52 protein-coding genes and 1 pseudogene (1 of these 53 only partly in view) are annotated in these 57,671 nt (G+C 40.5%); 27 read left to right on the top strand and 26 right to left on the bottom strand.

Going from position 1 to position 57,671, the window contains the following annotated elements; translation table 11 throughout:
* Positions 1-302 carry the 5' end (the start) of a molecular chaperone DnaK gene (gene dnaK, locus PSH54_RS02860; protein ID WP_024031902.1) on the bottom strand. It extends 1,618 nt beyond the left edge of the window, so only the first 302 of its 1,920 coding nucleotides appear in the window; the start codon lies at positions 300-302; its stop codon lies off the left edge, out of view.
* Positions 303-543: 241 nt separating this feature from the next.
* Here dnaK and PSH54_RS02855 point away from each other — a divergent pair, with 241 nt between their 5' ends.
* Positions 544-1,365 (top strand): thioesterase family protein, encoded by an 822-nt coding sequence (locus PSH54_RS02855; protein WP_273605443.1) that lies wholly within the window; start codon positions 544-546, stop codon positions 1,363-1,365.
* A gap of 24 nt (positions 1,366-1,389) precedes the next feature.
* Here PSH54_RS02855 and PSH54_RS02850 read toward each other — a convergent pair whose 3' ends face one another.
* Positions 1,390-2,115: a substrate-binding periplasmic protein gene (locus tag PSH54_RS02850; protein ID WP_096042910.1), complete on the bottom strand. Its 726-nt coding sequence runs from the start codon at positions 2,113-2,115 to the stop codon at positions 1,390-1,392.
* Between the two features lie 167 nt (positions 2,116-2,282).
* Here PSH54_RS02850 and PSH54_RS02845 point away from each other — a divergent pair, with 167 nt between their 5' ends.
* From PSH54_RS02845 to PSH54_RS02835, 3 genes are read left to right on the top strand one after another with little or no spacing between them, the layout of a single operon-like run.
* Complete coding sequence (locus PSH54_RS02845) at positions 2,283-3,449, top strand: paraquat-inducible protein A (protein ID WP_248443958.1); 1,167 nt, start codon at positions 2,283-2,285, stop codon at positions 3,447-3,449.
* Positions 3,446-5,101, top strand: a complete 1,656-nt coding sequence (pqiB, locus tag PSH54_RS02840; RefSeq protein ID WP_029771939.1) for an intermembrane transport protein PqiB — start codon at positions 3,446-3,448, stop codon at positions 5,099-5,101. The genes PSH54_RS02845 and pqiB overlap by 4 nt, the downstream gene beginning before the upstream one ends.
* Complete coding sequence (locus PSH54_RS02835) at positions 5,101-5,709, top strand: PqiC family protein (RefSeq protein ID WP_024031907.1); 609 nt, start codon at positions 5,101-5,103, stop codon at positions 5,707-5,709. The genes pqiB and PSH54_RS02835 overlap by 1 nt, the downstream gene beginning before the upstream one ends.
* On the opposite strand, the gene PSH54_RS02830 is transcribed toward PSH54_RS02835, so the two are convergent.
* Complete coding sequence (locus PSH54_RS02830) at positions 5,706-6,206, bottom strand: GNAT family N-acetyltransferase (protein WP_054981849.1); 501 nt, start codon at positions 6,204-6,206, stop codon at positions 5,706-5,708. The two genes, PSH54_RS02835 and PSH54_RS02830, sit on opposite strands and share 4 nt — an antisense overlap.
* Positions 6,207-6,492: 286 nt before the next feature.
* Here PSH54_RS02830 and PSH54_RS02825 point away from each other — a divergent pair, with 286 nt between their 5' ends.
* The gene (locus tag PSH54_RS02825; protein WP_273605442.1) at positions 6,493-7,875 is read left to right on the top strand and encodes a Na+/H+ antiporter NhaC family protein; all 1,383 of its coding nucleotides are present in this window, start codon (positions 6,493-6,495) and stop codon (positions 7,873-7,875) included.
* 115 nt (positions 7,876-7,990) lie between these two features.
* Here PSH54_RS02825 and PSH54_RS02820 read toward each other — a convergent pair whose 3' ends face one another.
* Entirely contained in the window at positions 7,991-10,882 is a 2,892-nt protein-coding gene (locus PSH54_RS02820) for an insulinase family protein (protein WP_273605441.1), read from the bottom strand.
* Positions 10,883-11,050: 168 nt separating this feature from the next.
* Here PSH54_RS02820 and PSH54_RS02815 point away from each other — a divergent pair, with 168 nt between their 5' ends.
* Positions 11,051-11,470, top strand: a complete 420-nt coding sequence (locus PSH54_RS02815; protein ID WP_264389826.1) for an MAPEG family protein — start codon at positions 11,051-11,053, stop codon at positions 11,468-11,470.
* Between the two features lie 48 nt (positions 11,471-11,518).
* Here the strand turns inward: PSH54_RS02815 and PSH54_RS02810 are convergent, their stop codons facing one another.
* On the bottom strand, positions 11,519-12,277 hold the full coding sequence (locus PSH54_RS02810) for a peptidylprolyl isomerase (protein ID WP_273605440.1): 759 nt from the start codon (positions 12,275-12,277) through the stop codon (positions 11,519-11,521).
* Between the two features lie 296 nt (positions 12,278-12,573).
* On the opposite strand from PSH54_RS02810, the gene ushA reads away from it, so the two are divergent.
* Positions 12,574-14,196, top strand: a complete 1,623-nt coding sequence (gene ushA, locus PSH54_RS02805; protein WP_273605439.1) for a bifunctional UDP-sugar hydrolase/5'-nucleotidase UshA — start codon at positions 12,574-12,576, stop codon at positions 14,194-14,196.
* A 41-nt stretch (positions 14,197-14,237) separates the two neighbouring features.
* Here the strand turns inward: ushA and PSH54_RS02800 are convergent, their stop codons facing one another.
* Positions 14,238-15,182 carry a hypothetical protein gene (locus PSH54_RS02800; protein WP_273605438.1) on the bottom strand — a complete coding sequence of 315 codons (945 nt, stop codon included), beginning with the start codon at positions 15,180-15,182 and terminating at the stop codon, positions 14,238-14,240.
* Positions 15,175-16,056: a hypothetical protein gene (locus PSH54_RS02795; protein WP_004588735.1), complete on the bottom strand. Its 882-nt coding sequence runs from the start codon at positions 16,054-16,056 to the stop codon at positions 15,175-15,177. Before PSH54_RS02795 ends, PSH54_RS02800 begins: the two co-directional genes overlap by 8 nt.
* 233 nt (positions 16,057-16,289) lie before the next feature.
* Here PSH54_RS02795 and PSH54_RS02790 point away from each other — a divergent pair, with 233 nt between their 5' ends.
* Entirely contained in the window at positions 16,290-17,135 is an 846-nt protein-coding gene (locus PSH54_RS02790; RefSeq protein WP_273588425.1) for a S1/P1 nuclease, read from the top strand.
* Positions 17,136-17,465: 330 nt separating this feature from the next.
* Positions 17,466-20,582 (top strand): TonB-dependent receptor, encoded by a 3,117-nt coding sequence (locus tag PSH54_RS02785; protein WP_273605437.1) that lies wholly within the window; start codon positions 17,466-17,468, stop codon positions 20,580-20,582.
* Between the two features lie 124 nt (positions 20,583-20,706).
* On the opposite strand, the gene PSH54_RS02780 is transcribed toward PSH54_RS02785, so the two are convergent.
* A complete protein-coding gene (locus PSH54_RS02780) occupies positions 20,707-21,132 on the bottom strand; it encodes a MarR family winged helix-turn-helix transcriptional regulator (protein WP_273605436.1) in 426 nt (141 codons plus the stop codon).
* A gap of 415 nt (positions 21,133-21,547) precedes the next feature.
* Here PSH54_RS02780 and hmgA point away from each other — a divergent pair, with 415 nt between their 5' ends.
* Positions 21,548-22,846, top strand: coding sequence for a homogentisate 1,2-dioxygenase (hmgA, locus tag PSH54_RS02775; RefSeq protein ID WP_138684666.1), 1,299 nt, complete (start codon positions 21,548-21,550; stop codon positions 22,844-22,846).
* A gap of 5 nt (positions 22,847-22,851) precedes the next feature.
* Positions 22,852-23,481, top strand: a complete 630-nt coding sequence (gene maiA / locus PSH54_RS02770; protein WP_064386614.1) for a maleylacetoacetate isomerase — start codon at positions 22,852-22,854, stop codon at positions 23,479-23,481.
* On the opposite strand, the gene PSH54_RS02765 is transcribed toward maiA, so the two are convergent.
* Positions 23,478-23,711 carry a TIGR02647 family protein gene (locus PSH54_RS02765; protein ID WP_004588741.1) on the bottom strand — a complete coding sequence of 78 codons (234 nt, stop codon included), beginning with the start codon at positions 23,709-23,711 and terminating at the stop codon, positions 23,478-23,480. The two genes, maiA and PSH54_RS02765, sit on opposite strands and share 4 nt — an antisense overlap.
* A gap of 117 nt (positions 23,712-23,828) precedes the next feature.
* Between PSH54_RS02765 and PSH54_RS02760 the strand changes: the two genes are divergently transcribed.
* On the top strand, positions 23,829-24,131 hold the full coding sequence (locus tag PSH54_RS02760) for a DUF1496 domain-containing protein (RefSeq protein ID WP_126009043.1): 303 nt from the start codon (positions 23,829-23,831) through the stop codon (positions 24,129-24,131).
* A gap of 54 nt (positions 24,132-24,185) precedes the next feature.
* Complete coding sequence (locus PSH54_RS02755) at positions 24,186-24,494, top strand: VF530 family protein (RefSeq protein ID WP_273605435.1); 309 nt, start codon at positions 24,186-24,188, stop codon at positions 24,492-24,494.
* Positions 24,495-24,532: 38 nt separating this feature from the next.
* On the opposite strand, the gene PSH54_RS02750 is transcribed toward PSH54_RS02755, so the two are convergent.
* Entirely contained in the window at positions 24,533-26,152 is a 1,620-nt protein-coding gene (locus tag PSH54_RS02750) for a diacylglycerol kinase family protein (protein WP_004588744.1), read from the bottom strand.
* A gap of 457 nt (positions 26,153-26,609) precedes the next feature.
* On the opposite strand from PSH54_RS02750, the gene PSH54_RS02745 reads away from it, so the two are divergent.
* From PSH54_RS02745 to PSH54_RS02720, 6 genes are all read left to right on the top strand, one after another.
* Entirely contained in the window at positions 26,610-27,134 is a 525-nt protein-coding gene (locus PSH54_RS02745) for a sigma-70 family RNA polymerase sigma factor (protein ID WP_024031922.1), read from the top strand.
* Positions 27,131-27,814, top strand: a complete 684-nt coding sequence (locus PSH54_RS02740; protein ID WP_024031923.1) for an anti-sigma factor — start codon at positions 27,131-27,133, stop codon at positions 27,812-27,814. The genes PSH54_RS02745 and PSH54_RS02740 overlap by 4 nt, the downstream gene beginning before the upstream one ends.
* Positions 27,815-28,191: 377 nt before the next feature.
* Positions 28,192-29,784: a DUF4331 domain-containing protein gene (locus PSH54_RS02735; RefSeq protein WP_248533179.1), complete on the top strand. Its 1,593-nt coding sequence runs from the start codon at positions 28,192-28,194 to the stop codon at positions 29,782-29,784.
* Between the two features lie 10 nt (positions 29,785-29,794).
* Positions 29,795-30,307 carry an Ig-like domain-containing protein gene (locus PSH54_RS02730; RefSeq protein WP_126009051.1) on the top strand — a complete coding sequence of 171 codons (513 nt, stop codon included), beginning with the start codon at positions 29,795-29,797 and terminating at the stop codon, positions 30,305-30,307.
* A 56-nt stretch (positions 30,308-30,363) separates the two neighbouring features.
* Positions 30,364-31,392: a tetratricopeptide repeat protein gene (locus PSH54_RS02725; protein WP_273605434.1), complete on the top strand. Its 1,029-nt coding sequence runs from the start codon at positions 30,364-30,366 to the stop codon at positions 31,390-31,392.
* The gene (locus tag PSH54_RS02720) at positions 31,389-32,492 is read left to right on the top strand and encodes a HupE/UreJ family protein (protein WP_273605433.1); all 1,104 of its coding nucleotides are present in this window, start codon (positions 31,389-31,391) and stop codon (positions 32,490-32,492) included. The genes PSH54_RS02725 and PSH54_RS02720 overlap by 4 nt, the downstream gene beginning before the upstream one ends.
* 42 nt (positions 32,493-32,534) lie before the next feature.
* Here the strand turns inward: PSH54_RS02720 and PSH54_RS02715 are convergent, their stop codons facing one another.
* From PSH54_RS02715 to PSH54_RS02685, 7 genes are all read right to left on the bottom strand, one after another.
* Positions 32,535-33,161: a TetR/AcrR family transcriptional regulator gene (locus tag PSH54_RS02715; protein WP_273605432.1), complete on the bottom strand. Its 627-nt coding sequence runs from the start codon at positions 33,159-33,161 to the stop codon at positions 32,535-32,537.
* A gap of 78 nt (positions 33,162-33,239) precedes the next feature.
* Positions 33,240-34,655 carry an efflux transporter outer membrane subunit gene (locus PSH54_RS02710; RefSeq protein WP_121638433.1) on the bottom strand — a complete coding sequence of 472 codons (1,416 nt, stop codon included), beginning with the start codon at positions 34,653-34,655 and terminating at the stop codon, positions 33,240-33,242.
* A complete protein-coding gene (locus tag PSH54_RS02705) occupies positions 34,652-37,786 on the bottom strand; it encodes an efflux RND transporter permease subunit (RefSeq protein ID WP_273605431.1) in 3,135 nt (1,044 codons plus the stop codon). Before PSH54_RS02705 ends, PSH54_RS02710 begins: the two co-directional genes overlap by 4 nt.
* A gap of 12 nt (positions 37,787-37,798) precedes the next feature.
* Positions 37,799-38,968 carry an efflux RND transporter periplasmic adaptor subunit gene (locus PSH54_RS02700; protein ID WP_064386607.1) on the bottom strand — a complete coding sequence of 390 codons (1,170 nt, stop codon included), beginning with the start codon at positions 38,966-38,968 and terminating at the stop codon, positions 37,799-37,801.
* A gap of 258 nt (positions 38,969-39,226) precedes the next feature.
* Positions 39,227-40,507: a hemolysin family protein gene (locus PSH54_RS02695; RefSeq protein ID WP_273605430.1), complete on the bottom strand. Its 1,281-nt coding sequence runs from the start codon at positions 40,505-40,507 to the stop codon at positions 39,227-39,229.
* Between the two features lie 115 nt (positions 40,508-40,622).
* The gene (locus tag PSH54_RS02690) at positions 40,623-41,333 is read right to left on the bottom strand and encodes a substrate-binding periplasmic protein (protein ID WP_273605429.1); all 711 of its coding nucleotides are present in this window, start codon (positions 41,331-41,333) and stop codon (positions 40,623-40,625) included.
* 119 nt (positions 41,334-41,452) lie between these two features.
* Positions 41,453-42,562: an arginase family protein gene (locus PSH54_RS02685; protein WP_273605428.1), complete on the bottom strand. Its 1,110-nt coding sequence runs from the start codon at positions 42,560-42,562 to the stop codon at positions 41,453-41,455.
* Positions 42,563-42,997: 435 nt separating this feature from the next.
* Between PSH54_RS02685 and udp the strand changes: the two genes are divergently transcribed.
* Complete coding sequence (gene udp / locus PSH54_RS02680) at positions 42,998-43,753, top strand: uridine phosphorylase (protein WP_273605427.1); 756 nt, start codon at positions 42,998-43,000, stop codon at positions 43,751-43,753.
* A gap of 81 nt (positions 43,754-43,834) precedes the next feature.
* On the opposite strand, the gene cdd is transcribed toward udp, so the two are convergent.
* Both cdd and ppc read right to left on the bottom strand, forming a co-directional pair.
* Positions 43,835-44,761, bottom strand: coding sequence for a cytidine deaminase (cdd, locus tag PSH54_RS02675; RefSeq protein WP_273605426.1), 927 nt, complete (start codon positions 44,759-44,761; stop codon positions 43,835-43,837).
* A 107-nt stretch (positions 44,762-44,868) separates the two neighbouring features.
* A complete protein-coding gene (gene ppc, locus PSH54_RS02670) occupies positions 44,869-47,514 on the bottom strand; it encodes a phosphoenolpyruvate carboxylase (RefSeq protein ID WP_004588760.1) in 2,646 nt (881 codons plus the stop codon).
* Between the two features lie 120 nt (positions 47,515-47,634).
* Between ppc and PSH54_RS02665 the strand changes: the two genes are divergently transcribed.
* The 7 genes from PSH54_RS02665 (at position 47,635) to PSH54_RS02635 (ending at position 52,953) form a co-directional block, all read left to right on the top strand.
* A complete protein-coding gene (locus PSH54_RS02665; RefSeq protein ID WP_273605425.1) occupies positions 47,635-48,033 on the top strand; it encodes a thiol-disulfide oxidoreductase DCC family protein in 399 nt (132 codons plus the stop codon).
* Entirely contained in the window at positions 48,030-48,752 is a 723-nt protein-coding gene (locus PSH54_RS02660; protein WP_273605424.1) for an SDR family NAD(P)-dependent oxidoreductase, read from the top strand. The genes PSH54_RS02665 and PSH54_RS02660 overlap by 4 nt, the downstream gene beginning before the upstream one ends.
* A gap of 9 nt (positions 48,753-48,761) precedes the next feature.
* A complete protein-coding gene (locus tag PSH54_RS02655; RefSeq protein WP_273605423.1) occupies positions 48,762-49,373 on the top strand; it encodes a flavin reductase family protein in 612 nt (203 codons plus the stop codon).
* A 73-nt stretch (positions 49,374-49,446) separates the two neighbouring features.
* Positions 49,447-50,667, top strand: a complete 1,221-nt coding sequence (locus PSH54_RS02650) for a M24 family metallopeptidase (RefSeq protein ID WP_273605422.1) — start codon at positions 49,447-49,449, stop codon at positions 50,665-50,667.
* A 109-nt stretch (positions 50,668-50,776) separates the two neighbouring features.
* On the top strand, positions 50,777-51,436 hold the full coding sequence (locus PSH54_RS02645) for a DsbA family oxidoreductase (protein WP_273605421.1): 660 nt from the start codon (positions 50,777-50,779) through the stop codon (positions 51,434-51,436).
* Between the two features lie 334 nt (positions 51,437-51,770).
* Entirely contained in the window at positions 51,771-52,502 is a 732-nt protein-coding gene (locus tag PSH54_RS02640; protein ID WP_273605420.1) for a MauE/DoxX family redox-associated membrane protein, read from the top strand.
* A gap of 106 nt (positions 52,503-52,608) precedes the next feature.
* Positions 52,609-52,953 (top strand): energy transducer TonB, encoded by a 345-nt coding sequence (locus PSH54_RS02635; RefSeq protein ID WP_273605419.1) that lies wholly within the window; start codon positions 52,609-52,611, stop codon positions 52,951-52,953.
* Positions 52,954-53,020: 67 nt separating this feature from the next.
* Here the strand turns inward: PSH54_RS02635 and PSH54_RS02630 are convergent, their stop codons facing one another.
* From PSH54_RS02630 to PSH54_RS02595, 7 genes and pseudogenes are all read right to left on the bottom strand, one after another.
* Entirely contained in the window at positions 53,021-53,299 is a 279-nt protein-coding gene (locus PSH54_RS02630; protein WP_004588770.1) for a peptidylprolyl isomerase, read from the bottom strand.
* A 108-nt stretch (positions 53,300-53,407) separates the two neighbouring features.
* A complete protein-coding gene (locus PSH54_RS02625; RefSeq protein WP_273605418.1) occupies positions 53,408-53,830 on the bottom strand; it encodes a hypothetical protein in 423 nt (140 codons plus the stop codon).
* Between the two features lie 338 nt (positions 53,831-54,168).
* A complete protein-coding gene (locus PSH54_RS02620; RefSeq protein WP_273605417.1) occupies positions 54,169-54,306 on the bottom strand; it encodes a hypothetical protein in 138 nt (45 codons plus the stop codon).
* Positions 54,307-54,506: 200 nt separating this feature from the next.
* Positions 54,507-54,821: pseudogene (locus PSH54_RS02615) on the bottom strand (thiol-disulfide oxidoreductase DCC family protein); the annotation flags it as partial.
* Between the two features lie 393 nt (positions 54,822-55,214).
* Complete coding sequence (locus PSH54_RS02605) at positions 55,215-55,742, bottom strand: response regulator transcription factor (RefSeq protein WP_029771697.1); 528 nt, start codon at positions 55,740-55,742, stop codon at positions 55,215-55,217.
* A complete protein-coding gene (locus tag PSH54_RS02600; RefSeq protein WP_273605458.1) occupies positions 55,739-56,980 on the bottom strand; it encodes an ATP-binding protein in 1,242 nt (413 codons plus the stop codon). The genes PSH54_RS02605 and PSH54_RS02600 overlap by 4 nt, the downstream gene beginning before the upstream one ends.
* Before the next feature lie 44 nt (positions 56,981-57,024).
* Positions 57,025-57,429: a nuclear transport factor 2 family protein gene (locus PSH54_RS02595; RefSeq protein WP_004588774.1), complete on the bottom strand. Its 405-nt coding sequence runs from the start codon at positions 57,427-57,429 to the stop codon at positions 57,025-57,027.
* Between the last annotated feature and the right edge of the window lie 242 nt (positions 57,430-57,671).

Here is a 57,671-nt window from a genome sequence, read left to right as displayed (position 1 = left end):
GCATCGCCGTTATCAGCTTTGATGATTTTGAACGGCATAATACCGATATCGCGTTGTACTTCTTCGTCTTCAAAACGACGACCAATTAAACGCTTAATTGCAAATAACGTGTTAGTTGGGTTAGTAACCGCTTGACGCTTAGCAGGTTGACCTACTAGAGTCTCACCGTCTTGCGTGTAAGCAATAATAGACGGGGTTGTGCGATCGCCTTCCGCATTTTCAATAACACGTGCTTTATCACCATCAAGTACTGCAACACAAGAGTTTGTAGTACCTAAATCGATTCCAATAATTTTACCCATGAATCTTCTCCAACTTCAAATTCGTTAATACGTTCGATGACTAGTAAATAGGGATGCCACAAAGTTAATTCAACTGTAAAAATGAAAAAAAATTCATTTTTTGTAATTTATTTAACAAAAAACCTTAATAAAAGTAGGGTTTGATGTTTTTTACGCCAAATACACCTATTCAACACAACTAGTCTGACCAGTTGTTATGTGCTATATATGTCTGATAATGATAATTTCAAGGATATTAACGATGCATTTTGATGACTTATTAAAACAAGCCTCTGCTATTTCAAGCTCTTCTTCGGCTTCGCTTGCCAATAACAACAATACAATGGAGTTTCCTGCTAATTGGTGCCAAGGTAGAACCGCTTTTGGTGGCCTTTCTGCTGCACTACTTTATCAAGCAATCAGAAAACACATTGACCCAAGTAGACGATTACTGTCTTTGAGCACTAATTTTGTTGGGCCGTTGCTTGCCGACACGCCTTTTTCATTGTCAGTTGAAATTTTACGCCAAGGTAAAAGCAGTACTCAGGTATTAGCTAAAGTGATTCAGAGTGAACAAGTGTGCGTTATTGTCCAAGCGTGTTTTGCTATTGATAGGCAATCGGGTGTTAATGTACCGGTTAGTAAAGAAATGGGATTAAAGCCTGTGGATGCACGTCATACATTGCCGTTTATTGAAGGGCAAATGCCTGAGTTTTTTCAGCATGTTGATTTATGTCCGCAACAAGGCGCTATGCCTTTTAGCGCTGCAGAGACCTCGCATTTAGGCGGCTGGATGCGCTTTAAACATACCCCAGAGGCAATTACCGAAGCACATATAATAGCCCTTACCGATGCATGGCCTCCTACATTATTACAAATGTTTAAACAGCCGGCTCCAGCAAGTAGCATGTCGTGGTATTTAGAATTCGTGCAAGAGCCAACGCTTACACCCGGTGAATGGTTAGGCTTTGAAGCAATTACACATCATGCTAAAGGGGGTTATGGCTTAGAAGATGGCTGTATTTGGTCGCAATCGGGGGAGCTAATTGCTTTGACACGTCAAACCGTTGCTTTGTTTGATTAAGTACCGCTTAGCTTACTAATGAGCTTAGTGGTAACCACTCATTATTTGTTGATATTTTCCCTTTGCTTTTATAGTTAGCAGGCCTTTATCAAATGTTTTTTGCAGCACTGCGTTGTTAAAATAAGCAGGGCGTGGGGCTTTTGGAAAAATTGGGTGAATATTAACGGGTAATGAGTGCGTATAGTCATTGTTATAGTAATGAAATATGCGCTCATCGAGGATAATTACATCCACCCAGTCTTTCATTAGCCTATCGACTTGCGCACGCTGATTGACTACTTCTTCATAACTTGCAAACTGAGCAACCCCTTTTGCAAATGGGGGCGGTAAATAAGCTGTCGCATGTTGAAATCCTAATACACTTTTATTGTTTAGCTCTTTTATAGTCTCAATAGTAAAGTTGCGCTTTTTAAGTGATACCGCCACATTTTTATAACTCAATACTGGCTGACTAGGGTAAATACCTGCGCCGCGCTTTCCTGCGTAATTAAGCAGTATATCCACATTACCGCTATGCAGTTGCTGCTCAGCGCGCTTGTTAGACATGTAAATAACCACAATATTATCTAAGCCTTGCTCAATAAGTGCCGCTTTAATTATATTAAGTTGTATACCCGTATCTGTTTTTTCTATTACATAGGGAGGAATAGTCGCACTGGCAGCAATCACAATTGGCTGTTTTTGCCAAGCGGCAGACACTGGCGGGCTTATAAAAAAACAGCTAATAAAGCACAGTAATAACAGCCTCACATCTATCCTTAACATATTGTTATTGCGCTTAATGATGAATCGCGTTGTATTAATAACTTAAATATAGCAAAATTGCGTAAACATTCTTCTTTGATGGTTATAACTTGCAAACAATTTGCCCGTGCTGCGACCTAATAATTGATATACCCGCAATAGCCGATAAGCAAATGGCAGTGTGCCCGCATTGTCACCATAAGTTGTGCGAAGGCGATGTAAACAACGACAGTAAAGTGGTTGCGCTAAGTATTGGCTCATTACTAATGCTATTAAGCAGCATGTTTTACCCGTTTATTTCTTTTAGTAGCAGCGGCATAACGCAAACCATCACCCTGCCCGATGCTGCCCGAATTTTATTTAATTACGACAGTGAGTTACTTGGCTTATTTATTGATTTAAGCATTATTGCGCTGCCAATGAGCTTACTTATCATCCTTATTCCTATGCATCTTGGGCTTTTGCAATCCTTGCCTGAGGCCATCGCTAGGCGATTGCTCAAGTTTACCTTGGCCCTTGAGCCGTGGATCATGTCTGAAATATTTTTAATTGGCGTGTTAGTAAGCATGGTTAAAATTATGTCGCTTGCCGACATTAGTTTTGGCACCAGCTTTTGGGCATATATTGGCTTTGTTATTATGTATATTGCGGCGCTTGCCCATTTAAATAAGCCGCGCTTATGGGCACATATTAAACCAGCAACAACACTTGAAGACGCAGCACATGCCAAGCGCGCTATTGATCAAAACATTAAAGCTTGCCACGTATGCCATCAACTGTGTAAAAGTAGTGTTTGCCCGCGTTGTCACACTCAAACCCATGTAAGAAACCCCAACAGTGTTCAAAAAGCAACGGCTTGGTTAGTGACCTCTGTGCTGTGTTACATACCTGCAAATCTATTACCAATAATGCACACCACCAGCCTGGGTGATGTGTCACCGTCAACCTTAATTGGCGGCGTACTAACACTTTGGAAAAGTGGTTCCTACCCCATTGCTGCCATTATATTTTTGGCCAGCGTAGTGGTGCCACTGGCCAAAGCCTTTGTGCTTAGCTTTTTATGCATTATGGTGGCAAAACCTGCTAACAAGCACACAAAAGGCTATACTAAAATTTATCAACTTACTGAATTTATTGGCAAATGGTCAATGATCGATGTATTTGTTGTTGCTATACTCGTTGCCTTAGTGCAACTAGGCAACTTAATGTCAATTACCCCAGGGCTAGGCATTGTATTTTTTACTGTTATGGTAATATGCCAAATGATGGCTGCACATGCGTTTGATCCGCGCTTGTTGTGGGATACACCAAAAAACAAACATTCAGAGAATAAAGCATGACCGAAACGGCTAATGTAACAACAAAACCAAAAATTTCTGCTATTTGGATTATTCCACTGATAGCCTTATTAGTTGGTATATGGATGTTGTATCAATACCAAGCAAATGTAGGCCCTACTATTTATATAAAAATGCCCCACGCAGAGGGCATTATTGCAGGTAAAACAGAAATAAAAGTGCGCAGTGTTAAAATTGGTCAAATTGATGCTATACGCCTTTCTGACTCTCAAGATAGCGTTATTGCCCGCGCACAAATAGACAAAAACTATAATGAGCTCCTCACCGACGATGCCAAAATTTGGGTTGTTAAACCCCGTATAGACGAAACGGGCATTAGTGGTATGAGTACGCTTTTGTCGGGTGTTTATTTAGAGTTTTCACCGGGGGAGAGTAAAAAACTAAAAGAGCGTTTTGTATTACAAGATGAGCCAGCCCTTATTGGTAAAGATGTAAAAGGTGGGCGTTTTCAGTTACTCAGCTACAACGCTGAAGTACTGGAGGTAAGCACTGGGATATTTTTTAAAAACTATAAAATAGGCCAAATAGAAACCGCTACTTTTGACTGGAAAAACCAAGCAATGAAGTACGGTATTTTTATTAACGAACCGTATCAAAACCTCATAACATTAAACTCTATATTTTGGGTTAATGCCGGCATTGAAATAGATTTGTCGGCCGATGGTATTAATATAAGTACCGGCTCATTAAGTAAACTCCTCAAAGGCGGTATTTCGGTTGGCTTACCAGAGCAACAAGCCCCAGGCGACTTAGCCCAAGACGGCCACAATTTTTCGCTAAGCCAAAGCTACAAAGAAGCACTAGAAGAGCGTTTTTACGACTTTGATTACTACATTATTGATTTTGAACAATCTATACGTGGCCTAAGACCCGGCGCGCCTGTGGAATATCGCGGCACCCGAATTGGTACCGTGGTAGAAGCCCCCGCTAACGTTATTGTTAATGGTAAACCTGCTCATTTTAAAAACCATAATACGGCGGTGCCGGTACTGATTAAAATTGAGTATGGCCGTTTATATCACGATAGCGCAGCGGCCAAAGAGTTTTGGCAAAGCAGCCTAACCGGCTGGATAAAAAATGGTATGCGTGCTTCTTTAAAACCCGGCAACCTTTTAACTGGCGCAGTGTATGTAGATTTTGATATATACCCCGACGCACCAAAAGCGCATTTAGCAAAGCTTGCCCAGTATGATGTATTTCCGAGTATATCTAGCGGCATTACGGTGCTTGCCGATCAGGTCTCGGATGTGCTTAACAAGGTAAACGATTTAAAAATTGAAGACAGCCTAGCGCAAATGCAGGCTACATTTAGCGACTACCAAGCGCTTGCTAACGAAATGCGTGCGTTATTAAGCCAAAAAGATACCCAAAACTTACCCGGCGACTTTAACCGTAACTTTGATAAAATGACCAAAAGTATGGAGCAGTTTGAAGTGACCATGCGTCAATTTGATAAAACCATGGCAAGTTATCAGGCCGGCTCTGAGTTTCATCATCAATTACAGCAAACCTTGCTTGAATTTAAACGCTTAAGTGAAGAAATTCAGCCGCTTACACGGGGTTTAAACGAACAACCTAATATGTTTATTTTTGACAAAGCACTCCCTGCTGATCCACAACCAAGGAAGCAATAATGAAACACTTATTTTTAGCCATAACCGTGTTAATTACCCTTGCAGGGTGCAGTGCGTCAATTCAAACCGCAACGCAGTATTATCAGTTTGAACAACCCATTGCTTCATCATCACGCCATGTAAAAGAAACTGATGCCCAATTAAGAGTGCAAACCGTGGCCCTTAGAGGCGCTTTAAATAATTTGGGCATAGCAATGAAAATTGATAGCAACCAAATTCATGCGGCAAATTACAACCTATGGGGTGAATCGCCCGATGTGATGCTCACCGCTACAGCGCAACAAACCCTTTTTAATGCAATGCCTAATTGGATGGTTATTAAGGGCTTACCGGTAATTACCGAGCTTGATCAGCAAACGTTTTACGAGCTTGAATATGAAGTGCACCACTTTAATGGTGATATGCAAGGCAACGCTGATATTTCTGGCCTGTGGCGCTTATATTACACCCACCCAGAAACCGGCCGCCGCCTAATTAGTGTGCATAATTTTTCGCATGTAGTTCCAATAGAAGATGACGGTTACGATGGCTTAGTGGCTACTCTTGAGCAAACTTGGCAAAACATAAACCTAAGCGTAGCAAAAGCCATAGAGCAAGCGCGACTTTAGTAACCATATATAATTACGGCGGTTTTATCATTATTAATAACCGCCTTGCCTACCCTATTAAAACCTAACTTTAATAATACACACTGAGATGCGGTGTTATTGGCTGCGCAGATAGCACTGACCTGCTTTATCCCAAGTGTGTGCCTATTTTGTAATAGCGCTTTGGCCGCTTCAAAGATATAACCGTTTTTCTCATAACGGGTTAACAAGGCAAAACCTAAATCTGGCAGTTGCAGTACGTCGCGTTTATAAAAACCCACAACTCCTACTACTTCACCATTGTGTAAAGTAATAATATAAGGGCCAAACCCTTGGTGTTTATGGGCTGCCCTAAACGATTGCTCAATGTAGCGCTTGGCATCGCTGTGCGTATAAATGGCTTTATCGCCAATATATTTTATAAAATTTGGCTGATTCACCAAAGTAAGTAACATGGCTGCATCGTGCTCATTTGCATAGCGCAATAATAAACGTTGGGTTTTAAATACGGCCTCCACATTATCTCCTATAAAAAGTTATTTTGTACGTAAATTTTTATTGACTGAAATACAAAACCGGATTATTTTTGCGCCGATGTTTTTACAGGCACAACAATAGCGGCATGCTTCTCTTGCACCGTCTGGCGCCAAAGCCAACGCGTTTCCCTTTCGCTATTAATTTAACATAACAGCAAAGCACCCTACGCGGCAAAAGCAGTGACTTGGCACGTAATAACTATTACCTGCTTTGTTTTTGTTAAGCAATTTATTATTTAAATATGCTTTTAATTTTGTGAATCTTTAAATGCTTGAACCTTCTGCATTAAGTTTACTGCCACCAGCGGTGGTTGTGGTATTGGCTGTTGTTTTACGCCGCCCTATTTTATCTTTACTTATTGGCGCTTTAGTTGGCTTAGTAATAGCCGACCCAGCTCAGGTGCATGCTAACTTTGCCAGCACATCACTTAAAGTAATGACCGACGAAACCATAGGTTGGTTAATACTCGTGTGCGGAGGCTTTGGCGCTTTAATCGCTTTATTAGTGCGCACTGGCGGTGCGTCGGCGTTTGGCAAATTAGCGCTAAAATACACTAAAGGTAAACGCTCTTCTTTATTTATGACCTTTTGTTTAGGTGTGGTTATTTTTATTGATGACTATTTAAATGCGCTTACCGTTGGTGAAACGATGAAACGCATTACCGATAAATTTAAAGTTAGCCGAGAAATGCTTGCCTACGTTGTAGATTCAACAGCGGCACCTATTTGCGTACTTGTCCCTTTATCGACTTGGGCTGTATTTTTTGGCGGCTTGTTAGTCGATAACGGCATTGCCGAGGAAGGCAAAGGCATTGCGGTTTATATTCAAGCCATTCCTTATATGTTTTACGCCTGGTTTGCAGTATTGGTGGTTTTGTTAGTGGTACTGGGTGTAATACCTGCTATTGGGCCTATGAAAAAAGCCGAAAGGTTAGCGCACGTTGAGCAAGCCACTGTAGACCCTGCGCAATTTAGTGATATTCAAACAGCCGACGAATACGCTGTAAAAGCAGTAGAAGAAAGCTTTGAAGATGCAGACCCTAAAGGAAAATTACACAACTTTTTACTGCCTATAATTTTACTAGTAGCCTTTACAGTTTACTTTGAAATAGATGTATATAAAGGCTTATTGGCAACTATGGCGGTAACGCTTCCTTTTTATGCACTACAAAAATTAATGAGCTTTAGCGAAATGATAGAGCGCATGCTTGATGGCTTTAAAAGCATGATACCGGCTATTGGCACTGTAATAGCCGCATTTATATTTAAAGATGTGTGCGACTTAATTGGCTTAGCGCAGTTTGTGATCGGTAGTTTGAGCCCGTACATGACTGCCCAATACTTACCGGCGGTGGTATTTATTGCTATGGCGGTGTTAGCGTTTGCTACAGGCTCTAGTTGGGGTATTTTTGCTGTGTCGATCCCAATAGTTATGCCACTGGCAACTGCCGTTGATGCAAATATTCCACTGGTTATTGGCGCGTTGTTATCGGCCTCATCATTTGGAAGCCAAGCCTGTTTTTACTCAGACTCTACCGTACTTGCAGCACAAGGCTCTGGCTGTAATTTAATGAGCCATGCAGTAACGCAACTGCCTTATACATTAGTTGCCGCGGCACTTGCCGTTGTCGGCTTTATTGTTATGGCATAAATTGAGTTAATATAAATAAAAACCCCAATGTAGTACTACATTGGGGTGTTTTACCAATCCACAATAATACTTAATTAAGCGGATTGGTATTCTTTTAGCTGTATAAATATATAGCTTATTTTTGTAATTTAATACCATTGTAATAGGTTTCAAGCGATTGAATTTTGGTTTGATTTGGTAAATCAGCAAAGTCGCTTTCTACAAACTTAGTACCACGTAACTGCACATTTAAACGTGCGGCTTGTGGGTTTAACATAGTTTGTTTGTAGTACTGCTTAATATCCTCAAGCGTTACTTTTTCAACTTCATCAATTAGCTTTTGCTTAGAGTCAAAGTTAAAGTTTTCACGATACCAATCGGTAATAAGTGGCCCCATTTCATCGCTTAGGTTTTTAGGCTGCTCTTTTAGTGATACAAGCGTGGCATTTTTAAGTTGAGCAAAAGTATCTAAGCTCATATTATCAAGCTCTACCGCGTACTCTTTTTTGAATTGATCAAAACGTGCCTGTATTTCTTTTGGTCCTTTAACAGGTGTTTGAATAAACAAGCCAATTGCCGAGTAATCCTCTATTGGGCGAGCCAGCGCGCCTACGGCGTATGCAAGTTGCTCTTCGGTACGCATTTTATCAAATGCAATGGTTCTAAAGTGGCTTTGTAACACCGCAGCTTGCGCTTTTTGTTTATACCCTGGCACTGGGTGAACGGTCATATCAACTACTGCCACATCGGCCACATCAATATCTTTTTGCAATACTCGCGTTTCGCCTGGCTGTGGTAACCATGCTTTACTACGCGCAAACTCACTCGATGTATGATTGCTTGGTAAAGTGGCACTTAACTCAGTGGCTATCGATTCTATATCTTGTTGGTTGTAATTACCGTAGCTAAATACACGTAAATCGTTGGTGGCAAATGTGGCTGTTTTTAGCTTGTTTAAATCGGCAACGCTTAACGATTCTGCCGCTTTTATCAGTGCCTCTGTATCAAAGCTGCCTGTGCGGATAAGTTTTGAGTAGGCGCCAAATGCTTGTGCATACGGAAATTGCTTTTGCTGATTTAACAAGCCACGTTTGTAGCGATCAATTGCTTGGGTAAATGCTTGTGCCGTTACGTCGGCTTTTAACCCGCTTAGCGCTTGTTTTAAAAGTACATCTTGCTTATCGGTAAAGCCACTCATTGATAAAACTAAACCATTACTTGGCGCAAGGTTTACACTCATGCCGGCAATGGCGGCTTCGGTGCTTAGTTGGCTTTGTTGAATGTTATATAAGTCGGCCCATACTGAGTAAAGTACTTCAGCATTAATATCATTTAAGCCTGGTTGGGTATTAATATATACCTCAACCAACCCCTTTGGCTGGGCAGCAAATTTTTGGCTTGCTTGGCGCCATACTTTTACGCCGTTTTTATCGTAAGCCAGTTCAGGGTGTTTTTGCTCTTTAAACTCAGCTGTTTTAATAGCAAAGCTTTCAGGTAGTAAGTTATTTACACTTGGTAAAGCAAGCTTAAACTCGCTTGATGTTTTCCAACTGGCAATTTCGGCATCGCTAATATCTTCTATGCGGTATTTACCATCATAAAAATGCAGTTGCGAGTCGGTTTCTTCTTGTTGCGAAATATACCAAACGCGCAGCGTATCGGCATTTAATTGTTTAAGTACCTCGTTTATCGCCTCTGCGTCAAATTTGGCATAATAGTAAGGCGCATCAATGGCATGATTTAATGGGTAATCTTGCATGCTACCAGTTAGCGAGCTGACATAGCTAAACTCATCGCCTTTTTCTAAAAACTTAAATTGATTGCTAAGTGATGTACGAATTTCATTAAAGTACTTAGCATCTACACCTTCTTTTTTAATCAGTTCAATGTATTGCATAATAGTTGCGACAATTGTTTCGCGGTTTTTCATGCCTTCATCGGTTAATTCAAGCGAAATATTAAGCGCGCCGTAATTGCCGTACTGACTAGGAGAAGGAGACGCTGTTAATTGCGATACCCAGCCTTTGTCGCGTAGTAATTGTGCCGGGCTACCTGGCATCTCATTACTTAATAAATAACTGACATAACGGTTAGGTTTAACCGCAAAGTCGCTGCTGTTGTTATTAATAGTAAACTCAAGTTGCAGCTGTTTTACGTCTTCATTAGGTGAGTAATATACTTTTTTGCCACCGGCTTTATCAAAATCAAGCTCTGCAGTAACGGTTGGCTTTTCAATGTGTTTATTTTCGATATCGGCAAAATAAGTTTTTGCTTTTTGCTCCATTTGCTCAATTGGCAAATTTGAAATAAGCGCCACTTTCATGATGTTAGATGAATAGTATTTATTGTAAAAGTCGACCGTTTCTTTGTGTAATTGACTGCCTTCTTTGTCTCCTAGCGTTTCTAGGTTACCAATTAAAAAGCGATTTGCCGGGTGATCACCCATCATTTTGCGGGCAAGTTTAAACTGGCCAAAAAAGTCCATTTCGCGGCGCATTGACCACTCGGCATTTACAGCGTTTTTTTCTTTATCTGCATATTCAGGGTACAGCTTAGGGGCTTTAAAAAAATCAGCAAAACGGTCTAGCGCTTCATCAAAGGCATCGTTATTAATTTTAAACATGTAGTTGGTAATATCGAGCCACGTATACGCATTATTTACCCCGCCATTTTTGGTCATAAAGTCAGAGTAGCCTTTTGTATCGGGGTAGCGCTCTGTGCCTAAAAAAAGCATATGCTCTAAGTAATGTGCCATACCTTGTTGCATCATAGGGTCGTGTAGTAAGCCTACGCCTACACTTAGCGATGCTGCTGATTTTTCAGCGCTTGGATCAGAGACTAAAATGACTTCTATTTCGTTTTCGAGGGTAAGGGTTTTATATTCACGCGTATCATTTGGGCTTACAACTAATGTGTCTGAGAGTAAGGAGCTTTGCGAAGAACTAGCAACCGATGAGGTAGATGATGTATTTGTACAGCCACTTAAAACTGCTAAAGCGATGACGCTAAAACCAAGAATTTTTTTCATTATTTTTTTCCATTAAAATTGCGCTTAGGATGCGCTCAAAACAACGTAATAGAGCTAAATTAACACTAACAATTAAGGGTTTACCACAAAATAATACTAATTTATGTAACACATTGTGAAAAACACCTGCATACTTAAAGTCAGTAAAATAATAACGAAGGAAATAGGATGGAAAAAATAATAATACTTGCCATGTTTGCACAAGTAACGTTATCGCTCGTTGTAATGTTAATTATGGGCAAGCGACGCTTTGCTGCTGCAAAAAACAAACAATTACAGTTGAGCGATTTTAAAACCATGCGCCTTGATAACGCAGGCGATACCGTACGCGTAGCAGATAGAAACTTTACCAATCAGTTTGAAATACCAGTGCTTTTTTATATCGGTTGTATTGTTGCATTGCAACTTAACAGCGCTAGCTACTTAATTACTGCGCTTGCGTGCTTATTTGTTATTTCGCGTATTGTGCATACGGTTGTTCATATTGGCAGTAATAATGTAAGACTGCGCTTTAATGTTTTTTTACTAGGCTGCGCCAGTGTGTTTGCTTTATGGCTCGCGATTGTTTGGCGTATTTTAGCATTTTAGTAAAAGCGGCTTAATTAGCCGCTTTTTTATTGACTGTTTAACACTTAATTAGTATTTAGCGCGTTTTAAGCGTTTACCCACACCAAGCAGTGCAATTAAGCAAAAACCAACACCCATACTCCCACCCGAACTGCTTGATGAGCCAGCCTCTGCTGATGAATCGTCTTGGCTTATTAATGTATTGGCTGTTGGGTTTAAGTTGGCAGATGAAAGCGGGTCGTCATCTAATACCACCACACTATTAATAGTTACAAAGTTAGTGCTGCTAAGAGCGACATCGCTACTTGAGCATTGTTCACTGGTTATATCAACCAATGGGATATCGCCGCAGTGTACCAATCCAGCAATATTATCGAGCGTAGCTTGGCTTTGCGCTGTAATTTGTCCAAATACTGTAAAACCGCCATTTTGGGTATCAAGCGCTTCGCTATTATCAACCATATTAAAAAACCACTGGCTCGTTGCGCTGTTTTCATCGTTGGCTAATTTAGCCATCGCGATTGTGCCCTTCACATTAGATAAAACAGGCTCATTAACAACAGCAGGCTTGGTGGCTATTGGCACTAATTCGTCGGTAAATGTAAAGCCACCACCTTGTATTACAAAGTCGCTGACTGAGCGGTGTATTACGGTTTGGTTATATGCGTCATCTTCAATATAACTTAAAAAGTTAGCAACCGTATTGGGGGCTTGTTGATCAAACAAGTTAAGCTCTATCACCCCGTGCGAAGTTTGCATTTCAACAATAGTGGCTTGGCTAGTAAAGCACGAAAACGCAAGTAGTGAGCCAATCAGGCACTTTTTCATTATGAGTCCTTTTTGTTATTGTTATTTAAATTAAGTGTTAATACTAATCCACACTATACGCCTAGGAAAAGCATTTAGAAGGCACAACTACAATTAACACCCTTTTAGTTACACTTCATTACATATTCTTTTAAATAACACTCGCTGTATTCGCTTTGTGTAAAAGCATTTAATAATTTAATATTACTTTTAAAACTCGAATATAAAAAAGTATAAAATAAGTACGTTATTTATCGCTAAATTAGTTTAAACTAACCGCCTAATAAATTAAGCACACCATAATAAATGGGTATTTCATGCGTATAATTATTTTATTTTCAGTTATTTTATCTGTTATAGGTTGTACAAACTCACCTTTAAACACCTCCACTGCCCCACAGTATATTACTGTATTACATACTAACGATAATCACGGGCGCTTTTGGCATAACGAAAAAGGTGAATATGGTATGGCAGCGCGTAAAACGTTAATTGACGCTTTACGTAACAAAGCTCAACAGCAAGGCCATGCAGTATTACTGCTTTCTGGCGGTGATATTAACACCGGTATACCTGAGTCAGACTTACAACACGCAGAGCCTGATTTTAAGGGAATGTCGTTACTCGGTTACGATGCTATGGCCATTGGTAACCATGAATTTGATAATCCACTGAGCGTTTTAACTAAGCAGCAACAATGGGCTACCTTTCCCTTACTGTCTGCAAATATTTTTGACAAAGCAACTGGGGAAAGCGCATTTCAAGGCTATAAAATTTTTGAAAAGGAGGGCTTAAAAATTGCGGTTATAGGACTTACCACTACAGACACCGCTAAAATAGCTAACCCACAATATATTGGCCATTTAGAATTTAAAGACCCCGTTGATGTGACAGCAGCTCTCGCTAAAAAAATTAATGAGCAATACAACCCCGATATCACTATTGCACTTACTCACATGGGCCATTATGTAGATGCAAACTTTGGGATTAATGCCCCGGGCGATGTCACACTTGCCCGCTCTTTACCCGCTAATACCTTAGATATGATTATTGGTGGTCACTCGCAAGAGCCGGTTTGTATGGCAGCTAAAAATAAAAATGATGATAACTTTAAACCCGGTCTTGCGTGTAAGCCCGATCAGCAAAACGGCACGTGGATTATGCAAGCACATGAGTGGGGCAAGTATGTGGGTAAGGCAGAGTTTAAGCTAGAGAACGAAAAGCTCACCTTACTCGATTATAAATTGATGCCAGTTAATTTATATGTTGATGAAATTCAAGCCGATGGGTCTAGTAAACAAGTATTAGCCAACGAATACATTAAACCCGATCCGACCCTAGAAGCTTTTTTAGCAAGTTACCAAGCAAAAGGCGCAAAACAAATTGCAGGTAAAATTGGCAGTGTTGATGCGCGTTTAGAGGGCGATAGAAACAAGGTACGTTACCAACAAACTAATTTAGCGCGTGTGATTATACAGGCACAAATGAATGTGGTTGGCGCCGACTTTGGCCTTATTAGTGGTGGCGGAATAAGAAGCTCTATTGAAGCTGGCGATATTAGCTATAAAGATATTTTAAAAGTACACCCGTTTAAAAATCGCATTACTTACATGGACTGGCAAGGGCGTGATTTATGGAACTACTTAGAAACAGTGACCAGCTTCCCTGTTGATGCAGGTGCCTATTTGCAATATCACAAATTAGCGTTTACCCGTAAAAATGGCAAATTAGTCAGTGTACTCATTGATGGTAAGCCACTTGATGAAAATAAAACTTACCGTATGAGTTTAAATAGCTATAACGCATCAGGTGGTGATGGTTACCCTGCTATTAATAAACTCAAAGGGTTTGTTAGCACAGATGAAACCGATGCCCAGGCACTTAAAACCTTTGTATCGCAAAATAGTCCTCTTAAAGCTGCGCAGTTTGCACCTAAATAACAAAACGTTATTAAAAGATAATGTTTAAGGAAAGTAGCTGACTACTTTCCTTTTATTTCTATGTTTCCCTTTGCAATATTTATTAAACCGTAACTGTGTAAACGTGAGCGAGAGCCCTCGCCATATGCTTTAGGCGGATAATAAATGTCTTTCATATCAGGGTGTTCGTTTAAGACTTCGTCTAGGGCTGCACGAATTTCACTGAGTGTTTTTTCTAAGCTGCTATTAAAATTTGGCCGCTTGCGTATAGTATGCCCAAGCTCAATCAACCTATAAAAGTACTTATTAGCAAGCTCTATAAGCTCATCTGGCACGTATTTATTTTGATTTAGCACAACATCTTTATTATCACGACAAAACTCTATTAATGCTAAATAAAAGCATAACGGTTTGTTAGCTAAACACACTGTAGCGTCAGGCATATAACTATTACTGAGTGTTTTAGTGTTTAAATCAATGATCAATGCCAGCTCTTTTGGTTTCCCTAAGTCAGTATCAGCGTTTAATGATGGGCCTTTAGCATCTACAGGCATACCTATAATAGACTTCAGCCATTTGCTAAATAAAATACTCAAAACCAAAAATAACAAGCAAATCAAAAACCTGTTTTCTGACCAAAACTGTGCGTTTTTCTCAAACACTAAAGAGACATGGGTAGTGCTCGACTTGAGTGTTCTTACAAACTGGTTTGGCTTTAAAGTTAAAGGTTTAGCAGATTTTGGCACAATTTTAACTAAGCGAAGGTTATTGTCTAAATAGCCGTTGAGCTTTAATAAGTAGTCTTGCACTGCATGTTGGTTACCCGAGTGCTTTAAAAGCTCATTAGAGAGCGCAATTAACGGTAAATCCAGTGCAACTTGTTTTTCGGTTTCAATAACCTGGCGTTTAATAGCGTCACTCTGCTCATTAATTACAGACACATAAAACACTAAACAGTTAATAATAAAAACAGCGCAGCCAAAAAAAACATATTTATACTTATCCATTTTTAACGCTCTCATCTTTAGCTGTTACCTGCTCTGAACTGCAATCCCAGTACGATTGCGCCTCTTTGTAATAACTCAGTGTCTGCTCCTTTGACATATCAAGAATATGACGCTGTACAGCACATAAAAGGTCTGTATTGTTTTGCTGCATTTTTAGATACCAGCGCGAACCTGAAATTTTATTACTTAAAGGGGTTATATAATTTTTTGAAAAACGAGCAGCATCACTTTCTTTCCAAAAAGACGCAATAATATCGACCTGCCCATTAGCTAATAAGTCACGAAGCTCGCTGTGCGAACTGGCGTAAGTAATATCTAAATTGGCTAAGTTGATATTTAAATCTTTAAACATTTTCTTTGGAAGTATATGGCCAGAGCGGCTTGTAGGGTAATCTAATAAGCCTATACGCTTATCTAAAAAGTATTGTTTTGTTAAGCGTGGTTTTTCTTTTGAGGAGATAAAAAATGCGGTGTAATCAGAAAAGCCCACCACAGATTGATAGTTATAAGTTAGCTCTGCATTAAAGGCGTCCATTATATTATTTTTTGCAAGTACGAGGTCTGCAATCCCTTTGCCGACAAAATCGAAGCTTTCCGTTGTACTGTCACCCCAGTAACCTTTAACTGAACCGTATTGTTTCGTTACCACGGTATCAAGGCATAGAGACTCTGTAAGCTTCTCTGCCACGCTTTGCGATGGCGTAAATACAATAAGCTGATTTTTGTTTTCACTGGCTGTTGTATAACATTGTGTTGACGTTTTTATTAGTTCTGGGAAATTTATTTCATCACTTTTAACGCTCACCTTTCCAACAGACCATGCAGCAACCATAACCAGAAACAAAAGTGTAACAAACGACAGTTTATGTAACATGACCTTTCCAAACCCCATCAATAAGATGTACCTAACAACACTAAGGCTTTATTTGAACAATATTATTTACTTATTACAACAGGTAATTTTACCCATCAAATGTAAGCTATTGATTTAATGCGATTATGAATAAGAAATAATGAATACTCTTGACTCCTTTCTATATTTAGCAAAAACAATCACAATGTTTACACCAGCTAATAGGTGAATAAAAATAAATGCAGGAAACATTGATGCGCATTAAAATTGCTACTCTCGTAGCAACAACGTTAATAATTGGTGCTGTTTTTACAACTTCTAAAGCGTATGCGTGGGGTCAAAATGGTCATCGAATTGTTGGGCATATTGCTGAGCAACATTTGAGTGATGAAACAGTGCATAACCTGTTGCCACTATTAGAAGGACAATCCCTAGCTCAAATTTCTACTTGGGCAGATGAAATGCGATCTAGTCCTGAACTATTTTGGCGTAAAAAATCTTCACGCTGGCACTACATAAACCTTCCTAAAAATAAAACACTTTCTCTAAATCACGCACATACACACAGCAAAGACGATGTAACAAATATTCTAGAAGGTATTTACTTCTCTATTAATACACTTCAGTCATCTACCTCTTCCCTTAATGAAAAACAGTTTGCTTTAAAGTTTTTAGTTCACTTGGTTGGCGACAGCCATCAACCATTTCATGCTGGGCGAAGTGAAGATAGAGGCGGCAATTTAATTAAAGTTGATTTTTTTGACAACGAAACCAATTTGCATAGCCTTTGGGACACTGGATTAATAGAAAATGAAAACTTAGCTTACACTGAATACGCTAAGTTTATAGATACCGACGATGCAGCATTAATTAAAACATACTTAAACAGCAGCCCTACTACTTGGCTGATGGAATCTCACAAACTGGCCGAAGATATTTATACCTCAACCAGTGATGAAGTGAGCTATAGTTATGTTTTCAAATACAATCCGCTTGTTAAGCAGCGTTTGCAAAAAGCAGGCGTTAGGCTTGCGGGTGTATTGAACTATTTATTTGATTCGTCAGATGACAATAAAAAATTAAAAATAACGACAAAATAACAATCAACCTATAAATAAAAAACCTACACACGGGAATTAATTTATGTTTATACACGGTCTGGAGTATAGCTAAAATAATACAGCTAAAAATGTATTAATTACAAAATGTAAATAATTAATTGTAAAAGGAATTATAAAGTTTGCATTTCATAATACTGTCACATAACGGCGGTAACATAACAATAAGTAATTAATCCAAATTTAGTTAAGTATACAAGTATAAATTGTGCAAATTAATTTTGCATATTACAAGAGTATAAATTCAACAACACTGCTGACTTTATACTACTTAAAATAACAATTTAATTATAACTTTCACGGGAAATGAAAATGAAGACTAAACTTCAAAAAACAGCACTCTCACTTGCTATCGCTGCGTGTGTAAGTGTAAGTGGCGCTGCATTCGCCAACGAAACAACCTCTGCGATTAAGGGTCAAATTACCGGTCCAAACGGTAACCCAGCTCCAGGTACCAAAATAACAATTTTACACGTACCGTCTGGCTCAGTTAAAACAACAGAAGCAAACGATGCAGGTTACTTTACTGCTAAAGGCCTTCGTGTTGGTGGTCCTTACAAGGTAATCGTTGATTCTGATGTTTATGCTGATCAAGAATTTAATAACATTATCCTAAACATTGGTAACGATTACCCAGTAAATGCTGCACTTGAGCCACAATCAAGCATGGAGCAAATTGTAGTAACAGGTGCACCTATCAGCTCTATGTCTGGTGGTACTGGCCCAGCGTCTACATTTACTTTAACTGATCTTGAAAACACGCCTGCTATTAACCGTGATTTAAAAGATATCATTCGTATTGACCCGCGTATCACAATTGATGATAGCCGCGGTTCAATCAACTGTGGTGGTGGTAACCCTCGTTACAACAGCTTAACGCTAGATGGCGTTCGTATGAACGATAACTTTGGTTTAAGCTCTAACGGTTACCCTACTATTCGTGCCCCTTTCTCGTTTGATTCAATTGAGCAAGTTTCAGCTGAGCTAGCACCATTTGACGTACAGTACGGTGGTTTTACCTCATGTAACATTAATGCGGTAACAAAATCTGGTGGTAATGAAGTTCACGGTGGCATCTTCTACGATTTCACAAGTGATTCATTCAAAGGCGACGAAATTGAAGGCGAAGACGTTGATAACGGTAACTACACCGAAAAACGTTACGGCTTTAACGTTGGCTTACCGTTAATCGAAGATAAACTATTTTTATTCACTTCATATGAAAAACTTGAAGGTGTTCAACAGTTTAACTACGACGGTTTAAGCAGCGGCAGTGTAACTGCAGATGATATTGCTCGTATTACAAGTGTAGCTCAATCTGTATATGGTTATGACGTAGGCGGTATGCCTTCAAGTATGCCGGTTGAAGATGAAAAAATCTTAGTTAAATTAGATTGGAACATCAACGAAGATCACCGTGCAAACTTAATCTATAACTACAACGATGGTAATACGGTTTCACAGTCTGATACTGGTTCTAGCCGTGTTTCATTATCTAACCACTTTTACGACCAAAGTGCAGAATTCACATCAATTATTGGTTCTGTTTACTCAGATTGGTCAGATGACTTTTCAACTGAAGTTCGTATTGGTAAATCAGAACTAGATGCAACTGTACAGTCACTTGATGCTGCTAGCAGCTTTGGCGAAATGCAAATTCGTACAGAAGATGGTGGTACGGTTTACATTGGTCCAGATGACTCTCGTCAATCAAATGATTTAGATTACGATACCACTACATTTAAAGTAGCGGGTACTTACTACCTTGACCAACACACAATTACTGCTGGTTATGAGTTTGAAGAGTTAGATGTATTTAACTTATTCGTACAGCATACTGAAGGTGAATATCGTTTTGATTCAATCGATGATTTTGAAGACGGCTTAGCTAATCGTATTTACTACAACAATGCTGCAGCAACTAACGATCCAAACGATGCAGCTGCAAGCTTTTCATACGCTCAGCATACGTTTTATGTACAAGATGAATACGCATTTACAGACTTAGATGCAAACATCACGTTTGGTTTACGTTACGATAAATACACAAGTGATGACGTACCTAACTTCAACCAAAACTTTACTGACCGCTACGGCTTTAGTAACCAAAGCACGTTCGATGGTATTGATTTACTTCAACCACGTGTTGGCTTCCAGTGGTATGCAACAGACGAATTAGAAGTACGCGCCGGTGTTGGCTTATTCTCTGGTGGTAACCCAAATGTGTGGTTATCTAACTCTTACTCTAACGATGGTATTACAAACATCGGTACATTCCGCAGCCCAGTTGATTTATTCAATACGCCAAACGTAAATGGCGGCGCGCCTGGTTTTGAAGTACCACAAGATATGTTTGATGAAGTTGCTAACACTGTTATCGGCTCGGGTGATTCAGCAACAAACGCTGTTGACCCAGATTTTGAAATTCCTTCAGAGTGGAAATACTCAATTGGTGCAACATACACAACTGAAAACGAGTATGTAATTTCACTTGATTACTTATACTCTAAGAAGAAAGATGCTGCCTTAATGCGTGACATCGCACTTCAGGATTCGGGCGAAACTACATTTGATGGTCGCCCTCTTTACGAGTCTATTGAAGGCCGCTCTGGTGAGTACCTTCTTACAAATGTAAGTGGCGATAGCGGTGATTCATCGGTTATTTCATTAGCAGTAAGCAAAATGTTTGATAATGGCGTAAGCGTTAATTTTGGTTACGCGTACACAGATTCAGACGATGTTAACCCAATGACAAGCTCTGTTGCTGGCTCAAACTACGGTAATATTGCGCTAACGGATCCGGGTAACCCTGGTGTTGCATCATCTGATTACGAAATTCCACATCGTTTTACTATGACGCTTGGCTACTCTCATGAATTTGTAGATGGTTTTGCTACTCGCTTTAACCTATACGGTGAAGCATACAAAGGCTTACCATACAGCTACACGTTTGATGGTAGCGATCGTAACTTCGGGGATAGCAACTGGAACGGTAGTCGTCAGTTACTTTACGTACCACTTGAAAACGATCCTAACGTTGTTTACGACATGAGCGCTGATGAAATTAACGCGTTTAACGACTTTATCGCGTCTAACGGTTTAGAGCGTGGTGAAATCACTGGCCGTAATGCTGAAAACTCAGATTGGTTTGTTAAATTTAACTTTAAAGTTACTCAAGAATTACCAGGCTTTATGGATGGCCATAAAGGTGAAGCGTTCTTCGTAATTGATAACTTAACTAACCTATTAAACGATGATTGGGGCGTACTTAAAAAAGGTCCTTTCGTTGGCGCTAGCATGATTTCTACAACGATTGATGAGCAAGGCCGTTACGTTTACTCAGGCTTTAATGAAAACAACGCAAATACATCAGTACAATCTGATGCGTCATTATGGCAAATGCGTGTAGGTGTTCGTTACACTTTCTAATCGCATTAACGTAAAAAACGACTAATTAAAGCCCATCTTTTGATGGGCTTTTTTTTTACCAACCAGCTTAATTAAATGATCTATTTATCCCCTCAAAATGATTAAGTATTATTGCGGATTGATTTTATAAGGCACCTTTAAGCTCTTTTAGTAAATTTAGCAATTGGACTTGTTGCTGCTTACTAAATTTTTCAGCTAATTGCCCTTCCCAGTTTTGTACATCACGTGCTATCAGCTTGTAAATTGCATTGCCATGCTCATTTAACATAACCTGTGTTACTCGCTTATCTTGCTGATTTAGTTGTGCTTCAACATACCCTCTTTGCAGCAATGATTTTATAACTCGCGAAACCGTTGACTTGTCCATATTGGCCTGAGTACATAAATCTTTTGCATTGCTTTTGCCATATTGTGCTAAGTTTGCCAACACCCGCCATTGAGGGATGGTTAAGTTGTATTTTTGCTGATAAACACGCGCAAAATCATCGCTTATGAGATTTGCCATTTGGTTCAACTGATAGGGCAAAAACTGCTCTAGATCTATTTCCATTATTACTTTCTCATCGCATTTACACACTGTGAAAACTGTGCATTTTTATTTACAGGCTAAAACATGCGCCCATTTGAAATTACTCTCACTTGAGAGTACTTTAAACTAATTAGGGCCTGTTGACCTTTCAGGATTGAAATTTGTTCAATCTAGGGGCCATTTAATCGCGGCGCGAGGTTTGTAACCTAGTGGGCTAAGTAAAAACCGAGCAACAAAGAGTAAATGGCCCCTAGGCAGAACCCTTCGGGCAGCGCCTGTTTGGCATTTATGCTACGTTATCGCCTATTTATGGGGAACAACCACACTGCATAGGCTCTGCCTTGCCTAATTCCCAAACAGACTGCTGCAAATTCAACTTCGAAAGATAAACAGGCCCTAGAAAGATAAAACAATGTCACTCTCACAGGATCTAAATATGGCCAGCGAAATAAACTACATGAGCGGTTTTGGCAATGAGTTTGAAACCGAAGCGCTACCCGGCGCACTGCCTGTTGGGCAATTTACCCCACAAAAGGTGAAGTACAATTTATACACCGAGCAATTTAGCAGCACGGCCTTTACCGCCCCGCGAGCCGCTAATCGCCGCACGTGGCTGTACCGCCTTCGCCCATCGGTGGTACAAGGTGAATACACCGCTATAGATAACGCTCTAATAAGAACAGCGCCTATAACTGAAGCAATTACGCCCCCTACAATGATGCGCTGGAGCCCTATTGATATTCCTTCAAAGCCCACTGATTTTATTGATGGCTTAATTACAATGGCTGCAAATGGCAGTGCCAATGGGCAAACCGGTATTGGTATTCATGTTTATGTTGCTAACAGTTCTATGCAAGAGCGTTATTTTTGTAATGCCGATGGTGAGCTGTTGTTTGTGCCTCAGCATGGCGAACTGTTATTACACACTGAATGCGGAAAGCTCACAGTAAAGCCGGGGGAAATTGCCGTCATTCCTCGCGGGATTAAATTCTCGGTTGATTTAATTGATGAAACCGCACGTGGCTACATTTGTGAAAACTATGGTCACGCATTTGAACTTGCCGAGCGCGGCCCCGTCGGGGCAAATGGCTATGCCAACGACAGAGACTTTAAATACCCTGTTGCTGCATTTGAAGATAAAGAAGGTAGCTTTGAATTAGTCACTAAATTTAACGGTCATTTATTTAGTTGCCCTATCACACACTCGCCTTTTGATGTAGTTGCTTGGACCGGTAACAGCGCACCGTACAAATACGACTTAGCACGTTTTAATGTTATTAATACCGTGAGTTTTGACCACCCAGATCCTTCAATATTTACTGTTCTTACCTCCCCTTCAGCCACTGAAGGCATGGCAAATGTAGATTTTGTAATTTTTCCACCGCGTTGGATGGTGGCAGAGAATACATTTAGACCTCCTTACTATCATCGCAATATTATGAGTGAGTTTATGGGCTTAATAGAAGGGGTTTACGATGCAAAAGAGCACGGGTTTGTACCAGGAGGCGCTAGTTTGCATAATTGTATGTCGCCACATGGGCCTGAAGCCGAGGTATTTGAAAAAGCATCTAACGCTGAGCTTGCACCGCAAAAATACGAGAACACGTTGGCCTTTATGTTTGAGTCTCGTTACATAATATCGCCCACTAAATATGCCCTTGAAGGAAAAGAGCGCCAAACTAATTACACCCAGTGCTGGCGTAGTATCACAAAACATTTTACAGGCGAGGAATAATAACAATGAAACTATACAGCTATTTTCGCTCATCTGCCGCATACCGTGTACGCATAGCACTTAATTTAAAAGGCATTGAGCATGATATGCAATTCGTTAATTTACTTAAATCTGAACAGCTAGCGCAGCCTTACTTAGATAAAAATGTGCAAGGTTTACTTCCTGCTCTTGAAACGGACGAAGGCGTATTAGCGCAATCACTGGCTATTTTAGAGTGGTTAGATGAAAGCTATCCGCAAACGCCGTTAATTTATGGCACTGCATGGCAAAAAGCGCAAATTCGTAATATTAGCTATGCAGTGGCATGTGATATTCACCCAGTAAATAATTTACGAGTGCTGAAGTATTTAAGCAACGAATTGGAGGTAGACGAGCAAGCTAAAGCCGCCTGGTATAGGCATTGGGTAGAGCTTGGATTTGAAAAAATTGAATTGATGCTAAGTGAAAACAATGAGTTTTGCGTAGGCAATACACCCACTCTCGCTGATATATGCTTAGTGCCACAGGTATTTAATGCGTTGCGTTTTAATGTAGATATGGCTGCGTATCCAAAAATTGCAGCCATTTATGCACGTTGTAATGCATTACCCGCTTTTAGTGACGCCGCGCCGCAAAATCAGCGCGATGCAGTTTAACTTTTTAATGCGCAGTGAATAACACTCACGTGCTCTATTAAATCAAGGCCCAGTTCGGTTAAATAGCCGCCATCTGGGCTGTCTATCACGCCTTTATCAAACAACCTTTGCGCCGCGCTTAATAAATTTGGTTCAGCATCCGAATGTAACTTAATCCCTTGCATTTTGCTCTCACGTGGAAATTTAGCTAATAACGTAAATTCATCTATCATTGTTTGATTAAATTGCATGTGTTCACCTTTTTATAATTGTGTGTTTAAGTCAGTGTTGTTTAACGCTATTACTTACCCTAGCATGTTTTTTAATCGTGTGTACTATTTTTAAACTATCAAAATTCGAGGTCGCTCATGCGCCATATTATGGTTTTATTTATTTTTTTAATTGCGTTCACTTTAGCCCCTAGCAGTTATGCAAAAACAGTCAAAACGCATTCTATTATTGACGCTAATGAGATTATTAATAATGGTGATATTTGTTGGTACGACAACAAACGTTATAGTGAAGGCGCGCTGGTGCAAGTACATTCTTTTACCTTAGTGTGCGCTGCTAAAAACCCGCAGCATAATAACAGTAAGCTAATTTGGCTAAAATTAGATAAAAAAGGCAATATTGTTTATCCCACAAAGCCTAAAACCATTACGGTCAATTAGCGCTAAAAGAGGATTTACGCTACAATGCGCACAGTTTAAATAAGTAGTATGGCTATGGATAATCAACCAAAAAATCCTCTTCATGGGGTAACGTTAGAACAAATTTTAGTAGAGCTTGAGCAGCGCTTAGGGTTTAAAGCCATGGGCGAGCAAGTAAACATTAAATGTTTTACCGACTCACCGAGTATTAAATCAAGCTTAAAATTTTTGCGTAAAACCCCTTGGGCACGCGATAAAGTTGAAGCTCTCTACTTACATACGCTAAGTAACAAACCGCTGCGTAAACCCAAAAGCGCTCAGCGTCCTAAGCCTGCCAGCCAAAGCGATAGCAGTGATTTTGTTTGGCCAAGCATTAAAAAGTAACACACAAAAATGCACGTTAAATACGTGCATTTTGTATTTTATAGCTCCTTACTAATTACTTTTAACGAGGCGGGGTCAACTGTAATAGTAAGCGTATCCGCTGTTTTTATTTCACCATCCAGTACATACTTAATTTCTTCGTCTGCGGTTATCGTTACTTTTTTAGCGTTGGTATGATGCGAGCTAATTGCTAAATGCGTTTGTGTAATACTACTAAACATAAGTTCAGCAATGCTTAACACGCGGGTGGTGTTTTCATCACTAGGTAGCAGCCAATTAATGTCTAATAGGCCATCTTCGTGATCGGGCTGACCACCTCCTTGGGCTAATAACGTAGTAAATGGCGCAGCATTAGCCACAATAAAACTATTTGTATTTACCTCCTGCGTTTGATTATCATCAAGGGTGACATAAAGGGTTTGCGCTTTTTGCTCACTAAATGCCTGAAAAAAACCACTTAAATAGGCAAGCTGACCCGATTCGTTTTTTGAGTCTCTATCTGCTTTTTCTACCATTGATTGCTCATAACCAATCCCAGCTAACAACAGCATAAGCTCGTCATTACAATAGGCCGTATCAATTGTTTGGGTTTGCCCATCAATAATAAGATCGCAGGCCTGCTCAACAGGAATGATTTTAGAGCTAATCCCCATAAGCACATGCGCTAATGCATTGGCTGTGCCCATTGGGATAATACCCAGCTTGCACTGAGTGTTTACCAACACACTTGCTACTTCTGTCACGGTTCCATCGCCGCCACAGGCAATTATTATATCTGGCTTATCTTTAATGGCTTGTTTAGCAAGCTCAATACCGTCTATTTCTTTGGTGGTGGTTAATACTTCTAAATCATAATACGCCGACAACCTAGCCACTATTAAATGCTCTTTGTCTTGCCACATTTTGGTACCCGACACAGGGTTTGCAATAATAACGGCTTTGTTTTTAATAACTAGCTCGCCCTTTTTATGTCGCTTTGCTAAATGACGAAGCTGATGCTTATTAAGATTTGCGGTTTCGCGGGTTTCTTTTATTTGCGCGAGCACTTGGTGAACATCGGCGTTTTTATCTTGGCTCAGTAAATACGCTGCCATAACAAATACCGAACGCCCTCTGCCCAGTGCACAGTGAACTACCACGCGGCGGTCTTCTTTAATATGATGATGTATCCAGTTAATGGCTTGGTTTAATTGCGAATGGGTAGGCACACTATGATCAAGCACCGGAATATTTAAATAGCTAATATTTTCTTGTGTAGAGCTCCATTCTAAGCCATCAAACTCACACGTTACATCTAATATTGCCGTTATGCCGTTTTCTTTTAACGTATCTATATCAGAGGGGAACAATCGGCATGCTAAAAATAAATGGTCGTTAATTTTTTGAATGGGAGGGACTTTATCGTGCTTGCGAGAATACGCATTGTAAATTTGAACACCCAGTAAAAAAGGCACAAATGCCCAGCGAATATAAAATGGGATGACACCATTTTCACGCTTTCTAAAAATTTTCGCCAAATTAAAAATGTAAGCACCACTGACAAGAATTAACGACAATGCACTCCAGTAAAATACCACTGCAAAATATACCGAGTTAACCTCCCACCCTATAAATATAAAAATTAACGCTAAAATTAAATAACTCGTTGCAGCCCACATATTTTCTCCTTTATTTTTACTGTTTTGGCACATTTTTTTACAGCTGTGTATAAGTGTAGTAGCAATTTACACGCCAACAAAAGTTGTTTTTTAGGAACAAAAACAACACTAAGTAACTGATATAAAATAAATAAAAGTAGCTAGCTTTAGCTGTATTCGCATATTAGGCGCTTTTTACACAGTAATCGGTCATTTTTTCTCACTACTCAAAGGTAACTGTTTATATTTAAAACTTGTTTCAATGTGTACAGCAGCTAATATAAATGTCAGCTTAAAAGTTTTTGCATCCAATCACTCTTTTCACACGTTTATTGAGAGTGTGTTTATCTTTATTGGTTAAATTTATAACAGCCTGTTTAATCTCTATTTCAAAGCGATTAGGTTGCGCTTAAATAAAACAATTGTTAATTCACGAAGCTCAACACACCTCGGTAATAATAAAAACAACAGGAACCTTATGGAAAACGACAATTTACTTCCCCTTTTGTGTAAAACAGCACAGGGTAACAAAGCCGCGTTTGCTGATTTGTATCAGCAAACAAGCGCAAAGCTTTTTGCGATTAGTTTAAATATGCTTTCAAACCGCGCGCACGCAGAAGAAGTACTGCAAGAGGCATTTATAAAAATTTGGCATAACGCGTCAGAGTACAATTCATCTAAAGGCACAGTTATTAGCTGGATGATAAGCATTGTGAGATACCGCAGCTTAGATGCATTGCGTTATCACAAGGTAAGAAAAGAGCAGGCAATGGGTGATGATGAATACGACGAACAAGCAGTCGATGTTAGTTACGACGAACAAACCAAACTTGTTAATTGTATTGAGCAACTTGATCCCCAACAAAAACAAGCCATTCATTTAGCCTATTACAAAGGGCTAAGCCATGGTGAGTTAGTCAATCACATAGAAACGCCCTTAGGCACAGTTAAAAGCTGGATCAGGCGTGGTTTGCAGCAGTTGCAGAGGTGTTTAACATTATGAATTATAATAAACCAGAATTACTTGATGCTTTAGCAGGGCAGTATGTATTAGGTACTTTAAAAGGCCTGGCACGAAAACGTTTTCAACGCTTAATGCTCAGCTTACCGCAAGCCCGAGAAGCCACTATAATGTGGGAGCAAAATTTAAATGATTTAGCCAGTGCAATTACACCTCAAACACCCAGCGCGCAAGTGTGGCAGAATATTTTAAATACATTAGAACACACCAACCAACCCGTTAAAACGGTGATCAAACCAGCTACATCGCTGTGGCGCAATTGGTCATTTATAGCTACAGCTGCCTGTATTATCTTAGCATTTTTGGTTATTCAGCCCACAACTCAGCCCCAATACAGCCAACAAATTGCTTTAGTACAAAATCAAGATAAGCAATCACTGTGGTTTATTAACGTAGATGAGCAAACATTATCGGTTAAAGCCAGTGATAAACTTGTTGCGCAAACCGATAAAGACTACGAGCTGTGGATGATTTTAAAAGGGCAAGACACGCCAATTTCGTTGGGTCTACTGCCTAAAAACGGTGAAAAACAGTTACTCAAAGGCACGCGCTTTAAGGCACAAGACATTGCCCTACTCGCTGTTAGCTTAGAGCCTTTAGGTGGCTCGCCAAACGGCCTACCAACACAAGTACTGTACACGACAGATTTAGTTATTTTATAACTAAATAAACGCGACTGGTTGGTCAAACTTTGTTTGGCCAACCTTTTTATTTACCTTGGGTAACCATTAATATTTGATTAAACTAAAGTAGACTTAATCGCAGTGCGATGCTTATCATATTGTGTGCTCAATACCTGCTGCGTTATTTTAATTGCATACACCCCCTGTAATAAGTATAAAACCAAACCGCTTCAGCCTCTTTATCACTCTCTTATCACTTCCTTATCTAAATGCAAAACAGCCTGCTGAAAATTTAATCTTGAACGTTAAACACCCCTTTATTAACAATAATAAAAAAATATTTAACTTTTTTGCATCCATTGTGCTTTTTGTTTCGTTATTAGTTATGACTCCAATCAAAACTAAAGGAAAAAGTCATGAAAGCTTTAACTCCATCTATACTCGCAGTAGTAGTATGCAGTACCTTAGTAAGCACCTCTAGCGAGGCATCAAGTCATCGTGAAGCGCCGAACATTAGCCGCTTTCCAACCTTAGACTCTACCGACTTTTACGTATTTAATAGTTATGAAGCAGGCAGAGACGACTACGTTACATTTATTGCCAACTATATTCCTTTACAAGATGCCTACGGCGGCCCTAACTACTTTGCTATGGACCCAGATGCAACCTACAGTATTCATATTGATAACGACGGTGATGCAGTTGAGGATATTACCTTTGCCTTTAATTTTACCAGTATGCTGCCAAACGATAATCAAGGCGTGCAATTAACCGTTGGCCCAGAAGATAATCAACGTACTGTATCTGTACCTCTTAAAAACGTTGGTGGTGTAGCAGCAGGTGATGATAGCGCCGCTAATTTTAGCGAGTCATACACACTCAGCATGATAAGCGGTCCACAACGCACAGGTACCAGTACAACATTAAGTAATACCACCACCAGTTCAACCACGTTTAATAAACCGCTTGATTATATTGGTGACAAAACATTTGGTTCAATGGCTGATTACCAAACCTATGCAGATCAGTTTGTTTATCAAGTTTCGGTACCAGGCTGTGACAGTATGGCCAAAGTATTTGTTGGTCAGCGCAAAGACCCATTTGTCGTTAACTTAGGTAAAACATTCGATTTAGTAAATTACGTTCCCGTTGAAGGTGATAGTGCGCCAGGTGCTGGGGATGGCGGTGGTTTCCCTGGAGGGATTACACAAAGCAGTGAGAATGACGACCTCGTAGATAAAAACGTTACCTCAATTGCAGTTGAAATGCCTAAAAGCTGTATTGTAGGTGAAGGCAACGGCGTAATTGGTTCATGGACAACAGCAAGCCTACCTCAAGCACGCATTTTAAACCCTAACGCTAAATTTGCAGATAACGCGGTAAATGGCGGTGCATTAACGCAGGTTTCACGCTTAGGTAATCCATTAGTTAATGAGCTTGTTATTGGTATTAAAGACAAAGATACCTTCTCAACGGCTCACCCTAAAGATGATGCACAGTTTTTAGATTACGTTTCGCACCCGTCTTTACCAGAGCTGTTAAATATTTTATTTAAAGATGCAGTAAATACCACGCTTGGCGCTAATTTAGAAACTCTTGCTCCAACTAACTTTCCACGTACTGATTTAATCACCGCATTTTTAACTGGTTTTGCAGGGGTAAACCAACAAGCCACCGTAACGCCATCAGAAATGCTACGTTTAAATACTGCAATTGCAGCGACAGCACAAACTGATCAGTCTGCATTTGGTGTAGCCGGTGATGATTTAGCAGGTTTTCCAAACGGGCGCCGTCCAGGTGACGATGTCGTTGATATTGCACTTCGCGTGGTAATGGGGCGTTTATGTCACCCTATTCCTGTAAATGGTGAAGACACCGACTTAGGTCTATGTACACCAGAGGATGCTGATGTAGGTACAGTGCCATTCACTGATGGTGCTCCAGTTGATGCAAGCATGATGGATGCCACTTTCCCATACTTAGCCACCCCACTTGCAGGCTCTAAATAAGGAGTAACGTATGCGTAATTTAAACCTTACCCATAGCAGTATATTGTTATGCGCTTTGGCACTAGGCGCGTGTAGCAGTGATGATGATAACAAACAACCCACACCGGTTGTAAATTCTGCGCCCAGTGCTAGTGATGCAATGCTAACCACACAAACAGAAGTTGAAATTAACGACATGTTAGTGGCAACCGATGCTGATGGCGATACATTAACATACACATTAACTTCGCAGCCGACATTAGGTAACGCTGTAGTAAATAGCGATGGCAGCTTTACCTATACCCCAAACAAAGAAGCAACCGGTAGCGACAGCTTTATGTTTGGTGTATCAGACGGTGTTAACCAGCAAGTGACTGCAGCGGTAAATATAACCATTGAAGCACTGCAAGTGGACTTTGCACAATTTGCAAGCGATGCATTTAACCAAAGCCCCACTGCGCAACCGCTATCTACCAACGGACGTGTCTTTATCAATACAGACACAGACGTAAGCGGTATTTCATCGGGCGCTTCTGGTAACTAACTCAGTAAGTAAATTAAGCTGATGGCCATGGATGGCTTTTTTAAGAGGATAAAACAATGCGCAGTCATTATAAAAAAATGCTCTTTGTTTTTTGCGCTGCACTGTGTGTAAATAACGTGCTTGCAAAACCAATTACCCCAAAAGATAACGCAATTATTGCCTCAAGCAATGCAACATTAAGTGCTAATTTAACCCTTGAGCAACTCACTGCGCTGGTGCTAAATAGCCAATACATAGGCCAAACAGAGCGTTATCAAGGTGTATTAAAAAAACGCTTAAAAAATCTATATACCGCTTCTGCAACTGCACAAACCGGTTATTTATATGCACGGGTACTTCAAAAGGAGCATGCGTTTTCACGTGCCATAGACGTTGCTAATAACGTATTAAAAATCCAGCCAGATCATGTAAACACCCATTTATTACTCGCTAATATGTTGATGACACAAGGCAAATTTGAACAAGCTAAGCGCCATTGTGTGGCATTAATTGGTAACACCAGCCTATTAACGGCCAGCACGTGTGTACTAGATGTACAAAGCCAACAGGGCAAACTTAGTGAAAGTTATCACGCGTTAGTTAAGCTTACGCAAAACAAAAACAGCAGCTTAGCGACAAAACATGTGCTCAGCGAAATGGCATTTAGACTCAATAAATTCACCCGTGCGCAGCAGCATATAAATAATATTGATTTAAACACAGCCCCGGTAAGCCTTATTGTGCTGTGGGCCGATATTCAACTGCAGCAAAACAACCCTGAAAAAGTGCTTAATACACTCGGTAAACTTGCCAATAGCCACTCATCGCTTGAAGACGCTATTTTGCTCAAGTTAGCCATAGCTGAAAAACGCAGTAATAAGCACACTAATACGGTGTGGCAACCGCTCATGCAACAGCGCGTAAAATTACGTGAACAACGCCAAGATACCTTCCATGCCAACGACTTAGCTAACTACTATATTCATGTACAAGCAAACCAAGCCAAGGCACAATACTGGGCAAATATAAATTGGCAGCAAGCAAAAATGAGTACAGATAAACATTTACTAAGCCAAGCAAATACGATGGTTAGGGATTCTTTATGAGTAAAATAAACGCGTTATTTGTTTTATTTATAGTTGCGCTATTTGCCAACTTTAGCGTGCAAGCACATCAGTTGAGCACAAGCTACATTTCACTGGATAATACAAACAACGAAAAGCAATACACAGGCACCTGGCAAATAAATATTAGCGATTTAGAACAACAAGTTGCGCTTGATGTTAACCAAGACACACAAATAAGCTGGGGCGAATTAAAATCACAAAAGTCGGCTATTAATCGCTATGCCAAAAATACTCTATCGGTTTTACAAAATGAGCAAACTTGCCCATTAACAATCACCGATAACTACCAATTAGATAATCATTTTAATGAAGCATATTTAGTGTTACCGCTAGTTTTTAGCTGTAACACTGATGCAGATGTAACGTTAACGTACCGCGCTTTTTTTAACCAAGACGCAAACCACAAAGTTATTGTAAATGTAAATCAGGTTTCGCGGGTTTTCACTATAGATGAGCAACAGCACACTTTTACCACTGGGCAATCGAGTTATTTAATGACTTTTAACCAATATGTTTATCAAGGCGTGTTACATATTTGGATTGGTATTGACCATATTTTATTTTTAATTGCACTACTTTTAACCTGCGTTTTAACACGCAATGATAGTCACTGGCAGGCAATAGCAAGTAAAAAGCACATTATTAAGCACACTGCGTGGATTGTGACTGCGTTTACCCTTGCGCATTCACTTACCCTTACTGCTACGGCTCTTAATCTTGTTTCGCCAAGTAGCCGCTGGGTAGAGCTAGGTATTGCAATCTCGGTATTATTTGCGGCTTTAAACAATGTATGGCCGGTTATATTACGCCTTGGCTGGCTTACTTTTGCGTTTGGTTTGTTACATGGAATGGGCTTTGCCAGTGTACTTGGTGAGCTTGGGCTCTCGAGCGATTATCAATTGCTCAGCATTTTAGCGTTTAACTTAGGTGTAGAGCTTGGGCAGCTGAGTATATTGTGTATTGCACTGCCGGTGTTACTAACCATGCGCAATAAACCTATTTACATAAAATGGGTGATGCCAATTGGCTCCCTTGCTATCGCTGCAATGGCACTATTGTGGTGCATAGAGCGTATTTAGCATTAAAAAAGCGAGCCTTTTGACTCGCTTTTTAGTTTTCTATTACTTGGTTTTATCAAACGGCATGAGCAAGGTTTTCATCGCAGGCCTTAGCGCGATTAACACCGTTTCTTCGGTGAGCTCAGGGTAGAGCATCTTACGAAGCAGTAACCCCGCCATCATCGAAAAAATAACGTTAATGCGGCTTTCAAGTTCGTGTTCATCAGTGTCTTTAAGTGCACTACGTTCACTGGTGAGCAATTGACGCATGCGCCCCCGTGCTTGAGTATCCATATCTCGTAAAAGCGAGGCCACTTTACTATTGCGACCCGCTTCCGCCATCATGTCTAAATCAACCACACAGGCACCGGTATCCATATGCCTTTGTACACCAATGTTTAAGCCATCCATAAGCGCTTGCAGAACATCACCTGGGTGATCTTCAAACTCCTGAAAGATAGAAAACATTTCTTCCATGTCTTTAGCAATAATACTTTCAATTATTGCCTCTTTGCTTTCAAAGTAGTTATATATATGCCCAGCGCTCATGCCTGCAGTACGGGATATTTCGGCCATGCCTGCGCCATGATATCCCTTGCGTTTAAAACACTCTGAGGCAGCACTAAGCACCTGCTCTCGCCTAGCTTGTGCTAATGCTGGGTCTATATGCCTTTTAGCTTTCGTGCTCACAACCCTACTCCGGTATTAAGCGCATATTTAATACAGCGTAAGCTCATTGCATAGCTTAACTTAACAACACCTTTCATTTTACTGCTCTTGCACAGGTGTTTTAGCTATATTCCAGCCGCCACCTAAAGCTTTATACAAATTAATTTGGCTGGCAAGGTAAGCCTGCTGACCTGTTATTAACTGCTGTTGAGCCGAGTACCACGTACGCTGTGCATCAAGTACCTGTAGGTAGCTATCAGCGCCTTTTTCGTAACGCATTTTTGATAAATCGTACGTTAGCTGACGCGAACTAATTAACATATCAAGGGCATCAAGTTGCTCTTTGTAGCCTTCTCTATCTGCTAATGCATCAGCAGTTTCACGAAACGCATTTTGAATTTTTTGCTGGTACGTCGCCACCGCAATTTCTTGATCGGCCTTTGCCACATCAAGGTTTGCCTGGTTACGTCCCATAGTAAAAATTGGTAAGTTGATTGACGGTACAAAGCTCCACGTCCCTGAGCCTGAATCAAACAAGCCACTTAAATCGCTAGACGTACTGCCCGCAGTCGCGGTTAAGCTAATGCTTGGGTAAAACGCCGCACGCGCTATACCAATATTCGCGTTAGCGGCTAATAAAGCGTGCTCAGCGGCTTTAATATCAGGGCGCTGCGTTAATAAATCAGAGGGTAAACCAACAGGTACTTCTGGTAAGTCCAGTAAATTAGTTAACGAGTTAGTCGGTAATAAATCACTCGATACAGGGCGCCCTACCAGCAAATCTAACGCGCTTTTATCACGTTTTAACAAGCGTTTATATGTTGCTATATCTACTTTTGCAGTGGCAACCGTACTTTTAAGCTGCTCAAGCGTAATTGCCGATGTAGCGCCTAAATCAAAGCTTTTTTGCGTAAGCGAGAGCGACTCCTGCTGCGAGCTTAATGTTTCTTTAGCAAGCTCTAATAGCTGTAAGTCAGTTGCGTAGTTTAACCAAGCATTGGCAAGCTCAGCAATGAGTGAAATTTGCGTGCTGTATTGCGTAAGCTCAGTGTTATAGAGGTTTTGCAGGGCTTGCTCAGACTGGTTACGTACCTTACCCCAAATATCTAATTCATAAGAGGTAATACCGACCGTTGCGCTGTACTGTGAGCTAATACCTGCTTCACCCGTACTGGTTAAATCAGCCGGTAAACGTTGGCGCGTAGCCCCACCATTAAAATCTAATGAAGGGTATAAACCCGAATCTTCAATTTGGTATAAACCGCGTACACGCTGCACATTTAATACTGCTATTTGCATATCTTTATTATGCTCAAGGCTTAAGCTAATCAAGGTTTGCAATTTTTCATCATTAAAAAATTGCTGCCAATGTAACTGTTGCGCTGCTGCTTGCTCAGTGTCAGATACATAAGTATCTGGCACTGGTAAAGCAAGCTCTTTTTGCTCAGGGGCTAGTTGGCAGCCACTTAAAACAACTAATGTAATTGCGCTTAAAGTGAAGCGTTTAATGCTCATTGTGCGCTCTCCTTTTTATCGTCGGTGTTTTTCATTGGAAATACACGACGAACTAAAACAAAGAATAACGGCACAAATACCACCACTAAAATAGAAGAGGCAAGCGTACCACCTATAATCGAAATACCCAGTGCATTTTGCGCACCTGAACCGGCACTTGAGGCAATAGCAAGCGGTATAACACCACAAATAAAGGCCATTGAGGTCATTAATATTGGACGTAAGCGTAAGCGTACTGCTGCAATAGCCGCATCGACTAACCCTAGGCCTTCTTGCATTTTATGAATCGCAAATTCTACGATTAATATTGCATTTTTAGAGGCTAATCCTATGGTGGTTAATAAACCTACCTGAAGGTAAATATCATTAGATAAACCTGCCATTACCGCGGCAACCGTCGCACCAAATATACCTAATGGCACAATAAGCATAACCGCAAACGGTACAGACCAGCTTTCATAAAGCGCTGCTAAACATAAAAATACAAACAATAGCGATAAACCGTAAAGTAACGGGGCTTGGCCACTGCTAGAGCGCTCTTGAAACGAAATACCCGTCCACTCAGAGGCAATTCCATTAGGAAGTTGTTTAACTAAGCGCTCCATTTCATCCATTGCTTGGCCAGTACTGTAACCTGGTGCAGCAGTACCTTGAATTTCCATTGCTGAAAAGCCGTTATAACGCTCAAGACGTGGTGAACCATAGGTCCAATACGAACTTGCAAAGGCTGAAAATGGCACCATATCGCCGCTGTCATTACGTACATACCACTTGTTTAAATCCTCTGGCACCATACGTCCTTGCGCTTCACCTTGAAGGTAGACCTTTTTAACGCGGCCACGGTCAATAAAGTCATTAACGTAACTACTACCCCACGCAGTTGATAGCGTGCTGTTAATATCTGCCTGAGACACACCCAGTGCTTGTGCTTTAGCAAGGTCAACATCAAGTTGCAGCTCGGGCATATCTTCTTGTCCGTTAGGGCGTACACCCGCCAAAATTGGGCTTTGACTCGCTAAACCAAGTAATTGATTACGCGCTGCTAATAAAGCATCGTGGCCAAGTCCAACCCTGTCTTGTAAGAAAATATTAAAACCATTTGCAGTACCTAGCTCAACAATGGCTGGCGGCGGGAAAGCAAACACAAACGCTTCTTTAATCGTTGAGAAGTAGCCCATTGCTTTACCTGCCACACCTTGCACAGATAAATCATCACGTTCGCGCTCATCCCAATGCTTAAAGTTTACAAACCCTATTGCTGAGTTTTGACCAGAACCTGCAAAGCTAAATCCGGTTACCGTAAAAATACCGTTAACAGCTTCAGATTGATCGTTTAAATAGTGGTTTTCTACTTTTTTAACCACTTCTAATGTTTCTTCGGTAGTTGAGCCTGCAGGCAGTGAAACCTGGTTAAACAAAATACCTTGGTCTTCATCAGGTAAAAACGCTGTAGGTAGGCTTGAAAAGATATACACCATGCCCGCAACAATAAGGCCATAACATAAAAGGTAGCGCTTAGATAAGCGGATCATACGGCTTACAAAACTTTGCGCGCCGGCATTTGTTTTATCAAACCCGCGGTTAAAACCACTGAAAAAACGGCCAAACATCGAGCTATTATCATGCACGTGGCTAGGCTTTAAAAGCGTGGCACACAATGCAGGTGTTAAAATAAGTGCTACTAATACCGAGAGCCCCATTGCTGATACCAGCGTAATAGAAAACTGACGATAAATAACACCGGTAGACCCACTAAAGAACGCCATCGGAATAAATACAGCCGACAGCACCATGGCAATACCTACTAGCGCGCCTTTAATTTCATCCATCGATTTACGTGTTGCTTCAAGCGCAGAGAGTTTTTCTTCACTCATTACACGCTCAACGTTTTCTACTACAACAATCGCATCATCAACCAGTAGACCTATGGCAAGTACCATCGCAAACATGGTTAATGTATTTATTGAATAGCCAAACGCGTACAAAATACCAAAAGTACCTAACAACACCACAGGTACAGCTATAGTTGGAATAAGCGTAGCGCGGAAGTTTTGTAAAAAGAGATACATAACAACAAATACCAGCACAACCGCTTCTATTAATGTATGCACTACTTTTTCAATCGATAACGAAACAAACGGAGTAGTATCATAAGGAACAACAACATCTAAGCCTTCAGGAAAAAACGCTTTTAACTCTTCAATAGCAGCTTTTACACCTTCTGCGGTATCGAGTGCATTTGCTCCACTGGCAAGCTTAATACCTAAGCCCGATGCTGGTTGTCCATCGTAACGCGCTACAACACGATAGCTTTCACCACCAAGCTCTACACGGGCTACATCTTCAAGGCGTACAAACGAGCCATCGGCGTTTGCCTTAACTATAATGTTTTCAAACTCTTTTGCTGTTTGTAAACGGCTTTGTGCAGTAACGGTAGCATTAAGTTGCTGACCTTCAACCGCAGGCATGCCGCCTAATTGCCCAGCAGACACTTGGGCGTTTTGAGCACTGATTGATGCACTAATATCAGCAGGGGTTAACTTGTAGTTTTGCAGCTTAGCTGGGTCTAACCAAATACGCATAGCATACTGAGAACCAAACAGCTGAACCTCACCTACCCCTTCAACACGCGAAACAATATCTTGAACATTAGATGACACATAATCACCAATATCGATATTCGTCATGCTGCCATCTTTTGATACAAAACCCAGTACCATTAAAAAGTTACGTGCAGACTTAGCCACCGATACACCTTGCCTTTGCACTTCTTCAGGTAGCAAAGGGGTGGCTGTGGCTAACTTGTTTTGCACTTGTACCTGTGCAATATCCGGGTCAGTTTCGGCGCTAAATGAAAGCGTAAGGGTTGCTGAACCACTCGACTCAGAAGTCGATGACATATATAGCAAACCATCAAGGCCTTTCATTTTTTGCTCAATAACTTGGGTAACCGTATCCTCTAGGGTACGTGCTGATGCGCCCGGGTATGTTGCAGTAATACTAATTGCCGGCGGGGCAATTGACGGGTACTGAGCTATTGGTAAACTTTGAATAGCTAAAACACCTGCAAGCATAACCACGATAGCAAGTACCCATGCAAAGATGGGTCTGTCGATAAAAAATCGTGACATTAAAACTCTCCGTTATTGCGCTTTGTCAGCTGTTGCTGATGGTGAAACTTCAGTCGGGGTTACCGGCGCTCCAGGGCGAATTTTTTGTAACCCTTCAATAATCAGTTTATCGCCATCGCTTAGCCCGTCGGTTACTAACCAGTTTGAACCAATCGTTCTGTCTACTTTTAAAACGCGGCTTTCAACGGTGTTTTCTTTGCTAACAACCATGGCTGTTGGCTCGCCTTTTGTATTACGGCTAACCCCACGTTGCGGCACTAAAATAGCGTCTTGTTTTACGCCCTCAACCACAGAGGCACGCGCATACATACCCGGTAATAATAACTTATCAGGATTTGGGAATTTAGCGCGTAAGGTAACCGACCCTGTGCTTGGGTCTACAGTCACTTCAGAGAACTGTAACGTGCCTTTAAGTGGGTAAGTTGAGCCATCTTCCATTTGCAGTTCAACATCTGTTTGCGATTGTGAATCAACGCTCAATGAACCTGATGAAATAGCTTTTTTAAGTTGAGTTAGCTCGTTGCTTGATTGGGTTAAATCAACATAAATAGGGTCAAGCTGGGTCACTGTTGCCAATGCTGTTGTTTGATTAGCGCTAACAAGCGCACCAACAGTAACGCTCGATTTACTAATTTGGCCACTGATTGGAGAAGATACATGGCTGTAGTCTAGGTTAATTTGCGCCGATTTAAGCTGTGCTTTTGCCGTTAATAGCTCTGCTTGTGCTTGCTTTTGCGCTGCATCTGCTTCGTCAAAGTCTTGCTGACTTACGGCTTTAATTTTTAAAAGCTCGCTATAACGCGACGCTTTTGATTTAGTGCTGGCAATACTTGCCTCAGCGCGGGCAACAGCTGCTTCGCTTGCTGCTAGGTCAGCTTCAAACGTAGCGGGGTCAATTTGATAAAGCGCTTGGCCTTGCTTAACTTGAGCACCTTCTTTAAATAAACGCGATTGCACAATGCCACTTACTTGCGGGCGGATTTCCGCAATTTGAAAAGCACTAATGCGACCGGGAAGCTCCTTTTTTAGTGTAAGCGCTTGGCTTTTTAATGTAATTACACCAACAGGTACTGCTTGTGGAGCTGAAGCTTGTTGCGAGTCAGCTGCTTGGTCGCAACCTGTTAAAGCAACAGATCCAACGAGGGCTGTTAATACAAATAAAGCGATGCGAGAACGCTGCATGTTAAATACCTTTTAGTCTATTTATGTCTAGAGTGAACGATCATTCTAAAGTAAATCTAAACGAGAATAAATTAAAACGGGTGCAAATTTACACTAACTTACAGTTGCAAAATTAAACTACGCCATAGGTTGTAGAAGGTGTTAACTTTATGAAAAATAAAACGGACAAGTATGAAAAATAAACTTTATTGCGGTGCGTTATTTATTAACCTGCAACAAAAAAGCCAAGCTAAGCTTGGCTTTGATACAAATTTATAACTATTTACTTATACGAGACACCAATAATTGCTCAACCCTTATGCCCTCAACATCAACCACCTCAAATTTAAAGCCATTAAAGGTAAAGTGCTCAGCACGTTTAGGTATACGCTTCATTGTGTATATTAAAAAGCCAGCCACGGTTTCAAAGTGCATTTGATCGGGAAACTCTTCAATGTCTAATACTTTTGCTAAATCAGAAATCGGGGTTAAACCATCCACTAACCACGAGTGCTCATCGCGGGCAATAATAAGTTCATCACCTTGATGGGTAATTAAATCTCCCATAAACCCTTTCATTAAATCTTTTACGGTAACAATACCGACTAACAAGGCATATTCATTTACTACCACAGCAAACGGTTTTGCAGCACTTTTAAATGCATTTAGCGCCTCAGACAGGCTTAGGGTTTCAGGTAAATAAAACACGTCTGTTTCAATCAGCTCATGCTTAATATTAGCTGGCTCACCCTTTAGTACTTGTCGTAGTATATCTTTTGACTCAACAGAGCCGCGTAATTTATCTAAATTACCCGAGACCACTAAAAAATGATTATGGGGATTTTCAATAATTTTGGTGGCTATATCGTGGCTGCTTTCATTTAAGTCAAAATAAACTATTTGGTCGCGTGGGGTCATTACACTTGATAAAAAGCGTGCTTCTAGTTCAAACACATTGCCAATTAGCTCATACTCTTGTTGTTGTAAGCTGCCGTATTCTGCGCCCGCATCCATCATCGCCACAATGTCTTCGGTGGTAACAATGTCTTCTCGCTCTGCGGGTACTTTAAATAAACGCAGTACAAAATTAGTTAAACCATTAAAAAACATTACTAATGGCGTAAGTGCAAAAGTAACCCATCGCATTATTGTTACCACACGCACAGCCACCGCTTCGGGCATGATCATCGCTAAACGCTTTGGCATTAAATCAGCAAATAATATAAACAGCGAGGTAATGGTAAAAAACGAAAATAAAAAGCTAATTTTTTCAAGGTGTACACCTTGATAAAAAAGCACCAAGATACTTTGTACATAAGGCGATAGCGCTTGTTCGCCCACTATTCCGCCTAAAATAGCAATCGCGTTTAGGGCAATTTGGATCATCGCAAAAAACGCCCCTGGATTTTCTTGCAATTTTAATACCGCGGCCGCGTTATCACTGCCTTCATCGGCCATTACCCGCAGTTTAATTTTACGCGACGCTGCAATAGCAATTTCCGACATGGCAAACAACGCACTGATCAAGATCAATAAGCTAATCCCGATTAAATCACCCATTTAACGCTCCAAAAAGTTAGCGCTTTTTCAATAAAAAGCAGCTGATTATAGACGCTTTTTTAAACGCGGCAATTTATATTTATACTTTTACAGGCTAAATTAATAAGCCATTGAATTAGCGTTGTTTATTTTGCTTTTTTGCTTCATCGAATGCCAGCGCAAGTCTATCTTGTAGGCTTTGCGGCATGTTTTTATTACAGGCAAAGTAAAGGGGGGAGTGTTGTGTATTGAGCGTAAATATAGGCTCTAATAACTTAAGCTTTGGCTCAAACTGTGCTCGGTAGTTAAATTGTTTTTTACTTAAAATAACAAAGTCGAGAATATCGTGCCGTGTGCTTATTAATTTATCTATTTTGTCTAAGCTATCAATTATCAATAAGTTGTTAGCTTCACTAAAGCCACGCTCTAGCAAATAATGGTGGCTAAAATTATCCCTCAGCACCGCTGTTTTATATTTTTTAGCATCGTTAAGCGTTTTTAAGCGAATGTTACGTGATTTAAGGGCATAAATAGCAGAGTCAAAACTTTCAAGCTCAGCCACCCAGCTAAACTTATCTTCTCGCTTAGGTAACCTTACAATAGAAAATATACAGGTATTCGTATCTCTTAATACTGCGTTATAAGACACAGCCCAACTATGCGCTAACATAGTGTATTTAATATCTGTATTGGCGAGCGCGTTTCTCACTTTATCTACAGAGCGCCCTGCAAGTTGGTTGTTTTCGTCAATGTATTGAAAGTCGGGGAATACTTCGGTCACTATTGTAATTTCAGCTGCATTGAGCCTTATGCATGCAAAACACAACAAAAATAGGTACAGCTTCATTTAGCTTCGCCTCAAAACTAAAACAGATATACACCAACTATAGCCGAGGGTAACCGAACCGCTAGTTTTTAACCTAGCCCTATACGCTGATAGGACTAGATTTTTTAAAGACTAACTTGCTATTTATTCATTGCACTAATTAAGAACGCTGAAATCTTAGCGCCTTCACGTAATGTTGTTTCTGAACTTGCTTGGCCTACTAATGAGCTGTCGGTAAATGGCGCTATTTCCATCATGTCGGCGCCAGTTATTGGAAACTCATCGGCAATAGCTTGTAAAATATCCAGTGCATGTTGCGGGGTTAAGCCGTTATCTTCTGGTGTGCCCGTAGCTGAGGCAAATTCGGCATCGAGTGCATCTATGTCAAAGCTTACATACACTTCATCTACGTTATCGGCTTTAAGCTGTGCAATTGTTTCGGCCGCAACCGCTTTTGCACCACGCTCTATTATTTCATTAGCCCAATGTTGTTTTACACCAAAGGTGCTTTCCCAGTGCGATTTAGGTTTACCGCTTGAGCGAATACCAAACTGGATTAAATGATGCGGTGCAGGTAAAAACTCTAATATATGCGTACACCACGAGCCAAAACATAAATCTATCCCTAAGCGCTCTACTAATAAATCGGTATGCGCATCAAAATGAATAATAGCGGTACGTTTGCCTTGCTCGCGCTTAGCTTTTAAATACGCTTTAGTTAGCGGGTAGCTGATTGAGTGATCGCCCCCAATACCAAATATGCCTTTATCTTTAAATGTGGCGTAAAAGCTGTCACACACATCTTCGGTAATAGAAAGCGGGCTTACGTAGTAATCATCGTTTTTATCGCCGTATAGGGCTTTTTGGCAGTTTGAAATAGTGGCGTCGTTTAAGTATTTATCATGTAATAAATGCGGGATAACGCGCACATCACCTAAATCAAAAGAGCGGCACTGGGTTTGCTGATCAATTAAGGCTGAGCGTAAAAATAATGGCCCCCAGTTTGCTCCACGTAAAATACCGCCGCCACAATCTGAGCTAATACCTAACATAACCGCTTTGTGAGGAGATTCGGGTAGTTGTGTTAAAGAATCGCGCCACAAAACATCAACATTTTCGCTTTGCCCATACAATTTATTACGTAATGCCGCTTTACGCTCTTTCGCGGTATTAACTGTAAATACACCATCGCCAGGTGCACATAAACAGTGCTCTACTTTACGTTTAAACGCGTCAAATTGTGTGCTCATAATAAATCCTATACTTGTGTGTTTTATTCATGTGGTTTTGATTAGTTATGCAAAAACTAAAATTATCGGCCTATTTGCAAATAACGAGTAATGCGCTCACTTATTGCTCAAGCATTATTTATGCGCTTATATAAAAGCCGTTAAAATAAAGTCAAAATAAAACCGTAACTATTTGTTATTAAATAACTAAAAACGCTTTAAACCACGTATTGATAAATTTAAATTATCACCATAATCAATACATATAGACTCTCAATAAACAAGTCAACCACCCACCTTTTAACGAACTTTAAGCCTTTGATTTAATATTCAATGTGAATGAATAAAGCCATCATTTATAAGTATTTTTCAACATCGGACATACGTCCTGTACTTAGTTTACATTTGCCGTAATGATGCTAGATTGACAACAAATTTTTATAAAAAGGCTTAGTTATGGAAAAGGTATTTCACTTAGGATTATGTATTGACGATTTAAAAGGGGCTGAACTTGCTATTGTCCCTGGTGACCCAGATCGTGCTGCACGCATTTCTCAATTCCTAGACAACCCAACCTGCCTTGCTCAAACACGTGAGTTTCATGTTTATTTAGGCCAGTTAAATGGTCACTCTGTGGTGATTTGTTCAACCGGTATTGGCGGCCCTTCAACCTCTATTGCTGTAGAAGAGCTGGCACAGCTTGGCGTACGTACTTTCTTACGTATTGGTACTACTGGGGCAATTCAGCCACATATTAATGAAGGTGATATTTTAGTAAGCCAAGCGTCTGTGCGTTTAGACGGCGCAAGCCAACACTTTGCACCACTTAGCTACCCTGCGGTATCTGACTTTTTTGCCACTCAAGCTATGGTGCAAGCGTGTAAAAACCTAGATATCGACTTCCACATTGGTATTACTGCCTCAAGCGACACATTCTACCCAGGGCAAGAGCGTTACGATACGCACTCGGGTTATGTACCTAAGTCATTACAAGGTAGCTGTGAAGAGTGGCAAAAACTAGGCGTGATGAACTACGAAATGGAGTCTGCTACCTTATTTACCATGTGTGCAGCGCTAGGCCTTAAAGCGGCGTGTGTTGCCGGTGTATTGGTTAACCGTACTCGCCAAGAAATTCCAAACGTTGATCACGGTGAAATTGAGAAAAAATCTGTGGCTGTGGTATTAGAAGCTGCAAAAGTACTATTAGGCTAATGCCTTTTTAGCGCTTTAATAAAACGCATAAAGCACAGCAATTGCTGTGCTTTATTGTTTTTAGCTTACCCTAAATTCTGGTTACCTTAGCTTTGCGCTAATCACTTCTATTTCTGGCAAATTGCTAAAGCTTGCAAGTACCGCACGTGCTACTCCCCCTTGGTTTTCATGACCTTGGGTTTCTAACAGTGTAATTGCTTTAATCGTTTTATCGTTAAAGCTAAGACCCGCTAAAAACAATTGACTAAGCGCACTTTGTAGTGGCGAAAGGCTTGGGCTGTAAGCCGCGTTTTCTGCGTAACTGCCGTAAAAGTCACCATTATCAAAGGTACTTATTTTAACTGCGCTAAAGTTGTTGCTGTAAGGTACGTAGGCCATTAGCGCCATGGCTGCTAGTTTTTCATCAAGAGCTGTATCTGCAAATGTGTATTGCTGCTGTTTTGGGTTAAACAGGCTAAAATCGTTGCCTAAATCAGTGGGGCCAAATGAATGCGGTAATAAATCAGCTAATTTAAAGTGCTGATCTGGTAGTAAAATATCAAACTCTTTTGCATCAGCCAGTTCGTTCATAAACTGCCTGCAATAACCACATGGGGCATCGCTAATTGCTATTTTTAGTATTTTTTTTGCGCCATTTAACCACGCATTGTTAATCGCCGACTGCTCTGCATGCACGACTAAACTAAGCGCTTGATGATCAAACTCTACATTAGCACCAAAATAAAAATTTATATCACCCTGCTCATCAAGTGCTTTAACAATAGCTCCCACATGAAAATGAGAAACAGGAGCCACCGAAAATTCAGACGCTAAAGGCACTAAACCTTGTAATAACGCGTCATCAGATACATTAAGTTGCGCGCATAATTGGCTAATATCGATAGGATGTAAAATACCGCGCTGGGCTTTTAATTGGCTGCGTAATGCTTGAGTTTGCGTAACGCTTAGTGAGATATGTGAATTTGTGAGTGCTGTGTCTTGTTGCACAGTAAAAGTTGCTGATGCCATAACATATTATAATTATTTAATGGCTAAGTAGTTTAAAAGGTTAGGCGCCTAAATGCCAGCAAAAAAAGGGAGCACACTGTGCTCCCCTATTTTTTAGTTAAAGTAGACTAACCAGTATTGCGCATACCTGCAGCAATACCTGTCATGGTGATCATTAATGCATTATCAATATCACCTTCACTCACTTTATCGCTTGAGCGCGAACGGCGCAGCAGCTCAACTTGCAGTACATTAAGCGGATCGGTGTACGGATTACGCAGCGCAATCGACTCTTTTATCCATGGTTGATCTGCCAATAAGCTATTTTGTGGGCTAAGCGATTGCACTAAGCTAATTGCTTCTTCTAGCTCTTTACGTAACGAGGTACCTAGTGGTTTGTACATATCTTCCACCAGCGCGTTATCGTAATGCTCACTTAACCAGCTATCGGCTTTACTAAACACCATTTCTAGCATTTCAAGGCGTGCTCTGAAAAATGGCCATTGCAGGCTCATTTCGTGCAGTGTTTCTATGCCGTATTTATCGAGTGCCGCTTTTAAGCCTGTTAATGCGCCAAGCCATGCAGGTAACATTAAACGGTTTTGGCTCCATGCAAAAATCCATGGAATAGCACGTAAGCTCTCTACCCCACCATTTGGGTTACGTTTAGCAGGACGCGAGCCCAATGGTAATTTAGACAGCTCCAGCTCAGGCGTTGCCATTCTAAAGTAAGGTACAAAGTTTTCATCATGGCGAACCACATTACGGTAGTGATCGCACGACTGCTCGCTTATCAACTTCATCACTTCACGCCATTCTTGCTTAGGCTCTGGCGGTGGTAATAAGTTACTTTGCAGTACAGCACCCGCGTAAATATTTAAACTTTGCAGTGCTACATCGGGTAAACCAAACTTAAAGCGGATCATTTCGCCTTGCTCAGTGACTCGCAAGCCACCTTTTAATGAACCAGGCGGTTGTGAATGCAATGCTTGTGCAGCAGGTGCACCACCGCGCCCTACCGTACCACCACGACCATGGAATAAAACAAGTTCAATGCCGCGCTCATCGGCAAGCTGCACTAGCTTATCCATTGCTTCGTACTGTGCCCAGCCTGCGGCCATCATGCCGGCATCTTTAGCTGAATCAGAATAACCAATCATGACATTTTGGGTATTTTTAATATGCCCGCGGTACCATACGTTATCAAGCAACGTGGTAATTACATCGCTACCGGCGTTTAAATCGTCAAGCGTTTCAAACAAAGGCGCTACTGGTAAATCAAACTGACAGCCACTTTCTTTTAAAAGCAGTTGTACAGCTAAAATGTCAGAGGCGGTACGCGCCATTGAAATAATGTACAAGCCAAATGTTTTTTCATCTTGCTTAGCTATTACATCAAAGGTGTCGAGTACTTCTTGCACCTCTGGACTTGGTTGCCAGTTTTTAGGAATGAGCGGACGGCGAGAATTAAGCTCGGTAAGCAAAAATGCTTGTTTGTCTTGCTCTTGCCATTGGTTGTAATCGCCTAAGCCTAGGTGGCGTGTAAGCTCTGAAAACACATCGCTGTGGCGGTCTGAATCTTGACGCACATCAAGTTTTGCTAAACGCAGGCCAAAGCTATTTATACGGTGCAGTAAATCAAGTAATAAACCATCGGCGACAACTTTCATGTTGCACTTTAATAAAGAGCGATAGCATACCTCTACTGGGTGCTTGATTTGATTTATATCAGTGATTAAGTCTTCTGAATCGCTGCGCTTATTCTTAATTTTTGCACCTAAATGAACCACTGTTTCAGAGACTTGGTTTTTAAGCTTTTTAAGTACAGCGCGATAAGGTTCAAAGTCTTGTCCTGCCAGCTCAATTAGCTCATCGCTTGCATCTGACATGCTCAGCTCTGCGCTTAGCGTGTCAATATCACGGCTGTATAAATCAAGCGCCATCCAACGACCATGGTCAAGTACTTGCTGTGTGACCTGTGCGGTTACAAATGGGTTACCGTCACGGTCTCCGCCCATCCAAGAGGTAAACTCAATGGGGCTGTAATCAATTGGGAGCTCTAAACTTAAATGCTCTTTAACTTGATCTGAAAACTCACGTAAAAAACGTGGCACAGCATGCCATAAGCTGTTTTCAATAACAGCGTATCCCCATTTAGCTTCATCAACTGGGCTTGGGCGAGAACGACGAATATCATCGGTGTGCCATGCTTGGCTGATAAGCTGAGCGATACGGTTTAAAATAGCTTCACGCTCTTGTGGTAAATTGTCTTTGCGCTCAAGCGAGGCTAAACAATCACTTAATTCTACGTGTTTATTAATAATGGTGCGGCGCGTCACCTCGGTTGGGTGAGCGGTTAATACTAAGTTTATGTGGAGTTTTGAGAGTGTTTCGGCCAGATGATTACTATCTAATTGGCCTTCTTTTGCTTTTGCAGTTAACGTTTTTAATGTTTGAGTGAGAGGGTTTAGTTGGCAAAAACCAACATCATTAAAACGCGAAACAGTGTGAAACTGCTCTGCTACATTAGCTAAATTTAAAAAATGATTAAATGAACGGGCAACCGGTAAAAGCTCTTCATCACTAAGCGCATGTAGTACCTCAATTAGCGCTTGTCTGTCGTCTTCGTTACCACTGCGAGATGACTTTGATAAAGCACGAATTTCCTCTACTTTATCTAAAATCGCTTGGCCTTGGGCATCTTTAATAGTTTGTCCTAGTAGCTGCCCAAGTAAATTAACATTACCTCGCAAGGCGGCATATTGTTCACTCATTTCTCAGTCTCCTTTGTTTCATGGAATGCTATTAATATCATCATGAGCGCAGATTTAATAGATCCATTTGCAATGGTGAATCGTAATTAGCTATATGTAAATTATTAGAAAACGGCTTTTATGATCATTTTTTACGACGCCAACTGCCCGCTTTGCAATACCGAAATGCAGCACCTTAAAGATGCTGACACTAAACATAAAATTGTTTTAGAAGACCTTAATAGCCACGATTTTAGCGCACGTTACCCAAGTGTTAACAAAAACAGAGCTATGGCTATACTGCATGCACAGTTACCAACTGGCGAGATGATTTACGGCTTAGATGTTACCTATCAAGCATGGAAAACTGTAGGTAAATATCGCTGGTTGAAAATTTTTCGCTTGCCAATAATTCGCTATTTCGCTGACGCCGCCTATTTATTTTTTGCAAAACACAGACAAAAAATCAGTCGATTACTAATGCCAAACGCCTCTTGCTCAAATGGCCAATGCACTGTTAATACAAAGGATAAACAATGAAAACTATTGTTTTATTTGGTGCCAGCAGCGCAATAGCACAAGCTTATATTGAGCACTTACAAATAAATGCCCCCACAGTGCAGGTTATATGTGTTAGCTCAAAAAAGGCAGATACAAATAGTAATGTTGTTTACCTAAAGAGTGATTACACAGCGCAAAGCTTAGCCAAGGTTACAACTTACTTAAAAGAGCAAAATGCCGAGATTCAACAAGTCGTTATGTTTAATGGCACATTACACAATAAAAACCACATGCCAGAAAAAAAGCTAGAAGAGCTAAACGCAGACTATTTTAATGAATTATTTAATTCCAACACACTCACTCCCTTATTGTGCTTACAAAGCATTTTGCCGCTGCTAACACATAAAACGCAGTGCACTATAACGGCGCTCAGTGCGCGTGTGGGCAGTATTAACGATAATAAATTAGGCGGTTGGTATACATACCGCGCATCTAAAGCGGCCTTAAACATGCTATTTAAAACCGCAGCGGTAGAACTGGCGCGCCGAGCTAAAAATACTAAACTGGTGTTATTTCATCCGGGGACTACTGATACCGCGCTTTCAAAACCATTTCAAAAAAACGTACCTGCGGATAAGCTTTTTAGCGCTGAATTTGTAGCTAAACAGCTTTTTACACTTACGTTTAATAACCCTCATTTAGAACTTAACGGTGAGCCCGCCTATTTAGATTGGCAAGGCGACACCATACCCTGGTAAGGATTTTTAATGCATTTTACTAAAGAGCGCATAAACGCACTTGAAAAACACACCCGTACTCATTTAATTAATTCGCTTTCGGGTTTTAAAAGCGCCAACTTAATTGGCACACAAGATAAACAAGGCAATACAAACGTAGCTATTGTTAGCTCTGTAATACATTTAGGGGCTCATCCACCGCTAGTTGGCATGATTATGCGCCCCAATAGCGTGCCTCGCCATACGTTTGAAAACATCATAGAAACGGGTAGTTACACCATTAACCAAGTTAACAAAGCTATTTATAAGCAAGCTCATCAAACCTCAGCCCGCTACGATAGAGGCGAGTCAGAGTTTGACGCAACAGGTTTAACACCTGAGTACCTAAACAACTTTACAGCGCCATTTGTAAAAGAGTCGCGATTAAAATACGCGGTAAATTACGTTGAGCACCAACACTTAGCCGTAAATGGCACTGAGCTGGTTATAGGTGAAATTACCGATGTATACTTAGATGAAGTTGCCTTGCAAAGCGATGGCTTTTTAGATTTACAGGCTATTGAAACAGTTGCTGTGACGGGGCTTGATAGCTACCATACAGGCAACAAGTTATCTCGTTTACCTTATGCTAAAAAGCCTTAGTATGTATGTTGTCGCATAATGTTGAATTACTGTTTTAGATTAAACACAATGCCTAAAAACCAAGGAGACATTTATGGCTACAGTAGGCGTTGGTACGCAAACCAGTGAACAAGCACTGGCAAGTTTAAGTAATATGACATGCAAAGTGACCCCCATACAAGTAGATGAATATTTGCAGCGTATTGCTAAAGCACAAGCATACATGCAAGCTAATAATATTGATGCCATTTATTTAAATGCAGGCACTAATCTCACCTACTTTACAGGTATGAAATGGTACGCAAGCGAGCGTATGGTTGGGGCTATTTTACCTGCTATAGGCGATGTACAATACATTGCCCCTTATTTTGAAATAGGCACCCTAAATGGCTTTAAAGTGGTTGAGGGGCCTATTCATGGTTGGCAAGAGCACGAGAGCCCCTACTCGCTTTTTGTAAATGTATTAAAGCAGCTTAACGTAAGCGACACCGCCACTATAGGCATTGATGAAAGCGCGCAGTTTTTTATATTTGATGGCATTAACAAAGCGCAAAAAGGCTTAAATATAGTTAATGCACAAAGCGTTACTGCACATTGCCGTATGCATAAGTCGGTAAACGAATTAGCGCTTATGCAATGCGCAATGGACATGACTTTAGCTGTACACCAAGCAACTGCGAGTATGCTTTACGAAGGTATTACCACCACAGAGGTAGAAGCCTTTATTAAAAAGGCGCATCAAAAGGTAGGTGCACCAGGTAACTATTTTTGCATTGTATTGTTTGGTGTGGCGACCTCATTTCCACATGGTGTTAAAGATGCGCAAGTACTTAAAAAAGGCGATATGGTATTAATAGATACCGGTTGCAAAGTGCATGATTACCTTTCAGATATAACCCGCACCTATGTATTTGGCGAAGCAACAATGCGCCAGCGCATGTTTTGGAATCATGAAAAAGCAGCGCAAATAGCCGCATTTAACGCCGCTAACATTGGTGCTACCTGCGAAGATGTTGATGCTGGGGCTCGTCACTATTTAGCGGCTCAAGGATTGGGGCCACAGTATCAAACACCCGGTTGCCCGCATCGTACGGGCCATGGTATTGGCTTAGATATTCACGAATGGCCTTACTTAGTAGGTGGAGACAAAACCCCACTTGCACCTGGCATGTGTTTTAGTAACGAGCCAATGCTAGTAATACCTGATGAGTTTGGTGTACGTTTAGAGGATCACTTTTATATGACCGACAACGGCCCACATTGGTTTACACAACCAAGTTACAGTATTGACGACCCGTTTGGGCTTAACGCTTAAACCCTTCATAAAGAGCAGCCATCAGCTGCTCTTTTTAGTTTGAGGATTGATAATGCATACTTCATCCCAATATCCCTTTTATACAAAAGCAATCCGCGAAAGGATGAATATGAAAAACTTTAAAATTGATATCGTGTCAGACGTAATGTGCCCATGGTGCGTAATAGGTTACAAAAACCTAAAAACAGCGCTTGGCCAACTTAAAGACGAGATGAGTGCAGATATTACGTGGCATCCTTTTGAGCTAAACCCTGACATGCCGCTTGAAGGTCAAAATTTAAACGAACACTTAATGCAAAAATACAACCTAACTGAAGAGCAAGGCGATGAAAATCGTAAAAACATGTTCGAAGCAGGAAAGCGTGCTGGGTTTACCTTTAATTTTGATGGTGAGCGCATCATGATCAACAGCTTTGATTTACACCGCCTACTTACTTGGGCGCGTGAAGAAGATAAGCAAACCGAATTAAAGCTTGCCATGTTTGAAGCACACTTCACCGATTTAAAATACTTAAATCAAGAAGAGGCACTGCTTGATGTAGTAGAAAGTGTTGGCCTTGATAAAGAACAGGCGCGTAGTATTTTACACTCAGATAAATACGTACAAACAGTGCGCCAAGAGCAAGACCGCTTTAAGCAACTCGGTATTACCTCAGTCCCTACATTTATTATCAACGATAAATATGCAATCAGTGGCGGGCAACCAAGCGACTCATTTATTCAAGCACTAAAACAAATTAGTGAAGAAGAAGCCAAGCAAGACGCTTAGCAAGTAAGCTGCTGTTTAACATATATAAGGCTGCGCAATGCTGCCTTATATGGTTTTAAAGGTGCAGCATGACTTTGCTGTCTACGTGAGCCGATATTTCTATAAGCTTTTAACAAAAACCCTCTGCTACTCAAACTTCACCTTCTGCGCTTTTATAAAAGTGCTGGCACTATACGTGCATTGTCTATTTTGTGTTCTTAATGAGTGTGCTGCGCGTTATTTTATTTCAAATGCCACGTAAATATTACAAGGTGCCATTAACTTCTTTCATACCGCCATTCACTCACTATTACTTAAGGGCTAACGAGTAACTAAATACGCATAAGGAGCAAGCATGGCTAAGTCAGCAACATTATACAGAATGGTAACTAATGAGCATATTTGCCCATTTGGACTCAAATCAAAAGATTTACTTAAGCGAAAAGGCTATAAGGTAGATGATAAGCCGCTGACTTCGCGCGAAGAAACCGATGCATTTCAACAAAAGCACAATGTTGATACCACACCACAAACATTTATCGATAACGAACGCATTGGCGGGTATGACGACCTGCGCGCTTACTTTAATAAATCGGAGCCTGGTCAACAGGGCACTACTTACACTCCCGTAACGGCTATTTTTGCTGTTACCTTATTGCTTGCCTTTGCATTTAGCTACTCGACTGGCTTTGCACTTTTTTCTATGCATACAATTATGCTGTTTGTCGCGTTAACAATGGGCGCACTGGCTATTCAAAAATTACGCGACTTATACAGCTTTAGTAATTCTTTTATAACCTATGACTTATTTGCGATGAAAGTAGTGAGATATGCTTATGTGTATCCATTTTTAGAAGCATTTGTAAGTATTGGCATGATTGCAGGGCTTTCAGCTTATATTGTTGCACCAATTTCTTTATTTATTGGGGGTGTTGGCGCCGTATCGGTCATTAAGGCTGTTTACATAGACAAACGAGAGCTTAAATGTGCCTGTGTTGGCGGAGATAGTAATGTACCGCTGGGGTTTGTCTCTCTGACCGAAAACCTGTTTATGATTGCTGCGGGTATCTGGATGTTTATTAAATAACCTTAACTCAGGTTAAATATTGAGCTTCATAACTAAGCGGATTATTTTACATGACTGGTCTTTTAGTGTAAAAAAGGGGACTAACTAAATAATAAAAGGAATTAAAATGAAATACTTACTGTCTATCATTGCCGCTTTACTCATTACTGGCTGTAATACAACTCCACTTCAAGACAGTCCTACCGCAACAGTAAAATCAACAGTTCCCCCTAAATACCCTGTTGCAGAGGTACGTAACAAAACAGAAGGTTTTGTTACCATGTCTTATGATGTAGATAGTTATGGGCGCCCAAATAATATTAAAGTTATTAACGCTAAACCTGAGCAAGTGTTTAATAGCGAAGCCAAACGTGCCCTATCTAAATGGCAATACTCACCTAAAGTTGTTAATGGTGTTGCTGTACCTGATAAAAACTTAGAAATCACAATTGAGTTTAATTTGGATAATTAATAATCGGGTAAGGTTATATCTTAAAGGCTGCAGTGTGCAGCCTTTTTAGTATTTGTCAGCGAGCTTATTAAGTACGATAAAGTACTTTAATAACATGCCAGCCAAATTTAGTTTTAACTAAATGCGGCTCTAAAATTGCGCCATTAAAAGCTATTTTGTCAAACTGCGGAACCATTTGCCCGCGTCTAAATTCGCCAAGGTCACCGCCTTTTTTACCTGATGGGCACGACGAGTATTTTTTAGCTAAGGTTTGAAACTTGGCACCTTTACCTAATTGCTTAATAATGTCTTCTGCTATTTCTTTGTGTTTAACCAATATGTGGAGTGCGTGCGCTGTACTTGCCATTTCAAAGCCCTGATAATTTAAAACGCGGCGATTTTAGCACAGCCACCTAAACCTAGCATCTACTAATAGCTGACCAATCAAATAATTGGCGTTACCCAATAGCACGCTTTAATTCACAAAACCTGATATTTGGTCTAAACAGCTATATTCAGGGGCCGAGAGCGGGCTTAACCTAGTTACTTTTCTAATTCGTGGTGCTTTACTTTTTTCATGGCTGGAAATAACCCCCTCCACTAAAAGCATTCTATTGCTACAACGCTTAACAAACCCCTCAGTTACATCACCGTAAAATGGGAATACTAAGTATTGCTTTGACATTTTTTCTAGAGCTGCACGATCTTCATAAAAACTAAGGTGCCCATAATGTCCGACTAAGCACACTTTAGTTCCAACCAAATCATTTTGATTCTTAAACAGTTGACCCCATGATACTTTTTTACATTCTATACTTTCCTGTAAGGGAAATGCTTTTACAGAAAAGACCACAACCATTAAAACTAACAATCTAGACATAGATATAAATTTTTTCATATTTGGATTCTATAAACTTTCCGGGAGGATTGCTCTATAACGCATCCGCACACTTTAAACTATGAGGCCAAAAAATACCATAACCTATTGATTTGTATTATTTAACACCTCAATATTAGCAGCAATCAACCAAAGGCAAGAAGAAAAACCTAACCCAATTAGTTTTCTGCTTCTGCTAAGAGCCTTTTTAAAATCAGTTTTTTAATAACGTTCTTAAATTCACAGCTGAGAAAAATACCATAGCTATACACACTAACAACAAAAGATAAATACCGTAGCCTACACCAACCACTAGGTAGGATTTACTAGGCTCCTGAGGGTTATAATAAACATTAACTTTATCCCTCGTTTGATACTCGATTTCCAACAAATAGCTTTTCATCAACCATATAAGAGTATTCAACCTCTAAAATATAGCGCTCTTGGTTATGTTGTATACGTAGTCCATTACTAGAAATAACAGTACCCTCAACCATAGGCCAACTTTTCGTAGTCTGACCTTCTGAAACAACGGTTACTAAATAAGCACTCCAAGCGAGTGAAGTTAAAAGCTTTACAACAAAAAAACTCTACTTTTATTAAACATATCAACACCTAATTTTTTGGGACTACACAATATATTTGTTTATGGAGACAATGATTCAATACGATAGTAAATTTCTTTACCTGCGATCAATTATAAATAATGTTTTGCGTCCTCTAGGTTGGGTACTCTGCAATACTGATATTTGCCAAATAAGGTATAGCGGTTTAAAGCAATTTTATCGTACAGCCAATTATTAAAGGTATTAGGTAAAACACTAAATGCAGTTGCTAATTTATAGGGATAACCTAGCTGCTTTACTACTTCAAAAAAAGCATGGCTTTGCGTGTACGCTTTGCCGTTTTGTAGGTAAACCATTGAGGCGTATTGTGTGGTTGAAAAACCAAAGTGAGTTAACAGCAGTGCACCTTTTGGTGATTGCACGCTGCACAGTTTAAAAATGGCAGTGGCATCGTTACTAGGGCCTGTTGACCTTTCAGGATTAAAATTCGTTCAATCTAGGGGCCATTTAATCGCGGCGCGAGGTTTGTAACCTAGTGGGCTAAGTAAAAACCGAGCAACAAAGAGTAAATGACCCCTAGGCAGAAACCCTTCGGGCAGCGCCTGTTTGGCATTAATGCTACGTTATCGCCTATTTATGGGGAACAACCAAACTACATAGGCTCTGTCTTGCCTAACTACCAAACAGACTGCGGCAAATTTAACCTCGAAAGATAAACAGGCCCTAATAATAAAATTACACCACGCACTACATAATTTGCACTGTGCATCGAATAATATAATTTTTTGATTACGCATTAATGTAGCCGCATCATCACTCATTTTATACCCCTTAAGCGGTTACTGCTGAACCGGCTTTTTTTGTAACTTACGCTGCAATGTGCGCCTATGCATATTGAGTTGCCGCGCAGTGGCCGACACATTACCGTTATTACTATGTAGCACTTGCTGAATATGCTCCCACTCTAAACGCTCTGGTGACATAACTGGTGTGGCAACATCACTGACATTTTGTGTATTTAAATCTGCGTTTAGGGCCTTTAATAGCGTGGCCATATCAACGGGTTTAGTAAGGTAGTCGTTAGCACCTAAACGCATGGCCTCTACTGCGGTGGCAATGCTTGCAAACCCTGTTAATAATACAATATACGCTTGCGGTAATAAGCTGCGAAGTGGCTTAATTAAGGCAAGCCCGTTATCGTCACCTAGTTTCATATCGAGCAAAATAAAATCTGGTAAGTGTTTATGTGCACTGAGTAATGCATCACTTTGGTTATGCGCAACTTCACAACTAAAGCCTTGCTTTGTTAAACGCCGAGCAAGTGTACTGGCTAGGTTTATATCGTCTTCAATTATCAGTAATTTCATGTAAGTGATTGCTCATTATTTGCTATGGCTAATTTTACTTTAGCCACTGCCCCGCCACCAGCGTGATTATACAAAGTTAACGAGCCGTTTAGTCGCTCAAACGTTACATTAGAAAGTAAAACCGCAAGCCCCATACCTTGGCTGCTAGGCATAAGTTGCCCGCCAAGCTCTGCTAATTGTGATTGGCTAAAACCGCTACCAAAATCACGAATCAGCAAATATATACTTTCACTGTGTTGATTATTTTGCTGCCAGCTTAGCTCTAACTGGGTTTGGTTATTTTTTTGATTAGCAATGCATGCATTTTGTAGCAAGTTAAGAATAGCAGGCAATAGCATTGCATCACTTTTTAAGATGACTGCTATTGGCTCACTTAACCAATTAATGTGCTGATCAGGGTATTGCAGTAATAATGTATCGGAGATCTGCTTTTGTAGCTGGTTTACTGTAATGTGCTCGGTGGTATTTTTATTACGAAGCTGAGCAGAGAGCTTTCTAAAGTCATTTAATTGCCTAGCACATTGCTTAAGCGGCGTTTGCATTTGCACAACGACAGGGTTATTTGGCTGCTCTTCTAAAAGCTCTTCAAATAATAATTGTAAGTTAGCGATAGGACTGGCTAGTTGATGGGTTATTTGCGCAGCAGCGCCATCTAGGGTTACCAGTTGCTCGTTACGCAATTGCTGCTCGCGAGCTTTAGCTATTGTGCGCTCTCGCTCCTTTAATGCCCGGCTCATAGCACCAATAACCAAAGCGATAACGCTTGCACTTAAAACAAAGTTAACCCACATGCCTATAAAGTGCCCACTCATATTCATTTGATGCATACTGTGATCGGGCATCCTAATGAGTAAAAAGCTATAAGCGGCAATTGCCAGTACGGCGATATAAGCGAGTCCTTTTTCACGAAGGGTGACCGCTGCAATCATGATAGGTAGTAATAATAGCGATACAAACGCATTGGTTGCGCCGCCACTTAATGAGAGCAAAATAGTTAAAAACAGGACATCCGCAGTGAGCTGCATTAACATCCCTATAGGGCGCGCTTGGCTAACATTTCGATAGGCGAATACGCTTACTAATTGAAATATCGCCTCTATAGCTATTACCACTAATAAAGGGAGTAGCGCTATTTGGTGTTCTAATAAAAAATACACGCTTAGTACAGCAATTAACTGCACAGCAATAGCACCACTTCGCAGCATTAAAAGGCGACTAATGGTCGGGTCGGTTTGCATAAACAAGGTGTGATGTACCTATAAAATTTAATACGTTAAAAAAGTTAATCTTCATCCATTGATATAGTAAACAGCGCGCACGGGGTCCCTTGATGAAACACCATTTTCCATTGTTCATTACTTTTACGCCAAAGCGACATACGTAAGGAGTAATTAAACTCACTTCGGGCTGAGCGCCTATAAGCCGCTTGGTAACTAATTTGCGCGACATCATCGCTAAGCATTCGCCCTTTAAAGTGCTGATTATAAAACTGCGGAACAACCTCGGTAGGTAAACGTGTGAGTACGTGCTGCTTATCAAATACGGTGCCATTAGCTGCAATTTCAATAAATTCATCATCAAGTAAGGCATTTAATGCATGGCTTGATTGACGAACATCGGGGTCGAGCAACTGTCGTTCGGCCTCTATCAAGTGATTAAACAACGACACTTTTATTTTATTGCTCATGGGCTTCCTTATTATGTATGCAATTGCCACGTGTTTGTGTGTTTATACGTTAAACGGGCAGTAATTAATAATATCGGCTTACTTTAATTCACTCAAGCTAACAGCTTGAACGCAGTGCCATAAACGCAAGCCACTTACGTTTAAGTGAAGCTGCAAAATCATGCACTATTCAATTATATGCTGTTTAACACATCGCTACGTATAGTTTTAATACTTGCTTACTCTTTAAACAAGCTTTACGT

Source organism: Pseudoalteromonas sp. Angola-30 (assembly GCF_028599215.1).
Lineage (GTDB): Bacteria > Pseudomonadota > Gammaproteobacteria > Enterobacterales > Alteromonadaceae > Pseudoalteromonas > Pseudoalteromonas atlantica.
This window is presented reverse-complemented; position numbering and strand designations above follow the sequence as displayed.

Excerpts from the sequence above, each read along its gene's own strand:
- PSH54_RS02785 (WP_273605437.1), top strand. The coding sequence starts at position 17,466 with ATGAAGACTAAACTTCAAAAAACAGCACTCTCACTTGCTATCGCTGCG.
- PSH54_RS02660 (WP_273605424.1), top strand. The coding sequence starts at position 48,030 with ATGAAAACTATTGTTTTATTTGGTGCCAGCAGCGCAATAGCACAAGCT.
- PSH54_RS02605 (WP_029771697.1), bottom strand. The coding sequence starts at position 55,742 with ATGAAATTACTGATAATTGAAGACGATATAAACCTAGCCAGTACACTT.
- PSH54_RS02645 (WP_273605421.1), top strand. The coding sequence starts at position 50,777 with ATGAAAAACTTTAAAATTGATATCGTGTCAGACGTAATGTGCCCATGG.
- PSH54_RS02690 (WP_273605429.1), bottom strand. The coding sequence starts at position 41,333 with ATGAAGCTGTACCTATTTTTGTTGTGTTTTGCATGCATAAGGCTCAAT.
- PSH54_RS02780 (WP_273605436.1), bottom strand. The coding sequence starts at position 21,132 with ATGGAAATAGATCTAGAGCAGTTTTTGCCCTATCAGTTGAACCAAATG.
- PSH54_RS02600 (WP_273605458.1), bottom strand. The coding sequence starts at position 56,980 with ATGCAAACCGACCCGACCATTAGTCGCCTTTTAATGCTGCGAAGTGGT.
- PSH54_RS02800 (WP_273605438.1), bottom strand. The coding sequence starts at position 15,182 with ATGGATAAGTATAAATATGTTTTTTTTGGCTGCGCTGTTTTTATTATT.
- PSH54_RS02815 (WP_264389826.1), top strand. The coding sequence starts at position 11,051 with ATGGAAAAAATAATAATACTTGCCATGTTTGCACAAGTAACGTTATCG.
- PSH54_RS02795 (WP_004588735.1), bottom strand. The coding sequence starts at position 16,056 with ATGTTACATAAACTGTCGTTTGTTACACTTTTGTTTCTGGTTATGGTT.
- PSH54_RS02700 (WP_064386607.1), bottom strand. The coding sequence starts at position 38,968 with ATGCAGCGTTCTCGCATCGCTTTATTTGTATTAACAGCCCTCGTTGGA.
- PSH54_RS02790 (WP_273588425.1), top strand. The coding sequence starts at position 16,290 with ATGCGCATTAAAATTGCTACTCTCGTAGCAACAACGTTAATAATTGGT.
- PSH54_RS02730 (WP_126009051.1), top strand. The coding sequence starts at position 29,795 with ATGCGTAATTTAAACCTTACCCATAGCAGTATATTGTTATGCGCTTTG.
- PSH54_RS02745 (WP_024031922.1), top strand. The coding sequence starts at position 26,610 with ATGGAAAACGACAATTTACTTCCCCTTTTGTGTAAAACAGCACAGGGT.
- ushA (WP_273605439.1), top strand. The coding sequence starts at position 12,574 with ATGCGTATAATTATTTTATTTTCAGTTATTTTATCTGTTATAGGTTGT.
- hmgA (WP_138684666.1), top strand. The coding sequence starts at position 21,548 with ATGGCCAGCGAAATAAACTACATGAGCGGTTTTGGCAATGAGTTTGAA.
- PSH54_RS02750 (WP_004588744.1), bottom strand. The coding sequence starts at position 26,152 with ATGTGGGCTGCAACGAGTTATTTAATTTTAGCGTTAATTTTTATATTT.
- PSH54_RS02710 (WP_121638433.1), bottom strand. The coding sequence starts at position 34,655 with ATGAGCATTAAACGCTTCACTTTAAGCGCAATTACATTAGTTGTTTTA.
- PSH54_RS02625 (WP_273605418.1), bottom strand. The coding sequence starts at position 53,830 with ATGAAAAAATTTATATCTATGTCTAGATTGTTAGTTTTAATGGTTGTG.
- PSH54_RS02845 (WP_248443958.1), top strand. The coding sequence starts at position 2,283 with ATGGCAGTGTGCCCGCATTGTCACCATAAGTTGTGCGAAGGCGATGTA.
- pqiB (WP_029771939.1), top strand. The coding sequence starts at position 3,446 with ATGACCGAAACGGCTAATGTAACAACAAAACCAAAAATTTCTGCTATT.
- PSH54_RS02765 (WP_004588741.1), bottom strand. The coding sequence starts at position 23,711 with ATGCAATTTAATCAAACAATGATAGATGAATTTACGTTATTAGCTAAA.
- cdd (WP_273605426.1), bottom strand. The coding sequence starts at position 44,761 with ATGGCATCAGCAACTTTTACTGTGCAACAAGACACAGCACTCACAAAT.
- PSH54_RS02640 (WP_273605420.1), top strand. The coding sequence starts at position 51,771 with ATGGCTAAGTCAGCAACATTATACAGAATGGTAACTAATGAGCATATT.
- PSH54_RS02810 (WP_273605440.1), bottom strand. The coding sequence starts at position 12,277 with ATGAAAAAGTGCCTGATTGGCTCACTACTTGCGTTTTCGTGCTTTACT.
- ppc (WP_004588760.1), bottom strand. The coding sequence starts at position 47,514 with ATGAGTGAACAATATGCCGCCTTGCGAGGTAATGTTAATTTACTTGGG.
- PSH54_RS02650 (WP_273605422.1), top strand. The coding sequence starts at position 49,447 with ATGGCTACAGTAGGCGTTGGTACGCAAACCAGTGAACAAGCACTGGCA.
- PSH54_RS02825 (WP_273605442.1), top strand. The coding sequence starts at position 6,493 with ATGCTTGAACCTTCTGCATTAAGTTTACTGCCACCAGCGGTGGTTGTG.
- PSH54_RS02705 (WP_273605431.1), bottom strand. The coding sequence starts at position 37,786 with ATGTCACGATTTTTTATCGACAGACCCATCTTTGCATGGGTACTTGCT.
- PSH54_RS02760 (WP_126009043.1), top strand. The coding sequence starts at position 23,829 with ATGCGCCATATTATGGTTTTATTTATTTTTTTAATTGCGTTCACTTTA.
- maiA (WP_064386614.1), top strand. The coding sequence starts at position 22,852 with ATGAAACTATACAGCTATTTTCGCTCATCTGCCGCATACCGTGTACGC.
- PSH54_RS02835 (WP_024031907.1), top strand. The coding sequence starts at position 5,101 with ATGAAACACTTATTTTTAGCCATAACCGTGTTAATTACCCTTGCAGGG.
- PSH54_RS02735 (WP_248533179.1), top strand. The coding sequence starts at position 28,192 with ATGAAAGCTTTAACTCCATCTATACTCGCAGTAGTAGTATGCAGTACC.
- PSH54_RS02755 (WP_273605435.1), top strand. The coding sequence starts at position 24,186 with ATGGATAATCAACCAAAAAATCCTCTTCATGGGGTAACGTTAGAACAA.
- PSH54_RS02720 (WP_273605433.1), top strand. The coding sequence starts at position 31,389 with ATGAGTAAAATAAACGCGTTATTTGTTTTATTTATAGTTGCGCTATTT.
- PSH54_RS02685 (WP_273605428.1), bottom strand. The coding sequence starts at position 42,562 with ATGAGCACACAATTTGACGCGTTTAAACGTAAAGTAGAGCACTGTTTA.
- PSH54_RS02820 (WP_273605441.1), bottom strand. The coding sequence starts at position 10,882 with ATGAAAAAAATTCTTGGTTTTAGCGTCATCGCTTTAGCAGTTTTAAGT.
- PSH54_RS02655 (WP_273605423.1), top strand. The coding sequence starts at position 48,762 with ATGCATTTTACTAAAGAGCGCATAAACGCACTTGAAAAACACACCCGT.
- PSH54_RS02740 (WP_024031923.1), top strand. The coding sequence starts at position 27,131 with ATGAATTATAATAAACCAGAATTACTTGATGCTTTAGCAGGGCAGTAT.
- PSH54_RS02695 (WP_273605430.1), bottom strand. The coding sequence starts at position 40,507 with ATGGGTGATTTAATCGGGATTAGCTTATTGATCTTGATCAGTGCGTTG.
- PSH54_RS02635 (WP_273605419.1), top strand. The coding sequence starts at position 52,609 with ATGAAATACTTACTGTCTATCATTGCCGCTTTACTCATTACTGGCTGT.
- udp (WP_273605427.1), top strand. The coding sequence starts at position 42,998 with ATGGAAAAGGTATTTCACTTAGGATTATGTATTGACGATTTAAAAGGG.
- PSH54_RS02630 (WP_004588770.1), bottom strand. The coding sequence starts at position 53,299 with ATGGCAAGTACAGCGCACGCACTCCACATATTGGTTAAACACAAAGAA.
- PSH54_RS02665 (WP_273605425.1), top strand. The coding sequence starts at position 47,635 with ATGATCATTTTTTACGACGCCAACTGCCCGCTTTGCAATACCGAAATG.
- PSH54_RS02725 (WP_273605434.1), top strand. The coding sequence starts at position 30,364 with ATGCGCAGTCATTATAAAAAAATGCTCTTTGTTTTTTGCGCTGCACTG.
- PSH54_RS02855 (WP_273605443.1), top strand. The coding sequence starts at position 544 with ATGCATTTTGATGACTTATTAAAACAAGCCTCTGCTATTTCAAGCTCT.
- PSH54_RS02620 (WP_273605417.1), bottom strand. The coding sequence starts at position 54,306 with ATGGTTGAGGGTACTGTTATTTCTAGTAATGGACTACGTATACAACAT.
- PSH54_RS02595 (WP_004588774.1), bottom strand. The coding sequence starts at position 57,429 with ATGAGCAATAAAATAAAAGTGTCGTTGTTTAATCACTTGATAGAGGCC.